At 69.8% G+C, this 57197-nt stretch carries 49 protein-coding genes, 3 tRNA genes and 1 pseudogene (1 of these 53 only partly in view); 25 read left to right on the forward strand and 28 right to left on the reverse strand.

All coding sequences use genetic code 11. The features are described 5' to 3' along the window. Positions 1-34 precede the first annotated feature (34 nt). The 5 genes from LPN01_RS01820 to LPN01_RS01840 all read left to right on the forward strand — a co-directional run bounded on the left by LPN01_RS01820 (position 35) and on the right by LPN01_RS01840 (position 1848). Positions 35-109 (forward strand) — tRNA-Asn (locus LPN01_RS01820). Positions 110-230: 121 nt separating this feature from the next. Beyond that, positions 231-353: a hypothetical protein gene (locus tag LPN01_RS01825; RefSeq protein ID WP_262826646.1), complete on the forward strand. Its 123-nt coding sequence runs from the start codon at positions 231-233 to the stop codon at positions 351-353. Positions 354-451: 98 nt separating this feature from the next. Continuing rightward, a complete protein-coding gene (locus tag LPN01_RS01830; protein ID WP_262826647.1) occupies positions 452-661 on the forward strand; it encodes a hypothetical protein in 210 nt (69 codons plus the stop codon). 70 nt (positions 662-731) lie between these two features. Further along, on the forward strand, positions 732-1148 hold the full coding sequence (locus LPN01_RS01835) for a secondary thiamine-phosphate synthase enzyme YjbQ (protein WP_262826648.1): 417 nt from the start codon (positions 732-734) through the stop codon (positions 1146-1148). A gap of 112 nt (positions 1149-1260) precedes the next feature. Further along, positions 1261-1848, forward strand: a complete 588-nt coding sequence (locus LPN01_RS01840) for a CC0125/CC1285 family lipoprotein (RefSeq protein ID WP_262826649.1) — start codon at positions 1261-1263, stop codon at positions 1846-1848. A gap of 129 nt (positions 1849-1977) precedes the next feature. On the opposite strand, the gene secA is transcribed toward LPN01_RS01840, so the two are convergent. The 3 genes from secA to LPN01_RS01855 all read right to left on the reverse strand — a co-directional run bounded on the left by secA (position 1978) and on the right by LPN01_RS01855 (position 5680). Beyond that, positions 1978-4719, reverse strand: coding sequence for a preprotein translocase subunit SecA (gene secA, locus LPN01_RS01845; protein ID WP_262826650.1), 2742 nt, complete (start codon positions 4717-4719; stop codon positions 1978-1980). Positions 4720-4819: 100 nt separating this feature from the next. Continuing rightward, a complete protein-coding gene (locus LPN01_RS01850; RefSeq protein WP_262826651.1) occupies positions 4820-5077 on the reverse strand; it encodes a hypothetical protein in 258 nt (85 codons plus the stop codon). Positions 5078-5149: 72 nt separating this feature from the next. After that, on the reverse strand, positions 5150-5680 hold the full coding sequence (locus LPN01_RS01855) for an energy transducer TonB (RefSeq protein ID WP_262826652.1): 531 nt from the start codon (positions 5678-5680) through the stop codon (positions 5150-5152). A gap of 40 nt (positions 5681-5720) precedes the next feature. Here LPN01_RS01855 and argJ point away from each other — a divergent pair, with 40 nt between their 5' ends. Both argJ and LPN01_RS01865 read left to right on the forward strand, forming a co-directional pair. After that, positions 5721-6947 carry a bifunctional glutamate N-acetyltransferase/amino-acid acetyltransferase ArgJ gene (argJ, locus tag LPN01_RS01860; protein ID WP_262826653.1) on the forward strand — a complete coding sequence of 409 codons (1227 nt, stop codon included), beginning with the start codon at positions 5721-5723 and terminating at the stop codon, positions 6945-6947. Between the two features lies 1 nt (position 6948). Beyond that, positions 6949-7746: an inositol monophosphatase family protein gene (locus LPN01_RS01865; RefSeq protein ID WP_262826654.1), complete on the forward strand. Its 798-nt coding sequence runs from the start codon at positions 6949-6951 to the stop codon at positions 7744-7746. Positions 7747-7795: 49 nt separating this feature from the next. On the opposite strand, the gene trxA is transcribed toward LPN01_RS01865, so the two are convergent. From trxA to LPN01_RS01910, 9 genes are all read right to left on the reverse strand, one after another. Next, on the reverse strand, positions 7796-8119 hold the full coding sequence (gene trxA / locus LPN01_RS01870) for a thioredoxin TrxA (RefSeq protein ID WP_262826655.1): 324 nt from the start codon (positions 8117-8119) through the stop codon (positions 7796-7798). A 61-nt stretch (positions 8120-8180) separates the two neighbouring features. Continuing rightward, positions 8181-11603: a double-strand break repair helicase AddA gene (gene addA, locus LPN01_RS01875; protein ID WP_262826656.1), complete on the reverse strand. Its 3423-nt coding sequence runs from the start codon at positions 11601-11603 to the stop codon at positions 8181-8183. After that, on the reverse strand, positions 11590-14556 hold the full coding sequence (gene addB, locus LPN01_RS01880; RefSeq protein ID WP_262826657.1) for a double-strand break repair protein AddB: 2967 nt from the start codon (positions 14554-14556) through the stop codon (positions 11590-11592). Before addB ends, addA begins: the two co-directional genes overlap by 14 nt. Then, complete coding sequence (locus tag LPN01_RS01885; protein WP_410482785.1) at positions 14549-15247, reverse strand: nucleotidyltransferase family protein; 699 nt, start codon at positions 15245-15247, stop codon at positions 14549-14551. The genes addB and LPN01_RS01885 overlap by 8 nt, the downstream gene beginning before the upstream one ends. Positions 15248-15300: 53 nt before the next feature. Beyond that, positions 15301-16266 carry an aminoglycoside phosphotransferase family protein gene (locus tag LPN01_RS01890; protein ID WP_262827045.1) on the reverse strand — a complete coding sequence of 322 codons (966 nt, stop codon included), beginning with the start codon at positions 16264-16266 and terminating at the stop codon, positions 15301-15303. Next, positions 16263-16700 (reverse strand): tRNA (adenosine(37)-N6)-threonylcarbamoyltransferase complex ATPase subunit type 1 TsaE, encoded by a 438-nt coding sequence (tsaE, locus tag LPN01_RS01895; RefSeq protein ID WP_262827046.1) that lies wholly within the window; start codon positions 16698-16700, stop codon positions 16263-16265. Before tsaE ends, LPN01_RS01890 begins: the two co-directional genes overlap by 4 nt. Before the next feature lie 46 nt (positions 16701-16746). Further along, positions 16747-19080 (reverse strand): PAS domain-containing sensor histidine kinase, encoded by a 2334-nt coding sequence (locus LPN01_RS01900; RefSeq protein ID WP_262826659.1) that lies wholly within the window; start codon positions 19078-19080, stop codon positions 16747-16749. 195 nt (positions 19081-19275) lie between these two features. Further along, positions 19276-20697 carry an adenosylhomocysteinase gene (ahcY, locus tag LPN01_RS01905; RefSeq protein WP_262826660.1) on the reverse strand — a complete coding sequence of 474 codons (1422 nt, stop codon included), beginning with the start codon at positions 20695-20697 and terminating at the stop codon, positions 19276-19278. 86 nt (positions 20698-20783) lie between these two features. Next, on the reverse strand, positions 20784-21344 hold the full coding sequence (locus tag LPN01_RS01910) for a YqgE/AlgH family protein (RefSeq protein WP_262826661.1): 561 nt from the start codon (positions 21342-21344) through the stop codon (positions 20784-20786). A gap of 123 nt (positions 21345-21467) precedes the next feature. Here LPN01_RS01910 and LPN01_RS01915 point away from each other — a divergent pair, with 123 nt between their 5' ends. The 3 genes from LPN01_RS01915 (at position 21468) to LPN01_RS01925 (ending at position 24179) form a co-directional block, all read left to right on the forward strand. Continuing rightward, the gene (locus LPN01_RS01915; RefSeq protein ID WP_262826662.1) at positions 21468-21947 is read left to right on the forward strand and encodes a peroxiredoxin; all 480 of its coding nucleotides are present in this window, start codon (positions 21468-21470) and stop codon (positions 21945-21947) included. A gap of 181 nt (positions 21948-22128) precedes the next feature. Continuing rightward, on the forward strand, positions 22129-23565 hold the full coding sequence (locus tag LPN01_RS01920; protein ID WP_262826663.1) for an AMP nucleosidase: 1437 nt from the start codon (positions 22129-22131) through the stop codon (positions 23563-23565). Between the two features lie 62 nt (positions 23566-23627). Next, positions 23628-24179: a hypothetical protein gene (locus tag LPN01_RS01925; protein ID WP_262826664.1), complete on the forward strand. Its 552-nt coding sequence runs from the start codon at positions 23628-23630 to the stop codon at positions 24177-24179. A gap of 258 nt (positions 24180-24437) precedes the next feature. On the opposite strand, the gene LPN01_RS01930 is transcribed toward LPN01_RS01925, so the two are convergent. Both LPN01_RS01930 and LPN01_RS01935 read right to left on the reverse strand, forming a co-directional pair. Continuing rightward, a complete protein-coding gene (locus LPN01_RS01930) occupies positions 24438-26285 on the reverse strand; it encodes a M2 family metallopeptidase (RefSeq protein ID WP_262826665.1) in 1848 nt (615 codons plus the stop codon). A 62-nt stretch (positions 26286-26347) separates the two neighbouring features. Continuing rightward, complete coding sequence (locus LPN01_RS01935) at positions 26348-27109, reverse strand: alpha/beta fold hydrolase (protein WP_262826666.1); 762 nt, start codon at positions 27107-27109, stop codon at positions 26348-26350. A gap of 191 nt (positions 27110-27300) precedes the next feature. On the opposite strand from LPN01_RS01935, the gene LPN01_RS01940 reads away from it, so the two are divergent. Next, on the forward strand, positions 27301-27561 hold the full coding sequence (locus tag LPN01_RS01940) for a hypothetical protein (protein WP_262827047.1): 261 nt from the start codon (positions 27301-27303) through the stop codon (positions 27559-27561). A gap of 12 nt (positions 27562-27573) precedes the next feature. Here the strand turns inward: LPN01_RS01940 and LPN01_RS01945 are convergent, their stop codons facing one another. The 4 genes from LPN01_RS01945 to LPN01_RS01960 form a co-directional block, all read right to left on the reverse strand. Beyond that, the gene (locus LPN01_RS01945; RefSeq protein WP_262826667.1) at positions 27574-27987 is read right to left on the reverse strand and encodes a GFA family protein; all 414 of its coding nucleotides are present in this window, start codon (positions 27985-27987) and stop codon (positions 27574-27576) included. Positions 27988-28018: 31 nt separating this feature from the next. Continuing rightward, positions 28019-29047, reverse strand: coding sequence for an aspartate-semialdehyde dehydrogenase (locus LPN01_RS01950; RefSeq protein ID WP_262826669.1), 1029 nt, complete (start codon positions 29045-29047; stop codon positions 28019-28021). Positions 29048-29111: 64 nt separating this feature from the next. Next, positions 29112-29828 (reverse strand): MgtC/SapB family protein, encoded by a 717-nt coding sequence (locus LPN01_RS01955; protein WP_262826670.1) that lies wholly within the window; start codon positions 29826-29828, stop codon positions 29112-29114. A 76-nt stretch (positions 29829-29904) separates the two neighbouring features. After that, positions 29905-32157 carry a DPP IV N-terminal domain-containing protein gene (locus LPN01_RS01960; protein WP_262826671.1) on the reverse strand — a complete coding sequence of 751 codons (2253 nt, stop codon included), beginning with the start codon at positions 32155-32157 and terminating at the stop codon, positions 29905-29907. Between the two features lie 181 nt (positions 32158-32338). On the opposite strand from LPN01_RS01960, the gene LPN01_RS01965 reads away from it, so the two are divergent. Then, complete coding sequence (locus LPN01_RS01965) at positions 32339-32998, forward strand: DUF6975 family protein (protein ID WP_262826672.1); 660 nt, start codon at positions 32339-32341, stop codon at positions 32996-32998. Positions 32999-33059: 61 nt separating this feature from the next. Continuing rightward, complete coding sequence (locus tag LPN01_RS01970) at positions 33060-33908, forward strand: AAA family ATPase (RefSeq protein ID WP_262826673.1); 849 nt, start codon at positions 33060-33062, stop codon at positions 33906-33908. Positions 33909-34609: 701 nt separating this feature from the next. Here the strand turns inward: LPN01_RS01970 and LPN01_RS01975 are convergent. Together LPN01_RS01975 and LPN01_RS01980 are read right to left on the reverse strand one after the other, a co-directional pair. Then, entirely contained in the window at positions 34610-35815 is a 1206-nt protein-coding gene (locus LPN01_RS01975; protein ID WP_262826674.1) for an SAM-dependent methyltransferase, read from the reverse strand. Between the two features lie 27 nt (positions 35816-35842). Beyond that, the gene (locus LPN01_RS01980; protein ID WP_262826675.1) at positions 35843-36739 is read right to left on the reverse strand and encodes a histone deacetylase; all 897 of its coding nucleotides are present in this window, start codon (positions 36737-36739) and stop codon (positions 35843-35845) included. Positions 36740-36797: 58 nt separating this feature from the next. On the opposite strand from LPN01_RS01980, the gene LPN01_RS01985 reads away from it, so the two are divergent. From LPN01_RS01985 to LPN01_RS02030, 10 genes are all read left to right on the forward strand, one after another. Further along, on the forward strand, positions 36798-37778 hold the full coding sequence (locus LPN01_RS01985; protein ID WP_262826676.1) for an alpha/beta hydrolase: 981 nt from the start codon (positions 36798-36800) through the stop codon (positions 37776-37778). Further along, positions 37775-38266 carry an RNA pyrophosphohydrolase gene (locus LPN01_RS01990; RefSeq protein WP_262826677.1) on the forward strand — a complete coding sequence of 164 codons (492 nt, stop codon included), beginning with the start codon at positions 37775-37777 and terminating at the stop codon, positions 38264-38266. Before LPN01_RS01985 ends, LPN01_RS01990 begins: the two co-directional genes overlap by 4 nt. Before the next feature lie 52 nt (positions 38267-38318). Then, positions 38319-39248 carry a YdiY family protein gene (locus LPN01_RS01995; RefSeq protein WP_262826678.1) on the forward strand — a complete coding sequence of 310 codons (930 nt, stop codon included), beginning with the start codon at positions 38319-38321 and terminating at the stop codon, positions 39246-39248. 66 nt (positions 39249-39314) lie between these two features. Continuing rightward, entirely contained in the window at positions 39315-40523 is a 1209-nt protein-coding gene (locus LPN01_RS02000; RefSeq protein WP_262826679.1) for a hydrolase, read from the forward strand. Continuing rightward, positions 40520-41536 (forward strand): arginine N-succinyltransferase, encoded by a 1017-nt coding sequence (locus tag LPN01_RS02005; RefSeq protein WP_262826680.1) that lies wholly within the window; start codon positions 40520-40522, stop codon positions 41534-41536. The genes LPN01_RS02000 and LPN01_RS02005 overlap by 4 nt, the downstream gene beginning before the upstream one ends. A gap of 5 nt (positions 41537-41541) precedes the next feature. After that, positions 41542-42804, forward strand: a complete 1263-nt coding sequence (locus LPN01_RS02010; RefSeq protein WP_262827048.1) for an N-succinylarginine dihydrolase — start codon at positions 41542-41544, stop codon at positions 42802-42804. A gap of 53 nt (positions 42805-42857) precedes the next feature. Next, positions 42858-43076, forward strand: a complete 219-nt coding sequence (locus tag LPN01_RS02015; protein WP_262826681.1) for a hypothetical protein — start codon at positions 42858-42860, stop codon at positions 43074-43076. Positions 43077-43134: 58 nt separating this feature from the next. Continuing rightward, the gene (gene cysD, locus LPN01_RS02020) at positions 43135-44034 is read left to right on the forward strand and encodes a sulfate adenylyltransferase subunit CysD (RefSeq protein ID WP_262826682.1); all 900 of its coding nucleotides are present in this window, start codon (positions 43135-43137) and stop codon (positions 44032-44034) included. A gap of 40 nt (positions 44035-44074) precedes the next feature. Beyond that, on the forward strand, positions 44075-45988 hold the full coding sequence (gene cysN, locus LPN01_RS02025) for a sulfate adenylyltransferase subunit CysN (RefSeq protein ID WP_262826683.1): 1914 nt from the start codon (positions 44075-44077) through the stop codon (positions 45986-45988). After that, entirely contained in the window at positions 45985-46731 is a 747-nt protein-coding gene (locus tag LPN01_RS02030) for a 3'(2'),5'-bisphosphate nucleotidase CysQ (protein WP_316746527.1), read from the forward strand. The genes cysN and LPN01_RS02030 overlap by 4 nt, the downstream gene beginning before the upstream one ends. On the opposite strand, the gene LPN01_RS02035 is transcribed toward LPN01_RS02030, so the two are convergent. Both LPN01_RS02035 and LPN01_RS02040 read right to left on the reverse strand, forming a co-directional pair. Continuing rightward, positions 46715-47737 (reverse strand): bile acid:sodium symporter family protein, encoded by a 1023-nt coding sequence (locus LPN01_RS02035; RefSeq protein WP_262826685.1) that lies wholly within the window; start codon positions 47735-47737, stop codon positions 46715-46717. The two genes, LPN01_RS02030 and LPN01_RS02035, sit on opposite strands and share 17 nt — an antisense overlap. Before the next feature lie 142 nt (positions 47738-47879). Beyond that, positions 47880-47956 (reverse strand) — tRNA-Arg (locus tag LPN01_RS02040). An 83-nt stretch (positions 47957-48039) separates the two neighbouring features. On the opposite strand from LPN01_RS02040, the gene LPN01_RS02045 reads away from it, so the two are divergent. Further along, complete coding sequence (locus tag LPN01_RS02045) at positions 48040-48537, forward strand: hypothetical protein (protein WP_262826686.1); 498 nt, start codon at positions 48040-48042, stop codon at positions 48535-48537. On the opposite strand, the pseudogene LPN01_RS02050 reads toward LPN01_RS02045, so the two are convergent. The 4 genes and pseudogenes from LPN01_RS02050 to hemB form a co-directional block, all read right to left on the reverse strand. After that, positions 48534-50728, reverse strand: a pseudogene (locus LPN01_RS02050) (spermidine synthase). The gene LPN01_RS02045 and the pseudogene LPN01_RS02050 sit on opposite strands and share 4 nt — an antisense overlap. Continuing rightward, positions 50725-51009 (reverse strand): GNAT family N-acetyltransferase, encoded by a 285-nt coding sequence (locus tag LPN01_RS02055; protein ID WP_262826687.1) that lies wholly within the window; start codon positions 51007-51009, stop codon positions 50725-50727. The pseudogene LPN01_RS02050 and the gene LPN01_RS02055 overlap by 4 nt, the downstream one beginning before the upstream one ends. Further along, a tRNA-OTHER gene (locus LPN01_RS02060) sits at positions 50969-51061 on the reverse strand. Before LPN01_RS02060 ends, LPN01_RS02055 begins: the two co-directional genes overlap by 41 nt. 211 nt (positions 51062-51272) lie before the next feature. Continuing rightward, entirely contained in the window at positions 51273-52265 is a 993-nt protein-coding gene (gene hemB, locus LPN01_RS02065; RefSeq protein WP_262826688.1) for a porphobilinogen synthase, read from the reverse strand. A gap of 87 nt (positions 52266-52352) precedes the next feature. On the opposite strand from hemB, the gene LPN01_RS02070 reads away from it, so the two are divergent. Then, a complete protein-coding gene (locus LPN01_RS02070) occupies positions 52353-53231 on the forward strand; it encodes a diacylglycerol/lipid kinase family protein (protein WP_262826689.1) in 879 nt (292 codons plus the stop codon). 6 nt (positions 53232-53237) lie between these two features. Here LPN01_RS02070 and LPN01_RS02075 read toward each other — a convergent pair whose 3' ends face one another. Together LPN01_RS02075 and LPN01_RS02080 are read right to left on the reverse strand one after the other, a co-directional pair. After that, entirely contained in the window at positions 53238-54680 is a 1443-nt protein-coding gene (locus LPN01_RS02075) for an MATE family efflux transporter (RefSeq protein ID WP_262826690.1), read from the reverse strand. A gap of 93 nt (positions 54681-54773) precedes the next feature. Then, positions 54774-57197 carry the 3' portion of a valine--tRNA ligase gene (locus LPN01_RS02080; RefSeq protein WP_262826691.1) on the reverse strand. Its footprint extends 528 nt past the window's final position, so the window shows 2424 of its 2952 coding nt (coding positions 529-2952); its start codon lies beyond the right edge, outside the window — the gene reads right to left on this strand; it ends in the stop codon at positions 54774-54776.

The following is a 57197-nucleotide window of genomic DNA, read 5'->3' on the forward strand; positions in this document are numbered from 1 at the left end:
TTTTGCCGGGTATAGACGCGCTCCACGACGACGTTCCCTGATAGCTCAGCGGTAGAGCTCTCGACTGTTAATCGAGCGGCCGTAGGTTCGAATCCTACTCAGGGAGCCATTTTTTCTCGTCGGACCCTCTCTCCGTCATTGCGCGATCGCCGGACATTTTACCCTTGTCGTTCCGGGCGCGACGCGACATCATCCGCCCGAACGAGGAGCGCACAGGCTCCCGCGGGAGGATGACGATGGTGTTTCTGGAACTGGCGATCGGCGCCATGGCGGCCGCCTTGCTGGCGGTGCCGGTGCTGATGGCGGTCACGGGGAAGGCGAAGGACGCCGTCGGCGACAGCCCCTCCAACTGACGATCCCGCACGCCTTGGCGGCGGACGTTAACGCGATGGTGCCGACTGGACGATAGGGAGGGACAGCCCCTCCCCCTCGCGCCACAGGACAACCCCACGTGGACATGCCGTCCCGCACCGCCACCGCACAATTGGTCGCCTCGATCCATCAGCCCTGGCGCGCGCCCGTGCACGAATGCCTCGATCGCTGGCGGCGGCTCGACGCCGTGGCACGGTCGACCGCGTACCTCGTCGTCGAGGGGCCGGAGCCCCGGCGGCGGCGGACGCTCAACGCCTCCGCGATCGCCGAGCTCGCGCACGGCGCCTGACCTGCCCCGCGGCGATTGAACGGATGCGCCCGTCGTCGGTTGGTCCCGCCGGTATGGGAAGGGATCGGGCATGCGACAGGCGTCGGGAATGCTGCACGTCGACACGCGGCGGCAGGGGCTGCTGGAGGTGACCGACCGCGTCGTCCGCTGGGTCGACGCACAGGGCATCGCGGAAGGACTGCTGACCGTCTTCTGCCGGCACACCTCGGCATCGCTGGTGATCCAGGAGAATGCCGCGCCCGCGGTCCGGCGCGATATCGAGGCGTATCTCGACCGGCTCGCACCCGAGAGCGTCGGCTATGCGCATGACGACGAAGGACCCGACGACATGCCGGCGCACCTGCGCACGATGCTGACCGGCGTGCAGCTGTCGATCCCCGTGCTGGACGGCACGCTGGCGCTCGGCACGTGGCAGGGCATCTACCTGTTCGAACACCGCACGCGCCCGCATCGCCGCAGTCTCGCGCTGCACCTGATCGGCGCGTGATCCGCGGCGAACCGTTGCCCGACGGAGCCAAGTCGTTCATCGCTCGTTCCACTGCCATGGGTTACACGCGGCAGGGTTCGCCGCACCCGCGTGCGAATGGAGAATTGGAGTCATGATGGATCTTGGCCGCAAGGCTGTGGTTGCGGCGCTCGCCGCCTCCACCCTGATGGTCGCCGGCTGCGCGACCGAGACAACCTACCGCCCCGCCACCGGGCAGGGGTTCAACCGCACCGGCTACAGCGACCGTCAGGTCGAGCCCGACCGCTTCCTGGTCAGCTTCGCGGGTAACAGCGTCACGTCGCGCGACACCGTCGAGCGCTACCTGCTGTTCCGCGCGGCGGAGCTGACGTTGCAGAGCGGCTACGACTATTTCGTCATGGCCAACCGCGACACCGACCTGCAATCGCGGACCTATTCGACGCCGGGCCTCGGCGGCGGCTTCGGCTATGGCGGCTTCGGCGGCTATTGGGGTCCGTCGTGGCGCTATTACGGCCGCGGGTTCGGCTGGCGCAGCTGGGACCCGTGGGGCGGCGGCTTCGGCCCCTGGGGCAACGATTTCGACATCCGCACGATCGACCGGTACGAGGCGACGGCGGAGATCGTGATGCGCAAGGGACCGATCCCGCGCGACAACCTGCGGGCGTTCAACGCGCGCGCGGTCGTCGACAGCATCGGGCCGAGCGTCGTGCTGCCGAAGTAACCGTCGGTCGCAAGACACGGAAAAAGGGCCGGATCACCGCTGGGTGGTCCGGCCCTTTCCGTATCCGGGCATCGCGCCGAACGCCCGCCACCCCGGACCACGTCCGCGATGACGGGACGGCCGGACCCGTCAGGCGGTCACGGCACCATGGCAATGCTTGTACTTGCGGCCCGACCCGCAGGGGCATGGCGCATTGCGGTTGACCCGCCCTTCCCAATGCTCCGGATTGTCGCCCAGCGGCGCGTCCGGCTGCATCATCTGGAGCGGCGGCATCTGGGTGGTGATCCGGCCCATCGTGCCGGCGTCGATGTCGTTCGAATTGTCCTCGCCCGTGAACGGGTCGAAATGCGTCGTGATGAAGTCGGGCAGCTCGGGCAGGTCCGGCGCCGCCTGCATCTGGAACTGCGCATGCGCGATCGTCCGCGTCACGTCCTCGCGGATCGAATCGAGCATCCGCTGGAACAGGCTGAACGCCTCCTGCTTGTATTCGTTGATCGGCGTCTTCTGCGCATAGGCGCGCAGGTGGACGACCTGACGCAGCGCGTCGAGCGTCGCCAGATGCTCCTTCCAGTGATGGTCGAGGTTCTGGAGCAGGATCGACTTCTCGACCTGCGTCCAGGTTTCCGGCTCCAGCTCGGCCGCCTTCGCAGCGATCGCCGCATCCGCCGCCTCGCGGACGCGCTCCTCGACGATCTCGGGATCGATCGCCTCTTCCTTCAGCCAGTCGTCGACCGGCACGTCGAGGTTGAGCACCTCGGCGAGCCCCGTCTTCATGCCGGCGAGATCCCATTGCTCGGGATAGGAATTGGGCGGGCAGGCGCCGCCGACGATGACGTTGACCGTCTCGGCGCGCATGTCGGTGACGACGTCGCCGACCGCATCGGCGTCCATGATATCGGCGCGCTGCTCATAGATGACCTTGCGCTGGTCGTTCATCACGTCGTCATATTCGACGACCTGCTTGCGGATGTCGTAGTTGCGCGCCTCGACCTTCTTCTGCGCGGTCTCGATCGCCTTGGACAGCCACTTGCTGCCGATCGCCTCGCCGTCGTCGATGTTGTTGCGCATCATCTTGGCGAACAACGTGTCCGGTCCGAAGATGCGCAGCAGGTCGTCGTCGAGGCTGAGGTAGAAGCGCGACAGGCCGGGATCGCCCTGACGACCCGAACGCCCGCGCAGCTGGTTGTCGATCCGCCGGCTTTCGTGCCGCTCGGTGCCGAGCACGAACAGGCCGCCCGCGGCGAGCACCTCCTGCTTCTCCGCCTCGATCTCGTCGCGGATCCCGGCGGCGATCGCCTCATATTCGGGCGTTCCCTCGACCAGGTCGGGATGCTCGTCGAGCATGCGGAATTCGAGGTTGCCGCCCAGTTTGATGTCGGTGCCGCGGCCGGCCATGTTGGTGGCGATCGTCACCGCGGACTTGCGGCCGGCCTGTGCGACGATATGCGCCTCCATCTCGTGGTAGCGCGCGTTCAGCACCTTGTGGTCGACGTTTTCCTGTTGGAGGAACTCGCTGAGCAGCTCGGACTTCTCGATCGACACGGTGCCGACCAGCACCGGCTGGCCGAGCAGCGCATGCTCGCGGATCTTCTTCGCGATCGCGCGGAACTTGTCGTTGGTGTCCTTGTAGAATTCGTCCTCCTCGTCGACGCGGCGGACGCCGACGTTGGTCGGAATGGTGACGACGTTCATCTTGTAGATGTCGTAGAATTCCGCCGCCTCGGTCGCCGCGGTGCCGGTCATGCCCGACAGCTTGGGGTACATGCGGAAATAGTTCTGGAACGTGATCGAGGCCATCGTCTGGTTCTCGGGCTCGATCGTCACGCCCTCCTTCGCCTCGACCGCCTGGTGCAGGCCGTCCGACCAGCGGCGGCCGTCCATCATGCGGCCGGTGAATTCGTCGATGATGATGACCTTGCCGTCCTTGACGATATAGTCGGTGTCGGCCTTGAACATCATGTTGGCGCGCAGCGCCTGGTTCAGGTGGTGGACCACCTGCGTATTCTCGAAATCGTACAGGTTCGCGCCCTGCAACAGCCCGGCCGATTCGAGCAGGCGCTCGGCGCGCTCGGTGCCGTCCTCGGTCAGGATGATCGACTTCTGCTTCTCGTCCTTCTCGTAATCCTCGGGCGCCAGCTGCTTCACGATCGCATCGACGCTCATGTACAGCTCCGACTTGTCGTCGGTCGGGCCGGAGATGATGAGCGGGGTGCGCGCCTCGTCGATCAGCACCGAATCGACCTCGTCGACGATCGCCATGCTGAAGGCGCGCTGCACCATCGACGTGCGCTCGTACTTCATGTTGTCGCGCAGATAGTCGAAGCCGAACTCGTTGTTCGTGCCATAGGTGATGTCGCTGTTGTACGCGTCGCGGCGCTGCTGGTCGGTCAGGTTGGGGATGATCGTTCCGACGGTCAGGCCCAGGAAGCGATAGACCTGTCCCATCCATTCCGCGTCGCGCGCGGCGAGATAGTCGTTGACCGTGATGACGTGCACGCCGTCGCCCGGCAGCGCGTTGAGATAGGTGGCGAGCGTCGCCACCAGCGTCTTGCCCTCGCCGGTCCGCATCTCGGCGATCTCGCCGCGGTGAAGGACGATGCCGCCGATCATCTGCACGTCGAAATGGCGCATGCCGAGGACGCGGACCGCCGCCTCGCGCACGGTGGCGAAGGCTTCGGGCAGCAGCTCGTCGAGCTTGGCGCCGTTCGCGAGGCTTTCGCGGAACTTCACCGTCTGCGCGGCGAGCTGTTCGTCGGACAGCGCCTGGAGCGTCGGTTCGAAGCCCGCGATCTTTTGGACGAGCGGGTTGAGCGACTTGACGTATCGGTCGTTGGACGAACCGAACAGCGATTTGGCGATGCCGCCGAACATAGGCAATTTCCTGAATATGGCGACGCGCGCGGACACGGGCGCGCAGCGTCTGTTGGTCTTGAAAACGGGATCGGCCGCGGCCGGTTAAGGAATCGTGGCGCTATTCGCGCCGGCGGCTCGCATAGAGCGGCTGCCCGGCCGCCGTCGCCGGCACGGCCGCGGGCGCGAACCGCCGCGCGACGGCGGCGAGCGTCCAGCGCCGTGGCTGCGGGCGGCTGGCGACCCGCGCGGCGCGCGCCTCGGCCTGCACCGCCGATGCCGCGCTGGCCACCGCATGCGCCGCGGTCGGCGCACGCATCGCGGACGCACCGCCGGTCAGGGCGGAGAGCAACGCGGACAGGAGCAGCAGCAGATTCACGCGACAGGCCATAAGCGGCCACCGCGCCGCCGTCCACCGTAAGTCGCGCGGCGGTCCGCCCCGCGCGCGCGGTCAGTCGGGTATCCGCCACACCACCCGACGGGTGAAGACGCGCGGTTCGCTTGCCGCCGGAACCGCGGCATAGCGCCCGCGCCGCAGGATGGCGGCGCAGGCGGCGCGATCCAGGCTGGCGTGGCCGCTGCTGCGCAACGTCTTGCAATCGCCGATCCGCCCATCCGGATCGGCGACCCAGGTGATCGTCACCGTCCCCTCGTCGTTGGCGCGCAGCGCGTCCGGCGGATAGTCGTCCGCGGTGATCCAGCTGGCGGGATCGCTCGGCACCCGCGGCGCCGCCGCGACCGCCCGCCGTCCCGCCGCCTGCCCGGCCGCATCGCGCCGGGCGACCTCGCGACGTGCCGAACCGATCCCCCGGTCGATCGCCACGGCGGCCAGCACGATACCGGCGACGAGGACGAACGCGAGCGCGACGAGCACGACGATCATCAGCCGGCGGCCATCCCCGACGAATCGGGGATCGCGCGCGGCGGGCCGCGAATCCGCCTTCAGGACGGTGGGGCGTGCGGTCTGGCCTTCGTCGATCATGTGTCTTTGCCCTGTCGTGCAAGCAGCCTATGGCAGCGCCATGTCCTCGTCCATCTCTCCGCTGGCCACGCCCTTCCCCGCCCTGCCCGCGATCGCCGGCGTCGTGCCGCACGTCGCGCGCGCGCGCTACAAGACGTGGGACCGCTGCGACCTCACCTTCGTGACGCTGGCGGAGGGCACTACCGTCGCCGGCGTGCTGACGCAGAGCCGCTGCCCGTCGCCGGAAGTCGAATGGTGCCGTGCCGCCCTGACTTTGGGGGTTGCGCGCGCGCTGGTGGTCAATGCCGGCAATTCCAACGCCTTCACCGGCCATCGCGGCCGCAGCGCGGTCGAGGCGATCGCCGCCCGTACCGCGCAGCACCTCGGCTGCCAGCCGTCGGACGTGTTCGTCGCGTCGACCGGCGTGATCGGCGTGCCGTTGCCCATCGACCGGGCAGAGGCCGGGCTGGACGCCGCCTTCGCCGCCGCCCCCTGCGACTGGCGCGCGGCGGCGGACACCATCGGCACGACCGACACCTATCCCAAGGGCGCCACGACCAGCGCGATCGTCGACGGCCGTACGGTGACGCTCGTCGGCATCATCAAGGGGTCCGGCATGATCGCGCCCGACATGGCGACGATGCTCGGGTTCGTCTTCACCGACGCCGCGGTGGACGCCGGCTTTTTGCAGGCCGCGCTCAATGCAGCCAACCGCAACACCTTCTCGTGCATCACCGTCGACGGCGACACCTCGACCAGCGACTCCGTCCTCGCCTTCGCCACGGGTGCCGCGGGCAACGCGCCGCTGGCGGATGCGGACAGCGACGGCGCCGATGCCTTTGCCGCGGCGCTCGCCGATCTGTGCGTGCAGCTCGCCCGGCTGGTGGTGCGCGACGGCGAGGGCGCGACGAAGCTGATCGAGGTTTCGGTGAGCGGTGCCGAAAGCGACCGCAGCGCGCATCGCATCGCCATGTCGATCGCCAATTCGCCCTTGGTCAAGACCGCGATCGCCGGCGAGGACGCCAATTGGGGCCGCGTCGTCATGGCCGTCGGCAAGGCCGGCGAACCCGCCGAGCGGGACCTCCTGTCGATCCGCTTCGGCGAGACGCAGGTCGCACGCGAGGGGCTCGCGGTGGAAGACTATGACGAGGCGCCGGTGGCCGCGCACCTCAAGGGGCAGGAGGTCGAGATCGGCGTCGACCTGGGCCTGGGCGACGGGCGCGCGACGGTGTGGACCTGCGACCTGACGCATGGCTACATCTCGATCAACGCCGACTATCGGAGCTGACATGCATCACCCGCACCATGACGCCGTCGTCGCGCTGATGCGGCGCGTCGGCGCGGACATCGTGATGCCGCGCTTCCGCAACCTCGCCGCCGACCAGATCGAGGAAAAGGCGGCGGACGACATGGTGACGATCGCGGACCGGGAAAGCGAGGACGCGCTGACCGCGGGCCTCGCCCCGCTCGATGCCGGTATCCGCGTCGTCGGCGAGGAAGCGGTGGCGGCCGACGCATCGCTGGTCGACGGGATCGGGCAGGGCCGCGTGTGGCTGATCGACCCGATCGACGGCACCAACAATTACGCAAGCGGCATCACGCCGTTCGGGATCATGATCGCGCTGGTCGAGGATGGCGAGACGCAGGCCGGGTGGATCCTTGATCCCGTCGACGGCCGGCTGTGCCACGCCGTTCGCGGCGAGGGCACGTTCATCGACGGCGTTCGCGTCCACGTCCGGCCCGGCGAGGGCCCGCGCCCGTCCGCCGTCATCGCCACCTATCACCTGTCGGATGACGAGAAAGCGGCGATCGTCCGTCGCGCCGAAACCACATTCACCGTCGCGCCGATGCCGCGCTGCGCGGCCGAACAATATCCGCGGCTGGTCCTGGGGACCAATCAGGTCGCGCTGTTCCAGAAGACCCTGCCCTGGGATCACGCTGCGGGCTCGCTGCTGCTGCGCGAGGCCGGCGGTGTCGTCAGACGCCCGGATGGCGCGGACTATCGCGTCGGCGACCAGCGCACGGGCATGATCGCGGCCGGATCCGATGCGCTGTGGGAACAGGCGGCCGGCACTCTCTTTCGATGACACGACGGGACGTCACCGCGGCACGGGCCGCGATGACGTCTCCCCGGCGTCAGGCGAGTTCGCCTTCCAGCCATGCCTTCAGCCGGCCCTTGGGCTCCGCACCGACCTTGGTCGCTGCCGGAACGCCGCCCTTGAACAGGATCATCGTCGGAATGCCGCGAACGCCGTAGCGGCCGGGCGCATCGGGATTGTCGTCGATGTTGAGCTTGGTGATCGTCACCTGCTCGCCCAGCTCCTCGGACAGTTCCTCGAGGCTGGGCCCGATCATCTTGCACGGGCCGCACCATTCCGCCCAGAAATCGACCAGCACCGGACCGTCCGCCTTCAGCACGTCGGTATCGAAGCTCGCGTCGGTGATCGCCTTGGTAGCCATGATGATATCTCCTTTGCAGCCCATCTAGGATGGCGCGGACCCCGGCTCAACCGCCGGGCGGCTAGCTTTGCTCCCTCGCCCGAAAGCGCGGCTTGTGCCGGTCGAGCATGTCGCGGTCGAGAACGAACAGCCGCGGCCCCGCGGTATAGAGCAGCGCCGCCTCCACCTGACGGTCGGGGAAGATCGTGGCGAGCGCTGCCGCATAGGCCGCCATCTGATCGAGGTGGTAGGACGGCACCTCGTCGATCGACGCGGGCGCCCGGCGGCCGGTCTTGAAATCGACGACGCGAATGCGGTCGGCCGCGATCAGCAGCCGGTCGACGGTGCCCGATACGACCAGTCCATTGGCGAGCGTCGCGGCGATCGGCGCCTCCGCCAGACCCTGCGCGCCGAACAGGTCGGCGAGGCCGGGATCGTCGAGGATGGCGAGCACGCTGGCGACGATCTCGTCGCGCGCCGAAGCCTCGGCGACACCGCCCGCGGTAGCGAGCCAGCGCCCGGCGCGCGCCGACCGCTCGGCCGGCGGAACCGGCGGCAACCGTTCGAACAGCGCGTGGATCAGGCGACCGCGCTCGGCCGCCGCCCGCAGCGCGGGGCCGGGGGGCGGATCGCTCACCGTATCCTCGCCGAGCGCGGACGGGGCGAGCGGACGCGACGGCCGGCTCTCGACCGGCGCGGCGCGCCGCGCCCAGTCGGGCAACAGCACAGGTTCCGGCGCGTCGATCCGGTCGGCGGCGCGCGCCCGCACCGGAGGCTGGACGACGCGACCGGCGAAGCGCCGGACGCCCTCCGCCCCGACGCCGAGCGTATCGAGAGCCCGGGCCGCGGCGGCATACCAGCTCGCCACCGGCGGTACGCCCCGCGCCCGCGGGCCGAGTGCGCCGCCGATCACCAGCCGTTCCTCCGCGCGCGTCGCCGCGACGTAGAACAGTCGCCAATGTTCCTCCAGCTCGCGCCGCTCGATCGCCCCGATCGCTGCGTCGAGCGGCCCGCCGCGCTCTGCGGCGCGGGGCCGGAAGATCGGGATCGGCTGCGCGGCGGTTTCCGGCGCCCATCGTACCAGCGACCGCGGCGCCGCGGTCGGATCGACCGTAGCGTCCGCCAGGATCACCAGCGGCGCCTGCAAGCCCTTGGCGCCGTGTGCGGTCATCACCCGCACCGCGTCGAGCGGCGCGGAGGGGTCGCGCACGATCTCGACGTCGCCGCGATCGAACCAGTCGAGGAATCGTTGCAGCGACGGCGTCGCGCTCGTCTCGAACGCGAGCGCGGCGTTGAGCAGTTCCTCGATCGGATCGCGCGCTTCCGCACCCAGCCGGCGCAGCAGCCGGCGGCGCCCGTCCATCGGTCCCGACAGGATTTCCTCGAGGAACTGATAGGGCGTGGCGATGTCCGCGCGCAGCAGGATCGTGCGCAGCGGCGCGAGCCGTTCGTCGGGCTGCGTCCGCGTCAGGTGCCGCCACAGGCTGCCATGCTCGCGCGGCGCCGCCTCCATCAGCGCGTCCTGCGTCCAGCCGATGAGCGGCGACACGAGCAGCGCCGCCAGCGACAAATCGTCCTCCGGCTGCAACGCGAAACGTATTGCGGCGAGCAGGTCCTGCACCGCCAGCGGCGCGTTGAGCCGCAACCGGTCGACCCCCGCCACCGGCACGCCCTCGGCATAGAGCCGCGCGACGATCAGCGAGGCGAGGTCGCCGCGCCGCTTGACCAGGATCATCACGTCCTCGGGACGCAGTGGCCGGCCCTTGCTCTCCAGCATCAGCCCGCCGTCGATCCAGTCGCGGACCGCGCGTGCGATCCGCACCGCCTGTTCACGGACCGCATCGTCGATCCAGCCTTCTTCGTCATCCTCGCCGCCGCCGGCGACGACCGGCGGCCACAATTCGACCGTGCCCGGGCCGGGCACCTCGCTGGCGTGATCCTGCACGTCGCCGATCGCGCCCAGGCCGGGGTCGCCCGCCGCCGCGACCGCCGCATCGACGAATTCGAGGATCGGGCGCGTCGAACGGAAGCTGTGCGTCAGCGACAGGCGCTGGAACGGCAGGCCGCGTTCGGGTTCGGGCCAGTCCTCGTCCCCCTCGACCGCCGCCGCCGCCTGCGCGAAATGCCCCTCCGCCCAGCGGAAGTTGATCGGGTCGGTGCCCTGGAAGCCGAAGATCGCCTGCTTGTAGTCACCGACCGTGAACAGCGTGCGCGTCGACGGCGCATGCACGCCGCGACCGACGAAGAATTCGCCCGCCAGCGCAGTGACGATCCGCCACTGGTTGAGGTTGGTGTCCTGCGCCTCGTCGATCAGCACATGCTCGGTCGCCGAATCGAGCTTGTAGCGGACCCATTCGCCGATGCCCGGCTGTTCGAGCAGGCGCACGGTCATCGCGATCAGGTCGTCGAAATCGACCGCGCCCTGGCGCCGCTTCGCCGCGGCATAGGCGCGGGCATAGTCGCGTCCCACCTCCAGCGCATCGGCGAGCAGGTCGGCATAGGCGGCGCGGCTGGTCAGCGACAGGAGGTCGAGGCAATGCGCGCCGAGCGCGCCGGCCAGCTCCGCATAGTCGGGCTCGGCGTCGACCAGCTTCTTCGCCGCCTTGCGCGGTTCGTTCTTGCCGGTCAGCACCACCCCGGCGAGCTCGCGCAGCCCCAGTGCGCGCTCGGCCGGCGCCGAGGCCAGCCAGCGGCCGAGCGTCTCGGCATGGCCGATCCCGGTCGCGGTCGCCCAGGCACGGTTCGCCGCCGCCAGCCGTTCGACCAGCTGCCCGTCGATACAGTCGCACCCGGACGCCAGCGCCGGGCCGATGTCGCCCTGCGGCAGATCGAGCGCGCGGCGCAGCCACGGCCCGATTCCCGACGGCAACGCCTCCAGTGCGCCCAGCGACCGCGCACAGGCGAGCAGGAACCCTTCCGCCCCGCCCTCGCCCATCCGCAGCGACAAGGCGCCGATCGTCTCGATCGGCCGCTCGCGGCCGTCGCGCTCGGCATCGGTGAGCAGCATCGCGAGCGTCTCGCGCGCCAGCACCGCCTCCTCGCGCGCCTCCAGCGGACGGAAGCCGGGGGTCAGCCCGGCCTCGACCGGGAAGGCGGCAAGCAGGCTCTGGCAGAAGCCGTGGATCGTCTGGATGCGCAGGCCGCCGCCTGGCGCGTCGAGCACGCCCGCGAACAGCGTCCGCGCGCGTGCCTGCATGTCGGGCGTGGCGCGTTCCCCCAGCGCCTCCAGATCGGCGGCGAGCTGCGGCCCCGGCATCCGCACCCAGGCGGCAAGGCGGTTGCCGATCCGCTGCGCCATCTCCGCCGCGCCGGCCTTGGTGAAGGTCAGGCACAGGATCGCGGCGGGGTCGACCCCGCGCAGCAGCAGGCGGAACACGCGCGCCGCCAGCACCTGCGTCTTGCCGGTACCGGCGGAGGCGGACAGCCAGACGTGCGCCTGCGGGTCGCTGGCGGCCGCCTGCGCGCCCTTCAGCCGCGGCAGCGTCGCAAGATCAGTCCCGGCCATACCATTCGTCCCTGCGCATCAGCTGGTCGTATTCGGCATAGGGGGCATATTCGGGCACCAGCTTGGCGGTGAACGGCGCATCGCCCGTCAGCCAGTGCGCCGCCGCATCGCGGAACTGGTCCATCGCGATCCCGACGAACTGGTCCGTGACGATCCTGTCGCGCTTGCCCTCGGCATCCACGGGGCTTTCGACATAGCCGAATTCGTCGCGCTTCTTGCCGAGCGACCAATATTCGAAGCCGCCCGCCCGGCCGTGCACGTCGGCGAACCCGCCGCGTTCGGCGATGGCCCCGAGCAACCCCAGTTGCAGGCTGTATCCCGCGCGCACCGCCGCCGCGGACGGCGGCTTGCCGGACTTGTAATCGACGATCACCAGCGCGCCGTCGGCCAGCCGGTCGACGCGGTCGTAGCGCCCCGACAGCCGCACGCCGTCGACCTCGATATGCCCCTTGCCCTCGGCGGAGGCGACCGTGCGCCCCTCGTCGGCCTGCGCCGCCACCGTACGCGCGATCCAGTCGATCGCCTCGACCAGCCGTGGCCGCCACAGCGCGCGCATCATCGGGTGGGTGCGCTCGTCCTCCAGCATCGCCGTCGCGCGGGCGAGCAGCGTATCGGGGGCACAGGCGTCCTGTTTCCACCATTGTTCGAGGATGTCGTGCACCGCGGTCCCGCGCCACGCCGCACTCGGATCGGCATCGACCGGATCGAGCGACATCAGCCCCAGGACGCGGCGCGCGTAGAAGGCGTAGGGGTCGGCCTTCAGCCGGTCGATCTCGGTCACCGAGATGGTCCGGGGCCGCAGCGCGGGCGCGGGCATCGGCTCCGGCCGATCGACCGGACGATGCTCGCCCGGATCGTCGAGCGCGCGCGCCCAGCCCTCCAGCGCGCGCGCGCGCACGAAGCGGTCGCCCGCCATCGCCTGCAACCGCAGCCACAGCCGCGACGCGAGCGCGGGCGAGGCGGCATCGCGCCGCGCCCGCGTCACCAGCGCACGCGGCGCGCCCAGCGCCTGGCCGAATTCGTGCGCCGCCACCCCGACCGCGCGCTCGAGTCCCGGCAGGCCGAGCGCGGCCCGGATGCGTGGTGCCAGCCAGGGGTCGGGCGCCGGCCGCCCCGGCCACACGCCTTCGTTGAGGCCGCCGAGCACCATCAGGTCGGCGGTCTGCAATCGCGCCTCCAGCAGGCCATAGATCGCGATGCGCGGATGGCCGACGCCCGACCCCTCTCGCACCGCGATCTCGTCCATCAGCCCGCGCAGCAGCGGCACGAGCCCGTCGGGGGCGACCCGCGCCGGGCCATGCGCCGCCTCCGCCTCCAGCGCGTCGAGGAATTCGGCGGCGGCGCGCCCCGCGGGCTTCGACCACAGATCGTCGCCGCACAGCGCCTGCGCCGTCTCGCGAAGCACCGCGAGCAGCACGGGCAAGCGCTGTGCGCCGCCCTCGAAGACCAGTTCGATCGGCTTGAGCAGCGCCGCCGCCTCGCCGAACCATGCCGCCGCACGCTCGCGCCGTTCGGACAGCAGGTGCCCGGTGATGCCGTCCAGCCCCGCCGCCGGGCGCGGCCCGCGCAGGCCCCGATCGACGCCGCGGGTGCCGTCGAGCCACGCGCCGCGGATGCCGCGATCCTCGGCGTCGTTGCGCACCAGCGGGTGCTTGAGCAGCGCCAGCAGCGCCATCGGCGCGAACCGCTGCGCCGCCGCCTCGGCCAGCGTCAGCAGCAGCGTGCCCGGCGGCAGGATCGACAGCGGCCGGCCGGCGGTATCGTTCGCCTCGATCCCCCAGCGCCGCAGGTGGGCCGCGACCCGGCGCGCCAGTGCGCGGTCCGGCGTCACCAGCGCCGCGGTGCTCCCTTCCTCCTCCAGCGCCCCGCGCAGCGCGAGCGCGATCGTCTGCGCCTCCTCCGCCGGGGTCGCGAGCTCGGCCGCGGTCACCCCGGTCAGCCGCCGGTCCTCCGCCTTCAGATCGGTCCACTTGCCCGTGAAGGCGGCGGGCGCGAGCGCGTTGGCGATCGCGCGGCCGCGGACCGCGCCCGCGTCCGGCCCCGCGGTGCCGGGCCAGTTCGCCACCTCGCCGCGCCCGACGCTCATCCGCTCGAGCATCAGTTTCAGGTGATATTGCGGGTGCGTCTCCAGCGCGCGCCGGGCGAATCCCGTCGCCGGATCGGGCGCGTGGGGGCCGAGCGCCTGCCACTCCTCCTCCGGCATCGCGAGGTCGAGCCCGGCGAACACCGTCATGCCCGCAGGCGCCTCGGCCACGCAGCGCAGCAGCCGCGCGACCGCGGGCGCCGGATCGGTCACGCCGGCGGCACAGACGAAACCCGTCGGCGGCGCCGCGCGCCAGCGCGCGGCGAGCCGGTCGAGCAGGATCCGCCGCCGGGTCGCCGCATCGATCCGGCCGAGCCGCGCCAGTTCCGCAGGCCAGCGTTCCAGTACGACGGTGAAGGTGGACAGGGCGCGCTGCCAGTGTTCGGTCAGCTCCGGCGCGAGGTCGATATCGCGCAGGCGGTCCGGTGCGACCTCCTCGACCAGCAACTGGTCGAGCGTGCGGCACAGCTCGCCGGCGAGCCGTACCGCCTCGGCCGCGTCGACGGGGGTGACGGCGGCGGCCCGCTCCTCCGACACCAGCCGCGCCAGGATCATCCGCCGCTGCATCGGTGAGACCGCGGGCGGCGGCGGATCGGCGTCGTCGACCGGATCGAGCGCCGCGCCGACCGCCTCGCCGAGGTCGGGGCTGCCCAGCGTCACCAGCCGCGGCAGCAGCAGCCCGCCGCCGCTCGCGCGCACGAAGGCATCGGTGACCGCGCGCGCGGCGCGGTTGTTGGGCAGCAGCACGAGCCCGCGTGCGAGCGCCATGGCATCGCCCCCCGTTCGCTGCAGCAGGCCCGCGACCAGCGTATCGGCGAAGGCCTTATGCGACGGGATGGTGAACAGCCGGGGCGTCCGCGCCTCAGCCATTGGCGATCAGCGCTTCCGTCCTGGGGATCGCGCCCGGCGTGCCGACGTCGAACCACAATCCCTGATGAACCTGCGCATAGGCGCGGCCCGCCGCGATCGCGCGGCTCCAGAACAGGTTGGTGGAAAACGGCCCCTCGGGCCAGTCGCGGATGATGCGCGGGTGCAGGATCTGGATGCCGGTGAAGACGAACGGCGCCGCGGTCCCCGCCTTGCGCCGGCCGACGATCCGTCCGTCCGCGGCGACGCGGAAGTCGCCCTGCCCCTCGTGATTGTTGGCGCGCGCATAGGGCACGACGAGCAGCAGCGCATCCATCGTCGCATCGTCCCAGCGGTGGCTGAGCAGCTTGATCGCGTCGACCGGCCCGTCGATCCACAGGTTGTCGCTGTTGACGACCAGCACCGGCGCAGGCCCCAGCAGGTCGCGCGCCTGCACCAGCCCCCCGCCCGTCTCCATCAGCTGCGCGCGTTCGTCGCTCACCACCACCTCGATATCGTCGAAGCGATCGGTGACATGCGCTTCCAGCGTGTCGGCCAGATAGTGGACGTTGACCACCGCGCGCCGCACGCCGGCGCTGCGCAACCGGTCGAAGACGTGGTCGATCAGCGGCTTGCCGGCGACTTCCACCAGCGGCTTGGGCCTTGTCGCGGTGAGCGGACGCATCCGCTTGCCGAGCCCCGCCGCCATTACCATCGCGGTGCCGGGCACGATCGCCTGCGGGTCCGGCCGCAGAGCCTGCTGGCGGGTCACGCGGTCAGCGCCGCGGGATCGCCGCGCAGCGCCGCGGGCACATTGTCGTCGAACCAGCGCGCGACCGGGGCGAGCGCCGGATGCGCGAGGTCGCGCTCCAGATACGCCCAGACGCGCGGGCACAACGCCGGATAGCGCGGCTTGCCGTCGCGCTTCCACAGCCGGGTGAAGATTCCGACGATCTTCGCGTTCCGCTGCGCGCCGAGTACATGATAGGCGGCAAGGAAATCGTCGCCGGCCCCCGTCGCTGCGCGATAGCGCTCGATCATCGCCCGCTCGACCGCCGGATCGACGTCGCGCCGCGCGTCCTGCAACAGCGACACCAGGTCGTAGGCGGGGTGGCCGGCCAGCGCGTCCTGGAAGTCGAGCAGCCCCAGCGTGCCCCCCTCGCCCACCAGCATCAGATTTTCGGCATGATAGTCGCGCAGCACCGTCACCGGCGCATCGGTCGCCGCATGGTCGAACACCGCGTCCCACGCCGCGCGATAGCCGGCGACGTCGACGTCGAGCCCGACCGCCGGGCAATACCATTCGACGAACAGCGCCGCCTCGCGATGCAGTACCGCACGGTCATAGGGCGCCAGCCCCTCCGCCGGGTGCGCACGCAGATCGACCAGCAGGTCGATCGCGGCGGCATAATGCGCCAGCGCGCCGTCCGCGCTCGCGTCCGCGGTCTCGCGCAGCCGGACGTCGCCGAAATCCTCCAGCAGCACCAGCCCCTGCGCCAGGTCGGCGGCGTGGATCGCCGGCGCCGCGAAACCGCGCGCGCGCAGCCATTCGGCGATCGCGATGAATGGTCGCGGGTCTTCGTGCGGTGGCGGCGCGTCCATCAGGATCGCGCTGCGCCCGTCGCTCGCGATCCGGAAATAGCGGCGGAACGAGGCGTCGCCGGCAACCGGCGAGACGACCCCCGACCAGCCGTGCGCGGCAAGGAAGGCGCTGGCGCCGGCGGGCGGGGTCATGTCGGCCATCGCCGCCTCCAAGACGCCGGCACGTCCGCTGTCAAGATTCGTCCGCCGTCCGGTGCCGGATGCAGGGTCAGCGCCAGCGCATGCGGCCAGTAACCCGGCGCGCGTTCGGGCCATTCGACCAGCAGCAGCGCGTCCGACAGCGCCTCGTCGAGCCCCAGTTCCGCCATCTCCGCCGGATCCCCGATCCGGTACAGGTCGACGTGCAGCACCGGCATGCGCACCTCCGGCGGGTCGTAGGGCTGGACGATCGCGAAGCTCGGGCTCGGCGCCTCGCCCGCCAGTCCCAGCGCCGCGAGCAGCCCGCGCGCGATGCTGGTCTTGCCCATGCCCAGGTCGCCGCTCAGCGTGATGACGTCGCCCGGCGCGACGCGTGCCGCCAGCGACGCCCCGAACGCCTCGCTCGCGGCGGGATCGGGGAGCAGGATGGGGCCGCCGCCCGTCACGGCATGGCCGCCGCGGCCCGCCCCCGCCTCATCGACGCGGCAGCTCGACGGTGACCAGCGTGCCCTCGCCGGGTTCGGACACCAGGTCGATGCGGCCGCCATGCGCCTCGACGAACTGCTTCGCCAGCGGCAGGCCGAGGCCGAGCGCGCGCTCGCCGGTCGGCTGCATGCCGGGCTCGCCGAACCGGTCGAACGCCTTGGCGACGCTTTCCGCGTCCATGCCGAGGCCATCGTCGGACACCACGATCCGCGCGCCCGTCGCGCTGCCGTCGCTGTGCAACAGGATGCGACCGCCTTCGGGGGTCGAGGCGACGGCGTGGCGGAGCAGATGCTCGATGACCTCGCGCAGCCGCTTGGGATCGCCGCTGACCCGGCCGGTCGAGCGCGCCAGCTCGACCGCGAAATCGAGCTTGCGGCGCTTGGCCGCGGGCATGATCGTCTGGGCCGCCGCGCGTGCGACCCCCGCAAGGTCGACGTCGAACCGCTCGATCTCCGCATCGTCGCCGCCCTGCGTCAGGTCGAGCACGTCGTCGATCAGCAGGCCCAGCCGCTCGACCGATTGCAGGATCGCCTCGACATAGCCGTCCGCCTCGCGCGTCAGCTTGCCGGCATAGCCGCCGTGCAGCATCTCGGCGAACCCGCTGATCGAGGTCAGCGGCGTGCGCAGCTCGTAGCTCATGTTGGCGACGAACTGCGTCTTGACCCGGTCCGCCGCCTCCAGCGCGTTCGCCCGGTCGCGCAGCGCCTGTTCGGCACGGCGGCTGTCCGAAATGTCGAGCATCGTCAGCAGCGCGTTGCCGTCGGGCAGCGGCACCGCGGCGAATTCGAAATGGCGCCCGTCCGCGAAGGCGACGCGGCCGCCGCGCTGCTGGCGGTCGATCGTCGCCGATCGCACCAGTTCGGGGATCAGCGCGGCGCGGTTGGGCGTCGCGAGCTTCGCCGCCGCTGCGTCGGCAAAGGTGTCGACGCGCGGATGGCCCGCCAGGAATTCCTCCTCGAAACCCCAGATCGCGCCCATCCGGTTGTTCCACAGCTGCAGCTTGCCGTCCGCCGCGAACACCGCCAGCGCCTCGAACAGGTTGTCGAAGGTCGCGGTCCGCACCCGCAGCAGCGTGTCGCGCGCGCTGGCCAGTTGCACCTGCTCGGTACGATCCTCGAAGATGGTCAGCAGCCCGCCGTCGGGCAGCGGCTGCGCGACCACGCGAAGATGCGTGCCGCCGGGCAGATGCCAGTTTTCCTCGATCGCCGCCTCGCCCGGCACGAACCAGTCGCGCCGCTCCGCCTTCCAGCCGGGGAAGTCGCGCACCTCCGGCAGGCGGTTGGCCTCGCGCATCCGCTCGAGCACGCGGTCGAATTCGGGCCGGTCGGCGAGCCATTCCGATCGCATCGCGAACATCCGCCGGAACGGCTGGTTGCAGAATACAAGGCCGCGGTCGGGGCCGAATTGCGCCACGCCGGCGGACAGCCGGTCGAGCATCGCGCGCTGCGCCTCGGCGAAGCGCTTGGCGCCGGCGCGCGACTGTTCGAGATCCTCGATATCGACCGCGAAGCCGGCCACCCCGCCACTCTGGAGGGGCACGTCATGCACCTGGAGCGAGCGCCGCTCGCTGTTGATCGTCGCCGGCAGGATCTCGCGCTGCGGCTTGCCGGTGGCGCGCGCCGCCAGCGCGCCCGCGCGCGGCCCGCCGCGGCCCGACCCCTCGACCAGTTCGAGCTCGCGCGCGATCACGTCGGCGGCATCCGCGCCCTCGACCGCGCGGACATAGGCGGTATTGACCATCGCCAGCCGCAGGTCGGCGGCACGATACCACATCGGCAGCGGCGCGGCCTCGATCAGCCCGGTCAGCGCGTCATAGGCGAGCGACAGCTGGCCGACCTCGTCGCGCAGCCGCGACAGTTCCGATTCGCTGTCGGTCGCATCGAGCGTCCACAGCACCACCGCGCCGGTCGCGCCGAGTTCGCCGGGCGCGCGGCTGCCGCGCACCGTGATCGCGCGCCCCGATCCCTGCGGATGCAGCGCGCGGACGAAGCCGCGCCCGGCCCGTTGCGCCGCCTGTACGTCGCGGGCCAGCGCCTGCGCCTCGTCCGCGGGCAGGCCGGCGCCCTCGCCCGCCAGATCCTGCAGGAACCGCGGCGCGACCGACAGGCCCAGCCAGTCGACCAGCCGCGGCGGCATCTCGACGCGGCCGTCGGCGCGGATCAGCATCGCCATCGCCGGCGACACGCTGCGCAGCGCCTCCGCATCGCGGGCACGCGCGATCGCCTCCGCCGCCTCGCCCCGCAGCCGCCAGCCGACGAACAGCGCATAGCCGGCACCGCCGACCAGCAGCGCGAGGATCGCGCCGCATAGGACTGCCGCCATGACCGAGACCTGGATCAACGCTTACCCCTCGGCACGCCTCCCGACGGCATGCTCGGCCAAGCTGTAGAACGGAACATACGGCAGCGGCAATGTCGTTGATCCCGCGGCGCGTGCCGGCCGGCCGCGGACAGACGCCACGAAAAAGGGCGGCACCTTGCGGCACCGCCCCTTCGCGTCGCATCGGATCGGAATCGATCAGTAGCGGTAGTGATCCGGCTTGAACGGCCCCTCGACCGGCACTCCGATATAGCCCGCCTGCTTCGCCGTCAGCTGCGACAGCTTCACGCCGAGCTTTTCGAGGTGCAGCGCCGCGACCTTCTCGTCGAGGTGCTTGGGCAGGACGTAGACGTCGTTCTTGTAGTTCTCGCCCTTGGTCCAGAGCTCGATCTGCGCGAGCGTCTGGTTGGTGAACGACGCCGACATCACGAAAGAGGGATGCCCCGTCGCGCAGCCGAGGTTCACCAGGCGGCCCTTGGCGAGCACGATGATCTGCTTGCCGTCCGGGAATTCGACCAGGTCGGTGCCCGGCTTCACCTCGGTCCACTTGTAGTTCGACAGCGCGGCGATCTGGATCTCGCTGTCGAAATGGCCGATGTTGCAGACGATCGACATCGGCTTCATCGCCTTCATGTGATCGGCGGTGATGACGTCGGCGTTGCCGGTCGCGGTGCAGAAGATGTCGGCGCGGGTGACCGCCTCGTCCATCGTCACGACCTCGAACCCTTCCATCGCCGCCTGCAGCGCGCAGATCGGATCGACCTCGGTCACCATCACGCGCGCGCCGCCGTTGCGCAGCGACTGGGCCGAACCCTTGCCCACGTCACCGAAGCCGGCGACGACCGCGACCTTGCCCGCGAGCATGACGTCGGTCGCGCGACGGATCGCGTCGACCAGCGATTCCTTGCAGCCGTACAGGTTGTCGAACTTCGACTTGGTGACGCTGTCGTTGACGTTGATCGCGGGGAAGGGCAGCTCGCCCTTCTTGGCGATCTCGTACAGGCGATGCACGCCCGTGGTCGTCTCTTCCGACACGCCCTTCAGGTTCTTGACCGTCTCGGTCAGGTAACCCGGCTTCCTGGCGATGAACGCCTTCAGCGCGCGCTGGAACTCGACTTCCTCTTCGTTTTCCGGCTCGCCCAGCGTGTGGCCGGCCTCCAGCTTCGCGCCCCACAGCGCGAACATCGTCGCATCGCCGCCGTCGTCGAGGATGATGTTGGCGGTCTGGCCGTCGACGTCGTGATCCCACGAGAAGATGTCGCCGACATAGTCCCAGTATTCGGCCAGGCTCTCGCCCTTCACCGCGAACACCGGCACGCCGGTCGCGGCGATGGCGGCGGCGGCATGGTCCTGCGTCGAGAAGATGTTGCAGGTCGCCCAGCGCACGTCGGCGCCCAATGCGGTCAGCGTCTCGATCAGCACCGCGGTCTGGATCGTCATGTGCAGCGATCCGGTGATGCGCGCGCCCTTCAGCGGCTGCGACGCGCCGAACTCGCTGCGCAGCGCCATCAGCCCCGGCATCTCGGTTTCGGCGATGCGGATCTCGGCGCGGCCGAAATCGGCCAGCGCGATGTCCTTGATGACGTAATCGGTGTTCTCGACCGCGAGCGCAGTTGCCACGTGTCATGCTCCTGAAGGAAATGGATGGCGCCGCCCTTACCCGCTTGCACCCCGCGGATCAAATATAAAGATATCTTTATATCTCGTCAGGCCGTGCCCGTCGCCGCGGACAGCAGACGCGGGTCGATCCCCGCGGTCGCGAACGCCCCCGCCCAGCGCTCCGCCGCCGGCAGGTCGAACAGCAAGCCGGTGTCGCCGCCGAGATGGAACCAGCCGGGGCGCGACAATTCGCCGTCGAGCTGCCCCCCGCCCCAGCCGGCATAGCCGAGCGCGACCAGATAGCGCGTCGGCCCGCTGCCCGCGGCGATCGCGCGCAGGACGTCGAGCGTGCTCGACAGCGCCCAGCGGCCCGCGACGTCGATCGTGTCCTGCCCGCTCCAGTCGGTCGAATGGACGACGAAACCGCGCCGCGGTTCGACCGGGCCGCCGAAATGCACCGGAACGGCGGGCGCGGCGCCATGCGCGATGCCGAACTGGTCGAGCAGGTCGTGCAGCGTCAGCCCGTCGATCGTCGCGCCGACCCCGATCCCGATCGCGCCATCGGTGTCGTGCGCACAGATCGCGATCACGGCATGGTCGAAGCGCGGATCGGCCATGCCCGGCATCGCGAGTAGGAACTGGCCGGTGAGATAGACGGGAGGCTGCATCGCGCACGACCATAAGCGCAGCTGCGCCGCGCGCCATGCTTGAAATCGGGGCCGGTCCGCCCGACGTGTGGCGCGCACCGCCGCCCGGCGGCCCGCGCCCCTCGTGTTCCGGAGACTGCCCAGATGACGATCACCGTCGGCGACACCCTGCCCAGCGCCACCCTCGTGAAGGTCACGCCCGACGGCCCGGATCAGGTCGATACGCACGCCTTCTTCGCCGGCCGGACCGTCGCGCTCTTCGCGGTGCCCGGCGCGTTCACGCCGACCTGCTCCGCAAAGCACCTGCCCGGCTTCGTCGAGAAGCGCGAGGAACTGAAGGCGAAGGGCGTCGACGAGATCGCCTGCACCTCGGTCAACGACGCCTTCGTGCTCGCCGCCTGGGCGAAGTCCGCCGACGCCGACGGCGTCACCATGCTGGCCGACGGCAACGGCGACTTCGCCGAGGCGCTGGGCCTGGCGATGGACGGCAGCAAGTTCGGCATGGGCAAGCGCAGCCAGCGCTACACGATGCTGGTCGAAGACGGCGTCGTGAAGCAGCTGCACGTCGAGGCACCCGGCGAATTCAAGGTCAGCAGCGCCGAATATCTGCTCGGCGAACTGTAGAACCCACGCCTCATCGGCACGGGGGAGGGGCACCGAGAAGCGGTGACGAAGGGGCGGCCCGGCAGGGAAAGCCGGTGATGCTGCCCCCCGCCATCCGCCGTGCGGACGGTCCCCCTCCCCGTGCCGGGGAGGATTCGAGGCGCGTCTTGCCACCGTCATGCGCTTTGCGTAACCATCCGGGATGACAACCGCATCCCAGATCGTCGCGGACCTCGACCGCCTCTACCGCGCCTCGGTCGAGCGCCTTCAGGCCGCGCTCAACGCCTATCTGACCGACGGCACGCCACCCTCGCCGCAGAGCCGCACCGACGGCTCGTTCGCCTATCCCGTCATCCATCTGCGCTACGCCAGCGTCGGTGATCGGCCCGCGCCCCTGCGCTCGTTCGGGCGGCTGGTGTCGCCGGGCGACTATACGATCAGCGTCACCAAGCCCGCGCTGTTCGCCGACTATCTGACCGAACAGCTGACGCTGCTGATCGAGGATTACGACGTCGAGGTCGAGGCGGTGCCGGGTCGGCAGGAAATCCCCTTCCCCTACGTGCTCGACCCCGGCCACGCTCTCAGCCTCGACACCGTGTCGGCGACCGAGCTCGCGCGGCATTTCCCGGCCACCGAACTCGCGCATATCGGCGACGAGATCGCCGACGGGCTGTGGATCGCGGAGGGCGGCACGCGCCCGCTCGCGCTGTTCGACGCCTTGCGCACCGATTTCAGCCTCGCGCGCCTGCGCCACTATATGGGCACGCCGTCCGAACACACGCAGCGCTTCGTCCTGTTCACCAACTATCACCGCTACGTCGACGAATTCGTCCGCTGGGGCGCATCGCAGCTCGGTCCGGAGAGCCGGTTCACCGCGCTGTCGGGCGCCGGCAACATCGTCATCGACAATCCCGGCGACGTCGACAAGCTGGTCAACGACAGCGCGTGGCGGCGGCACCAGATGCCCGCCTATCACCTGATGGCGGACGATCGCACCGGCATCACGCTGGTCAACATCGGCGTGGGACCCTCGAACGCCAAGACGATCTGCGACCATCTCGCGGTGATGCGGCCGGAGGCGTGGCTGATGATCGGCCATTGCGGCGGCCTGCGCCCCTCGCAACGGATCGGCGACTATGTGCTGGCGCACGCCTATCTGCGCGACGATCACGTCCTCGACGACGTGCTGCCGCCCGAGATCCCGGTGCCCGCGATCGCCGAGGTGCAGCAGGCGCTCGCCCGCGCATCGGAGATCGTCAGCGGCCAGTCGGGCGAGGAGCTGAAGCGCCGCCTGCGCACCGGCACGATCGTGACCACCGACGACCGCAACTGGGAATTGCGCTATTCCGCCTCGGCGCTGCGCTTCTCGCTCAGTCGTGCGGTCGGCATCGACATGGAATCGGCGACGATCGCGGCGCAGGGCTATCGCTTCCGCGTTCCCTACGGCACGCTGCTCTGCGTCTCGGACAAGCCGCTGCACGGCGAACTGAAGCTGCCCGGACAAGCGAACCGCTTCTACGAACGCGCGATCAGCGAGCATATGCGGATCGGGATCGAGACGTGCGAACAGCTGCGGCTGGAGGGCGAGAAGCTGCACAGCCGCAAGTTGCGCGCGTTCGACGAGCCGCCGTTCCGCTGAGCGACTGGAAACGAACCGGCCGCAGTGCGTTACGCTCCCGAATCAATCAGGGAGCTGACGCCGTGGCCGACGACACCAACGACACGCCGAAGACCGACACCCCCGCCACGCCGCGCCGCCGCGCACCGCGCAAGACGAGCACCGCGCGCAGCACCCCGGCGAAGGCCACCAAGCCGCGCACCCCGCGCACCAAGCCGGCCGATGCGTCGACGCCCGACACGGTCGAGGCCGCCGTCAGCGACGTCGCGGCCAAGACGACGCGCCGCGTGAAGGCTGCCGCGACCAAGGCGGAGAGCGGCGTCTCTGCCGCCGCCAAGGCGGTGAAGCCCCGGTCCACCAAGCGCGCCGCGGCCCGCCCGGCGGCGAAGAAGACCCCGGCGAAGAAGTCCACGGCCGCGCGCGCCGCGGACAAGGTCGGTGGCAAATGGGGCGTCGCCGCGAGCGTCGCGGGAGTCGCCGCGGTCGGTGCCGCCGCCGCCGCCGCGCTGCTATCGCTTCGTGGCAGCACGCCGAAGGATGGCGCCCGCAAGGCTCACGCCCCCGACGGCAAGGACGCCTCCAAGTCGTTTCAGGCCGGGATCGCCGACGAGAACACGGTGCCCGACAAGGTGTAGGCGCGGGCGCCGGTGGGATGGTGTCCGTCCCCCGGCGCGCCGGCGGGACGCCGGTCGTGATTGCGGGCGGCACGGCTTGGATCGCTTCGGCCGCATCCCGTCACCCCGACGAATTCCGGATGCACGTCGCCGGAAACGCCCGCGCTGCCGAAACTACGCGTGGCACCCATCTGGCAGGCCCCGCGCGGTTGCCCGTGGAACGCCCGCCCCACGGGCCGGGCGCGGGCACAATGCCCGCCCGACCCGCAGGGCGCCGTCTCACCAGCCGGTGGGTTTGCCCTTGTTCTGCTTGTCGAGCCACGCCTTCAGCGGCGCGAAATAGTCGACCAGCGCCTTGCCCGACATCTGGCGGCTGCCCGTCATCACCTGCAACGCGTCCGGCCACGGCTTCGACTGGCCCATGCTGAGCATCGCGTTCAGTTTCTCGCCGACCGCCTTGTTGCCGTAGAACGAACAGCGGTGCAGCGGCCCCTTCCAGCCGGCCTGATCGCACGCCGCCTTGTAGAACTGGAACTGCAGCACCCGCGCCAGGAAATAGCGCGTGTACGGCACCGTCGCGGGGATATGGTATTTCGCGCCCGCATCGAACTTGCTCTCGTCGCGCGCGACCGGCGGGCGGATGCCCTGATAGCGCAGCCGCAGCGCGTCCCAGCCCTTCTGGTAATCGCCCGATCCGATCTTGCCCGAAAATACGTCCCAGCGCCATTTGTCGACCAGCAGCCCGAACGGCAGGAACGCCACCTTGTCCATCGCCTGACGCAGCAGCAGGCCGATATCCTTGTCGGCGCTCGGCACCTGCGCCTGGTCGAGCAGGCCGATCTTGACGAGGTAATCCGGCGTGATCGACAGCGCGACGGTATCGCCGATCGCCTCGTGGAAACCGTCGTTGGCGCCGTTCTTGTACAGATACGGCTGCGCCTTGTACGCGCGCTGATAGTAATTGTGGCCCAGTTCGTGGTGGATGGTGACGAAATCGTCGCCGTTGACCTTGGTGCACATCTTGATGCGGATATCGTCCATATTGTCGATATCCCAGGCCGAGGCGTGACAGATCACCTCGCGGTCGGCGGGCTTGGTGATCTGCGAGCGCTGCCAGAACGTCTCGGGCAGGGGTGCGAAGCCGAGCGAGGAATAAAAGGCCTCGCCCTGCTTCACCATGCGCAGCGGGTCGTAGCCCTTCGCTTTCAGCAGCTCGCCGGTGTCGTAGCCGACGTCGCCCGCGCCCTTGGGCGCGACGATGTCATAGATGTTGCCCCATTCCTGTGCCCACATGTTGCCGAGCAGGTCGCTGCGGATCGGCCCCGTCTTGGCCTGCACCGCATCGCCGTATTTCTCGTTCAGCTTCCAGCGCACATAGGTGTGGAGCGACAGGTAGAGGGGCTCGACCTCCTTCCAGATCCGGTCGGTCAGCGCCTCGAACTGCTGCGGGGTCATGTCGTATCCCGCGCGCCACATCGCGCCGACGTCGTCGAACCCCAGTTCCTTGGCGCCCGCGTTCGAGATCGCGGTCATCCGGGTATAGTCCTTGCGCATCGGCGCGCCGACATTGTCGTTCCAGCTGACCCACATCTCCTGCAACTTGGCGGGATCGCGGCTGGTGCCCATCGCCGCCTCGATGTCCGACCCGTTGATCGGCTTGCCGTCGAGCGTACCCTTGCCCTTGCCGTAGTTCGACGACATCCGCGTCGTCAGCGTCGCGAGCTCGGTCGCGGCACCGGGCGTGGTCGGCGCGGGCAGGCCGACGCCGTTCTTGAGCAGGTCGAGCTTGCGGCGGGTATCGCCCGACACACCGGCGACGCCATTGAAGCGCGCCGCCCCCTTCGCCCATTGCACCGCCTTTTCGGTCAGCTCCGCGCCCGATTTCGCCGCGAGCGCATCGGTGTCGTCGGTGATGTAGGTCGCGTTGACCCAGGCGGTCTGCTGGGCGGGGACGGACAGCGCCGCCGCCTCCGTCTCGACCGTGGCGACATAGGCGTCCGCCTCCGCCGCCGTGGCGGGGGTGGAGGAAGGGGCCGAAGCGGCGGGAGCGGCGGGAGCGGCGGTCTGCGCGGAAACCGGCACGGCAACGAGCGCCACGGCGAGCGCGGCGGTGGAAACGAGACGCATGGAAACAAAACCCCTGACAGACATCGTGTTGCCGTCAGGATGGGCGCGTCACCCCGTCGCGGTCAAGCCGCCAGGAAATCGGCGATCGCCTGGCCCAGCTCGGGCTTGGTGACCGCGCTCATGTGGCCGCCCGGAACCTCGCGATAGACCGCATTGGGCAGGGCATCGGCCAGCGCCGCGCCCGATCCGTTGTCGTCGTCCTCGGCGCCGGTAACGACCGCGGTTGGTATCGCGATGGCGTCGAGCGCCGCGCGTGGCGTGTCCACGAACGTATCGAGGACGCGCAGCAGCGCGACCGGATCGCCGCCGGTGGTCTTCAGGAAAGCCTCGGTCATCCATTCGTTCGAACCGCGCTCGAAGCTGCCGGGATTGGTCAGCACGCGGCGGAAATAGTCGCCGCGGCCCGCCGTGCGCAGGATGCCGGTCAGCCCCATGCCGGACAGCACCGCCCGCCGCGGCGTCGCCCCGTTCGCCAGCATCCGCATCGTCGTCCGCCCGCCCAGCGAATAGCCGCCCAGGTCGTAGTCGGTAAGGCCGAGATGCGCGACCAGCGCCAGCCCGTCGCGCATCAGCGCATCGGGCGGATAGGCGGCGGCATCGTGCGGCCGGTCGCTCGATCCATGGCCGCGCAGGTCGGGCATGATGACCCGGAACCCCCGCGCCGCGAGCTTGGCGGCATGGCCGAACTTCAGCCAGTTGACCTCCGCGGTCGAGAAATAGCCGTGGATCAGGATCGCCGGCCGGCCCTCGCCCAGTTCGCGCCAGGCGATGCGGGTGCCGTCGAAACTGGCGAAATACTGGGGTTCGATCGGGGATTCGGCCACGGGTGCGATCCATTCTTTGGCAGGTGCCGCGCGATTGGTTCGGAAAGCGGCGCGTGTCCAGCCCCCGCGCGGCGGGCGTCGCGGGTCAACGGCGCGGGCGATCGCGACGGCGCAGATGACCAGGCCAGCAATGGCCTTCCCAAGCGGCGGGGAAAGGCATACTCTCCTTTCAAAATACAAGGAGAGCGATGATGACCGAAGGTCTGCAATCCCGGCAGGGCGACGAAAGCCTGGTGATCCTCCAGAGCTTGCTCTGCCTGCTGCGCGAGAAGAACCTGCTCAGCCGCGCCGATATCGAGGAGCTGACCGACCGGGTCGCGATGCGCGCCGCGCAGGCCGAACGCGACCCCCTGCCCTGCTGCGCCGAGGCGACGCAGGCCGCCGCGCGCGAGATGGCGCGGATCGGCAGCTATGTCGGCCAGCATTACGGCGGCAAGCACCGCCGCCTCTGATCCCGTCCGCCGTCAGATCGAGGTGCGTGCCGCCAGCCGCGCCAGCGACGCGAGCGGCGCCGCTTCCTCCCAGACCTCGGCATCGACCGGCAGGATCACCCACGGCTGCTTGCTCCGGACCCAGATGTGCAGGGGAACGTCGATTCTCGCGCTGTCGTCGAGCGTACCCGCACGGATATTGACGATCCCCGGGCGGGCGGCATTCCCGTTGTACAGACGTGTATGACAGGTCGGGCAGAAGCGCTGCGTCGACACGCGGCCCATCGGATTGACGAACGCATATTCGACCACGACGCCGTCGACGCGCAGATCCGCTTCCGGCACGAAGAATTGCGTCGAAAACGCGCTGCCGGACCATGTCTGGCAGTCGGTGCAGTGGCAGGCATAAGCGGCGGGGAGCGCCGACCGATCGACGGCATACCGCACCGCACCGCACCGGCATCCCCCGCGTATCACGTCACCCCGCCTTCTTGAGATGCCGCCGGCCGAGCAGCTCCGCGATCTGGACCGCGTTGAGCGCAGCGCCCTTGCGAAGGTTGTCGCTGACGCACCACAGGTTGAGGCCGTTCTCGACGGTCGGATCCTCGCGCACGCGGCTGACGTAGGTCGCATCGTCGCCCGCCGCCTCGATCGGGGTGACGTATCCGCCGTCCTCGTGCTTGTCGATCAGCATGATCCCCGGCGCCTCGCGCAGGATGCGCTTGGCGTCCTCGGCGCTGATCTCGTTCTCGAACTCGATGTTGATCGATTCGGAATGGCCGACGAAGACGGGCACGCGCACGCAGGTCGCGGTCACCTTGACCTTGGGGTCGAGGATCTTCTTGGTCTCCACCACCATCTTCCATTCCTCCTTGGTCGATCCGTCGTCCAGGAAACTGTCGATGTGCGGGATCACGTTGAACGCGATCTGCTTGGTGAACTTGCGCGGTTCGGCGGGGTCGCCGACGAAGATGTTGCGGCTCTGTTCGAACAATTCGTCCATCCCCGCCTTGCCCGCGCCGGATACGGATTGGTAGGTCGCCACGACGACGCGCCGTATCGTCGCCGCGTCGTGCAGCGGCTTCAGCGCCACGACCATCTGCGCGGTCGAGCAATTGGGGTTGGCGATGATGTTGCGCGCCTTGTACCCGTCGATGGCGGCGGCGTTCACCTCCGGCACGATCAGCGGCACGTCGGGATCCATCCGGTACAGCGACGAATTGTCGATCACGGTGCAGCCGGCGGCGGCGAACTTCGGCGCATAGACCTTGGTCGCCTCGCTCCCGATCGCGAACAGCGCCATGTCCCAGCCGGCGGGATCGAAATGCTCGATGTTCTGCACCTTGAGCATCTTGCCGGTGTCGCCGTATTCGATCTGCTCGCCCTGGCTGCGGCTCGACGCCAGCACGGCGATCTCGTCGAGCGGGAATTCGCGCTCGGCGAGGATGTTGACCATCTCGCGCCCGACATTGCCCGTCGCGCCCGCGACCACCACCCGATACCCCATCACATTCTCCATTCGTATGCGGCGAGCGCCTAATACGGTTGCGCGCCGAGGTCCATCGGCTTTGCTAATCGTGCGTGCTCAGCTGCCACGTCGCGTGGCCGATCCCGTGCACGCGCGCGAGGTGATCGACCAGCGCGTCGAGTTCGGCGTCGGCGACGTTGGTGCTGACCAGCGTCGCGGTCACGGCGACGCGATCCTCGCCGCGCGCATCCGTATCGAGTTCGGCGACGGGCAGGCTGGCGTTTTCCAAATGCGCCACCAGCATGTCGCCCATCGGTCCGGCCTGTCCGGGTGCGACCGTGATCGTGACCGTGTAGGTCGCCTCCACCGCATGGTCGGCGAGCGGGATGCGGTTGATCGCGTCGACCAGCGGCCGCAGCGCGGTGTTGGCGACGAGCACGACGATCGTCAGCAGTACCGCCTCCGCCACCATGTCCGACCCCGCGATCGTGCCCACCGCCGCCGAACACCACAGGGTCGCCGCGGTGTTGAGGCCGCGGACGTTCATCCCCTCCTTCATGATGACGCCGGCACCGAGGAAACCGATCCCCGACACGACATAGGCGATGACCCGGATCGATTCGACGTCGCCGCCGAGCCGCTGGCCGAGGTCGACGAAGGCCGCCGCGCCGATCGCGACCAGCGCGTTGGTGCGCAACCCCGCGGTCCGCTGGCGGAATTGCCGCTCGGCGCCGATCGCGGTGCCGAGGACGAAGGCGGTGACGTAGCTGACCAGCGTGTCGAGGAACGGCCAGAGGTGGAACAGGGTCAGGAAGCGCATGGCCGTCGCCCCTAGCCGCCCGCGATGACGAAATCACGTCGGCGTCCGGCCCCACCTGCGCCGATATCATCGCCGGCTATCGCACCGGCTTGTTCTTCACGGTCCGGTCGAGGAAGTCGAGGATCGTCCCCCACAGATGCTGGCTGATCCCCGGTCCGGCGACGCGATGCGTGTAGCCGGGGTAGAACATCATCTCGAACGGCGTGTCGGTCGCCTGCATCCGCGCCGCGACCTTGGTCGAATTGTCGAGGAAGACGTTGTCGTCCGCCATGCCGTGGATCAGCAGCAGCGGATCGCGGATCTTCGCCGCATCCTCGATCGCCGCCGACGAGGCATAGCTCCGGGGGTCCTTCGCCGGATCGCCGAGATAGCGCTCGGTATAATGCGTGTCGTACAATTGCCAGTCGGTCACCGGCGCGCCCGACACCGCCGCGGCATAGACCCCCGGCGTCTTTTGCAGCATCTTCAGCGACATGTAGCCTCCGTACGACCAGCCATAGGTCGCGATCTTCGATCCGTCGACGAACGGCAGCGACTTGAGGTAGCGTGCGCCGGCAAGCTGGTCCTCGACCTCCACCGTCCCCATCGCGTGATAGATCTGGTCCTCGAAGGCCTTGCCGCGGTTGTACGAGCCGCGATTGTCGATCTTGAAATAGATATAGCCCTGGTCGACCAGGAACTGCGGCAGCGCCCCCTGCCAGCCGCGCGTCACCTGCTGGCCGGTGCCCGGACCGCCGTAATGTTCGAAGAACACCGGATAGGTCTTGCCCGCAACCAGCGGCGGCGTAATCATTTCCCAGTACAGCGTCGTGCCGTCGGCGGCCTTGATCGTGCCGAACTTGGTCGGCTGGTGACTGGCGAGGAACGGGAAATAGGGGTGGCCGGCGACCACCGCATTCTCGTTGATCCAGCCGATGCGCTTGCCGGCGGTGTCGGCCATGTACACCTGCGCCGGCTGCGTCGGGTTCGACCGGGAGACGATGAACCGGCTCGCCGCCGCGTCCATCGTCGCGCTGTTCGTCCAGCCGCGCTCGGTCAGCCGGGCGATCACGTTCGGCCGCGCGATGTCGACCGAATACAGATGCTGCTCCAGCACGTCGTCCTTCGTGCCGGTGAAGTACAGGCGCCCCTTCGCCTCGTCGACGCCGGTCAGGCCGGTCACGACCCACGGGCCCCTCGTCAGCTGCGTCCACTTGCCGCCGGGCGTCCAGCGATACAGATGGCCATAGCCGTCACGCTCCGACCGCCAGATCAGGCTGCCGTCCTTCATCGGCTTGTAGTCGTCGCTGAGGTTGAGCCAGCTCTTCGCGCCCGCCCGCTCGGTGAACAGCACGCGCGCCTTGCCGGTCTCGGGATCGACGCTCACCATGTCGAGCGTCTTCTGGTCGCGGCTCTGCCGCTGGACCAGCAGGGTCCGGCCGTCGGGCGTCCAGTCGACGCGGGCCAGGTAGATGTCGGGATCGCTGCCCAGGTCCACCTTCACCCGCCCCGATCCGTCCGGGCGCATCACGTACAGGTCGACCAGCACGTTGGGCGTCCCCGCCGCGGGATAGCGCTGTTCATAGGTCTTGGTCCCCGCCGCGCCGATCGACGCGCGGGTGAAGACGTGGACGGGCGCCTCGTCGAACCGCTCGACCGCGATATGACGTTCGTCGGGCGACCACCAATAGCCGGTGCGCCGGTCCATTTCCTCCTGTGCGACGAATTCCGCCTCGCCGAAATGCACGGTCCCGCCACCGCCCTGCGTGACCGCCCGCGCCTCGCCGCCGGCGAGCGGCTGGGCGAACAGGTTCTGGTCGCGCACGAAGCTGACATAGCCGCCGCGCGGCGACACGACCGGGTTCAGTTCGCCCCCCGGCGTCGCGGTCAGCCGGCGCACCTTGCCGTCGAGCGTCGCGAGATACAGATCGCCGTCGAGGGGCACGAGGATCGACTGGCCGTCGGGCGCGAAGTCGTAGGCGACGATGCCCTTCGACCCGCCGATCCGCGCACGCTCGCGCTGCATCTTTTCCGCCTCGGTCAGCTCGGCGCCGGTGCCGACCTTCTTGCTGTCGACCAGCATCCGCTCGGCGCCGGTTCGGGTGTCGCGCGCCCACAGATCGGTGCGCTCCTTCTCGTCGGCGCGCGGGCGCAGGAAGGTCAGCAGCGTGCCGTCGGGCGACAGCCGGACGCCGCGCGGCTGCGATCCCGACAGGTCGGGGCTGCCGAACACGCGCGCCAGCGTCAGGTCGCCCGCCGCCGCCGGCTGCGTGGTCCGCGCCACCGCATCAGCGCTCATCGCCATGCTCCCCGCCGACGCCAGCGCCACGCCCAACATCCATCCCCGCATCACCTTCACTCCAAAAACCGTGCCGCCGTTCTTAGGGCACGCTCCGCCGCCGTAAAGGTGCGTTGAGACAGGGTTACCGTCCCATCAACCCTGTCTTTACGCGCTTCGGTATAGGTAGGCGGCGGACAAGGGGCCGTGTCGATCCGGATGGGCGGGCGGCATCAGTTTCTTCCGGGGTATCATGTTGGACACGGCACAGACGGGTTGGCGCGCGGGCGCGTGGGACATGGTGGCGCAGCTCGGCGATGCCGACGGCAGCGTCACGCATCCGCACCTCTCGTTTCTGGTTTCGACCGCCGCGCCCGCCCGCGACCTGTCGGACGCGGTGCATGCGCTGTGCGCCGTGCACGGCGATCATCCCGGGCTCGCCGCGGAGGCGCGCGCGCATTGCGTCCAGCCCGACGCGTGCGACTGGCTCGACGCCATCGCCGAGGGGTTCGTGGCGGAACGCGCCTATATCGCGCAGCTCGCCGCCGCCGCCGGCCCCCTGCCCTCGACGCCCGGACAGGCGGAGACGGAGGCCGCGCTGATCGCCGGCCGCCACGCGCTCGAGATGCTCGCCAAGTCGGAACGGCGCGGCTGCGCGACCGGCGCGGTCGCCGCGCTGGTGCGGGACTGGACGACGATCCGGCAGCTGCTCGACCACGCCGCCGCGCGCTTCGGCGTCGAGGCCGCGCCCGCCGCCTTCCCGTCGCAGCGCGAAACCGCGGCGCAGGTCGCGCTGCTCGGCGACACACCCGCGACCGAACGCGCCGTCAGCTTCGGCGCGCAGCAGTTGCTCGCGCAGCACCGCGGCATGTGGGACCTGCTCGAAGCGCGCGCGTCGGCCCGCGAAGGCTGATCTTGCGCCCGCGGCGGCGATGGGCCAACGACGTACCCGACATTCGATTTCGGGAACGGCCATGAAGCGCTTCGAAGGCACGCAAAGCTATGTCGCCACCGACGACCTGAAGGTCGCGGTCAACGCCGCGGTCACGCTGCGACGGCCGTTGCTGGTGAAGGGCGAACCGGGCACCGGCAAGACCGTGCTCGCGCACGAGATCGCGAAGGCGACCGGCGCCGAGCTGATCGAATGGAACGTCAAGTCGACCACCAAGGCGCAGCAGGGCCTGTACGAATATGACGCGGTCGCGCGCCTGCGCGACGGCCAGCTCGGCGATGCGCGCGTCCACGACATCGCCAATTACATCCGCCGCGGCAAATTGTGGGAGGCGTTCACCCGCCCGACACCGCCGGTGCTGCTGATCGACGAGATCGACAAGGCGGACATCGAATTCCCGAACGACCTGTTGCAGGAACTCGATCGCATGGAATTCCACGTCTACGAGACGAAGGAAACGGTGCGCGCGGTCGAGCGCCCGATCGTGGTCATCACCAGCAACAACGAAAAGGAGCTGCCGGACGCGTTCCTGCGCCGCTGCTTCTTCCACTATATCCGCTTCCCCGATCGCGAGACGATGCAGGCGATCGTCGACGTCCATTTTCCGGGCATCCAGAAGATCCTGGTCAGCAAGGCGATGGACATCTTCTACGACGTCCGCGAGGTGCCGGGCCTCAAGAAGAAGCCGAGCACCAGCGAGCTGCTCGACTGGCTGAAGCTGCTGCTGCACGAGGACATGCCGCTCGACGTCCTCCAGAACCGCGATCCCACCAAGGCGATCCCGCCGCTGCACGGCGCGCTTCTGAAGAACGAACAGGACATCATGCTGTTCGAACGGCTGGCCTTCATGGCGAAACGTCAGGGACGCTGAGGCGCCTGCCATATGGCTGGCGAACGCGGCTGATTTGGCCCGAGACAAAAGGTGGTTCGGGCGGAGGCGCGGAGACGCGGAGGAGACCTGCCCGCGGCAGCGTCTCGCCGACCAATGATCGGCAAGGTAGGGACGCCCTTGGCGCCGGGCGCGACATCTCTGCGTCCTCCGCGCCTCCGCGCGCAAAACCCTGCTTTTCGAACGGCTGTCGTTCACGGCGAATCACCCGGAGTGGCCCCAGCGTCCGCACCGCGGGCAGATTATTTCACGCGAAGCCGCCGAGACGCAAAGAAGAAAGGCGGTTCGCGCGGAGGCGCGGAGGCGCGGCGGGGCTCGCCCGCGGCAGCGCGCCCCCTCAACAATGGATGATGAGAAAAGGATGCCGTTGGTGCCGGGCGCGACATCTTCGCGCCCTCGCGCCTTCGCGCGCAAAAATCCTGTTCGAGCGAGTAGCGTTCACGGCGAGCGTCAGGGGCGGTTGCCGCCTGCCCCACATCGGGCGAACGATGCGGTCTTTTCACGCGAAGACACCAAGACGCTAAGGAGGGAGGTAGTTCAGGCGGAGGCGCAGAGGGGACCCGTCCGCCGCCGGGTGTCCCTGACCAACGACCGATGAGGAAGGGGCGCCATCGGCGCCGGGCGCGGCATCTCTGCGTCCTCCGCGCCTCCGCGCGCAAACTATAACCGCCCCCCCCCGCGCGCTAGCCAGCCTTCACCAGCGTGACCTGCGCGACGTCGATGCCGCGGCCGCGGAAGCCGCCTTCGCAATACATCAGGTAATAGCGCCACAGATCGCGGAAGCGGGCGTCGAGGCGCACCGGCAGCCGGCCGGCCTTGTCCGCATTGTCGAACGCCTCGCGCCAGTGGCGCAGCGTCTGGGCGTAATCGAGGCCGAAGGCGTGATGGTCGGTCCATGCGAGGCCCCGCGCCTCGCACAGGGCGCGAAAGCGGCTTTCGGACAGCAGCATGCCGCCGGGAAAGACATAGCGCTGGATGAAGTCGACGCCTTGCGCATAGCGATCGAACACGTCGTCGGCGATGCTGATGTACTGGATCGCCGCCCGGCCGCCGGGCTTCAGGACGCGCGCGAGCGTGTCGCAATAGGCCGGCCAATAGGCCTGCCCCACCGCCTCGACCATCTCGATGCTCGCCACCGCGTCATAGGTGCCTGCGACGTCGCGATAGTCGGTCAGCGCGACGCTGACGCCGGGCAGGCCGCGGGCGTCCACCGCCGCTTTCTGTTCGGTCGACAGCGTCAGCGCGTGGACGCGGCGCCCCCCCGCCGCCGCCGCCGCGGCGAACGAGCCCCAGCCGCAGCCGATCTCCAGGATGGTGTCGCCGGGCCGGGTGCCGGTGCGGTCGAGCACGGCGGACAGCTTGCGCGCCTGTGCATCCGCCAGCGTGTCGCCGGCGTCGAAGATCCCGCTCGAATAGGTGAGCCCGGGGTCAAGCCATTCGCGATAGAAATCGTTGCCGAGGTCGTAATGCTCCGCGATGTTGCGGCGCGAACCGTCGCGGTCGTTGCGCCGCAGCGCATGCCAGCCGCGCAGCAACAGCTTCGACACGCCGCCCGCACGGGCGACGCCGGCCAGCTCGACCCGGTTGCGCATGAACAGGTCGAACAGCGGCACCGGATCGGGGCTCGACCAGTCGCCGTCCGCCCAGGCGCGATACCAGCCGACCGAGCCTCCCGTCGCCAGCCGCACCAGCGCGCGCCAGCGATGCAGGGCGACGATCGGCACCGGTCCCGCCCGGCGCCCGCCGAGCAGCCGGTGCGTCCCGTCGGGCAGCCGTGCCTCGATCCCGCCGGACGCCAGCCCGGCATCGATCCGGTCGAGGAAACGGTGGAAGATCGCCGCGAGCGCGCGTTGCTGTACTGTGTCCGCAGCCATGTCGGGCGCGCTCATGCCGCAGCTTGCCGCGAAGGGAAAGGGTCAGCGGTGCCCGCGCGCCGCGCCGAGCGTCAGGATCGCGGCGACATGCCGGTGCGCGATCTCCAGCGCGTCGTCGCCATAGCCGCCGCCGACGGTGCTCGCCAGCGGCACGGCGCCGACGAGCCGGGCAACCAGCCGCTCGCGCCGCGCGAGACCGTCGAGCGAGAGCGACAGCCGGCCGAGGCGGTCGCCCGCGAACGGATCGACCCCCGCCTGGTATAGGACCAGCTGCGGCCGATGTTCGGCCAGGAACGGTGCCAGCGTCTCCGCCAGCGTCGTCAGATAGGCCTCGTCCCCGATCCCGTCGGCGAGCGGCACGTCCAGCGTCGAGCGCGCCTTTCGCGCCGGAAAGTTCTTTTCGGCGTGGATCGAATAGGTCGCGATGCCCGGCCGTCCGGCGAGTAGCGCCGCCGTGCCGTCGCCCTGGTGGACGTCGCAATCGACCACCGCGATGCGATCGACGGTCCCCTCCTCGACCAGCCGGACCGCGGCGATGGCGAGGTCGTTGAACACGCAATAGCCCGCGCCCGTCGCCGCCAGCGCGTGATGGCTGCCGCCCGCCGTGTTGGCGGCGAAGCCGTGCTCCAGCGCCAGCCGCGCCGCCAGCCACGTGCCGCCCGGCACCGCCCGTGCCCGCGCCGCGACCTCGGGCGTGACGGGAAAGCCGATACGCCGCGTCTTGATCGCCGGCACCCGCGCCTCCAGCACCTCGGCGACGTACTCGGGGTCGTGCACCGCCTCCAGCCAGCGCACCGGCATCGGCTCGGGCACGTGCCACGCCACCCGGTCGCCCTCGGCGCGGAGCAGGTCGCGGATGAGCCCGTTCTTGTTCCAGCGATAGGTGGAGCGCGCCGGCGCCGGCGCGACATAGGCGGGATGATGGACGATCGCGATCACCCCGCCTACTTAGGGCGCCGACCGGCGCGGCCCAAGCGCGTCCATGGAGAGAAACGGCATGACCGACACGCCCTTCGTCCGACCGGACGTGCGCGGACTCCTCGATTACCTCAACGCCATGCCCGGACCGCGCACGCATCAGATGACGCCGGAGGCAGCGCGGCAGGGCTATGTCGCGATGAAGGACGTCGCCGACCTGCCCGTCGGCGACCTCGCGACGATCCGCGACCTCGCGATCCCCGGCCCGGCGGGCACGATCCCCGCGCGCCTGTTCGACGCGCGCGAGCATCGCCAGCCCGGCCCGGCGATGGTCTTCTTCCACGGCGGCGGCTTCGTCATCGGCACCATCGACACGCATGCCAGCTTCTGCGCGGAAATCGCGCGGGTGCTCGACGTGCCGGTCGTCTCGGTCGACTACCGGCTGGCGCCCGAGCATCGCTGGCCCGCCGCACCCGACGATTGCGAGGCCGCGGCGCGCTGGGTCGCGGACAGCCCGGGGGCGCTCGGCCGCAGCGTCACGGGTCTGATCCTGTGCGGCGACAGTGCCGGCGGCACGCTGGCGATCGTCGCGGCGATGGACCTGCGCGATGCACCCGCGGCGGTGCCGGTGATCGTGCAGGCGCCGATCTATCCCGCCGCCGATACCTCGCGGCCCTATCCCTCCTTCGACGCCTTCGCCGACGGGTTCCTGCTGACCCGCGACACGATGCTGTGGTTCGCCGATGCCTATGCCGCCGACGTGGCCCATGCCCGCGGATCGCCGCTGCTCGGCCGGCTCGACGGCCTGCCGCCGGCGGTGATCGTCACCGCCGGCCTCGATCCGATCCGCGATCAGGGCCGCGCCTATGCCGCCGCGCTGGTGCAGGCAGGCGTGCCGGTGACCTATCGCGAGGCGGCGGGGACGATCCACGGCTTCGTCACGCTGCGCAAGGCGATCCCGTCGGCGCAGGGGGACGTCGCCGGCTATCTCGCCGCGCTGAAGGATGCGGTGGCCGAAGCCGAGGCCGCACGCGTGCTGGCACAGGCGGCCGGGCGATGAGCGGCGACGTCGCCACTTTGCCCTATCGCCCCTGCGCGGGTGTCATGCTGGTCAACCGCGACGGCCGCGTCTTCGTCGGGCAGCGCGTGGATTCGACGCTGGAGGCATGGCAGATGCCGCAGGGCGGGATCGATCCGGGCGAGGACGCCTATGCCGCGGCGCTGCGTGAACTGGGCGAGGAGACGGGGGTCGCGCCCGATCGCGTCGCGCTGATCGCCGAGGCGCCGGGCGAATTCGTCTACGACCTGCCCGAGGACATGATCGGCAAGGTGTGGAAGGGCAGGTGGCGCGGCCAGCGGCAGCGCTGGTTCCTGTTCCGTTTCCTGGGCGAGGACACCGATATCGATATCGCGACCGAGCACCGGGAATTCCGCGCCTGGCGCTGGTGCGACCCCGCCGACCTGCCGCGGATGATCGTGCCGTTCAAGCGACGGCTGTACGAGGACGTGCTCGCCGCATTCCGCCCTCACCTCGCCGCAGACGGCTGACCGCGGGTCGATTGGGGGTTTCCTGTACGGAACGAGGCGGTAGAGGCGTGTCGTGCGTGTGTTTCCTCCCCTGATCGCCCTGCTGCTGGCGCCTTTGCTGCTCGCCAACGCGGCCGCCGACGGCGACGCCCCCGACGATACCAGGGTGCCGATCCCCGCGGCGATCCGGTCGATGCTGGACGCCGCGATCGAGAGCGGCAACGACGGCGACGTCTCGACCGTCGTCAAATATGCGCGGCTCGCCGATCCGGCGAGCGCCGATGCGGTGCTGGCGATCGCGCAGAAATGGCGCAACGACCGGGCGCAGGCGCGGCAGACCACGATCCGCCAGGCGAGCATGTTCGACCTGTGGAGCGGCCGGGCGGAACTGGGCGGCTACATCACCACCGGCAACACCGACAGCAAGGGCGGTGCGGCGGTGCTCGACCTGACGCGCGAAGGATTGCAGTGGCGCCACAAGTTCCACGCACAGGCGGACTATCAGGAAAACGCCAATATCGCGACGCGCGAACATTATCTCGCCAGCTACGAACCCAATTACAAGTTCGACGACCGGCTGTACGCCTATGGCGCGGCGCAATATGAATCGGACCGGTTCCTCGGCTATTACGACCGCTATTCGGCCTCGGCGGGGATCGGCTACAGCGCGGTCAAGACGCCACGGGTCCGGCTCGACGTCGAACTCGGTCCGGCGTTCCGGCAGACGGCGTTCACCAACGGGATCGAACAGAGCAATATCGCCGGCCGCGGGACGCTGGCGTTCAACTGGAAGCTGCTGCCCGGCCTGTCGGTGACGCAGAACGCCGCCGCCTACGTCCAGAGCGCCAATTCGACGCTGAGCGGCACGACATCGGTCAACGCCAAGCTGATCGGGCCATTGTCGGCGGCGCTGTCGTACAACGTGCAATATGAAAGCATGCCGCCGGTCGGATCGGTGTCCACCGACACGACCAGCCGCGCATCGCTCGTCTACAGCTTCTAGGCGGCAGCCGCCCGCGCGGGGTCGACGGTGGTTTCCCCGGCGCCACCCTTGGTCTAGCATCGGCGGATGAGAGGATTATCCAGTAACGAGCGCGCGCTGGTCGAGCGGATCGACCCGGCGGCGATGCTCCGCCGGACCGAGGCGTGGGCGGCGATCAACAGCGGGACGCGCAACCTGGCGGGCGTGGCGCGGATGGCGGGGCTGCTCGCCGATGCCTTTGCCGCGCTGCCGGGCGAGATCGCGCTGGTCGAGCCGGCGGCCGCGGAGGCGGTCGGCGCCGACGGCGTCGTCGAGCGGATCGAACACGGCCGCCACCTGCATCTGCGGGTACGGCCGGAGGCGCCGGTGCAGATGCTGTTCACCGGCCACATGGACACCGTCTATCCCGCCGACCACCCCTTCCAGACACTGACGCATCGCGACGACGGGACGCTGAACGGCCCCGGTACCGCGGACATGAAGGGCGGTCTTGCCGTCATGCTCGCCGCACTCGCCGCGTTCGAGGGGTCGGCGGAGGCCGCCCGGCTGGGCTATGAGGTGGTCGTCAACTCCGACGAGGAAACCGGATCGATGTCGTCCGCGGCGCTGCTCGCACGCGCGGCGGCGGGGAAGGTCGCGGCGCTGACCTACGAACCCGCGCTCGCCGACGGCACGCTCGCCGGCGCGCGCGGCGGCACCGGCAATTTTTCGATCGTGGTACGCGGGCGCAGCGCGCATGCCGGCCGCAATCCGGAGGAGGGGCGCAACGCGATCGTCGCCGCCGCCGACCTCGCCGTCCGGCTGGCGGCGGCGGGCGCGCCGGGACTCAGCGTCAACCCGGCGCGGATCGATGGCGGCGGCCCGAACAACGTCGTCCCCGACCTCGCCGTACTGCGCGTCAACTTCCGCCCCGCCGCCGCCACCGACATCGATCGCGCCCGCGCCGCGATCGACGCCGCGGTCGCCGCCGTCGCCGCCGCGCACGACGTCGGCGTCGCGGTCCACGGCAGCTTCAACCGCCCGCCCAAGCCCGTCGATCCGGGTGCCGAGCGCCTGTTCGCGACGGTGGCGGCGGCGGGTGCGGACCTCGGCCTCACCATCGGGCGGCGGGCGACCGGCGGCGTGTGCGACGGCAACAACATCGCCGCCGCCGGCGTCCCCGTCGTCGACACGATGGGCGTGCGCGGCGGCGCGATCCATTCGGCGGACGAATTCATGATCGTCGACAGCCTCGCCGAGCGCGCCGCGCTGTCGGCGCTCACCATCGGCCGCATCGCGGCAAAGGGGCGGCCATGACGTTTCGTATCCGTGCCGCACGGGCCGGCGACCTCCAGCACCTCTACGAAATGGCGAAGCTGACCGGCGGCGGTTTCACCAACCTGCCGCCCGACCGCAAGGCGCTGGCGGGCAAGCTCGACCGCAGCGCTGCCGCCTTCGCCCGCGCCGACGGTCCGGTCGCGGACGAGACGTTCGTGCTAATGCTGGAGAACACCGCCACCGGCGAGGTCCGCGGCACCTGCCAGCTGTTCACGCAGGTGGGGCAGCAGCATCCCTTCTACAGCTATCGCCTCGGCACGCTGACCCAGCACAGCAAGCAGCTCGCCCGCACCTTCCGCGCCGAGATGCTGGCGCTGACCACCGATCTGGAAGGCGCGTGCGAGGTCGGCGGCCTGTTCCTGCACCCCGGCGAGCGCGCAGGCGGGCTCGGCCTGCTGCTCGCCCGCAGCCGCTACCTGTTCATCCGCGCGCACCGGGCGCGCTTCGCCGACCGCATCCTCGCCGAACTGCGCGGCATCATCGACGAGGCGGGGGGATCGCCGTTCTGGGACGGGCTGGCCGGCCGCTTCTTCGGGATGAATTTCCAGGATGCCGACCAGTTCAATGCGATCAACGGCCACCAGTTCATCGCCGATCTGATGCCCAAGCATCCCATCTACACCGCGATGCTGTCCGAACCCGCACGCGCCGCGATCGGCCTGCCGCATCCCAGCGGCCGTGCGGCGATGCGGATGCTGGAGAACGAAGGCTTCCACTACGAGCATTACATCGACATCTTCGACGGCGGCCCGACGATGACCGCGCGCACCGACAAGGTCCGCACGATCGCCGAGGCGCGCGAGGCGCCGATCGCGACGATCGATACCGACGGCGGCGTCGAATCGCTGGTCGCGGTCGGCCGGCTGGACACGTTCCGCTGCGCGTTCGGGATGGTGCGCGAGGGTGCGGACGGCATCGTCCTGTCGCCGGACTGCGCCGCCGCGCTCGGCATCGGCCCCGGCGATGCCGTTCTGCACGTACCGCGCTGGTGACGACGATGACGGTAGAGATCAACTTCGACGGGATCGTCGGTCCCAGCCACAATTACGCCGGGCTGTCGCAGGGCAATCTGGCGGCGACCGCGCATGCGGGGCAGGTTTCCCGCCCGCGCGCGGCGGCGTTGCAGGGGCTCGACAAGATGCGCGCCAACCTTGCGCTCGGGCTGACGCAGGGCGTGCTGCTGCCGCATCGCCGGCCGGACAGGCGCTGGCTGGCGAGCCTTGGCACAGACCCCGCATCCGCGCCGCCATTGCTGCGCGCGCAGGCGATGTCGGCGTCGGCGATGTGGGCGGCGAATGCCGCGACGGTGTCGCCCGCGCCCGATACCGCGGACGGTCGCTGCCACCTCTCGGTCGCGAACCTGATGACGATGCCGCATCGCAGCCACGAATGGCCCGAGACGCTGGCGCAGCTGCGCACCGCCTTCGCCGATCCCGCCTTCGCGGTGCACGGCCCGGTGCCGGCGCCGTTCGGCGACGAGGGTGCGGCCAACCACATGCGGCTGGCGGCATCGCACGGCGCGCCGGGGGTCGAGGTGTTCGTCTACACGCTCCCCGGCGGCCCCTTCCCCGCGCGCCAGCACCGCGAGGCAGGCGAGGCGATCGCGCGCCGGCACGGGCTCGATCCGGCAAGGACGCTGTTCGTCCAGCAATCGGCCGAAGCGGTCGCCGCCGGCGCCTTCCACAACGATGTCGTCGCGGTCGCCAACGAACGCGTCCTGTTCGCGCACGAACACGCCTTCGCCGACCGGGACGGGTTCTACGCGAACCTGCGCCGCCTGCTGCCCGAGGTCGAGATCGTCGAGGTGCCGGCGGCCGGGGTCAGCCTGGCCGATGCGATCGCGTCCTATCTGTTCAATGCGCAGCTGGTGACGACCGGGGACGGGCCGACGCTGGTCCTGCCCGAAGAGGCGCGCGCGACGCCGACGGTGTGGGACTGGCTCGAACGCCACCGCGCCGGCAACGGACCGATCCGCCGGGTCGAGACGGTCGACGTCACCCAGTCGATGGCCAACGGCGGCGGGCCGGCGTGCCTGCGGCTGCGCGTCGTCGCCGATCCCGCCCGGGTCGATCCGCGCTTTCTGGTCGATGCGGCGAAGCTGGACGCGATCGCGGCGGTCGTCCGGCGCTGGTGGCCGGAGGCGATCCACCCGGACGCGCTGGGCGATCCCGCGCTGGTCCGCGACATCGAAGCCGCGCACGCGCAGCTGCTGAGCGCGCTCGACCTGTCGGGTTACTTTACCGTTAACCAGCCGCGTTAACCCGGGAATGCCGGTTTTCCGCCACTGGCCCGCGCCTTGCTTAGGATTTGGGCATGTGGACCCGGATCAAGCGCCTCTTCACGATCAAGACCAAGTTCGAGGCGTTTCTCGTCATCTACGGCCTCGGGCTCGGCGCGGTGGAGCGCGGCATCCATTACCTGGAGCAATATCCAGGCTATGGCGGCTGGCTGTTGTTCGCCTGCTGTCCGATCGCGGTGTTCATGACGGGCGGCATCCTGCTCGACGCGGTCGAACGGCGGCAGGAGGATTAGGGTCGCCGGATAGGATAAGTTCGTCGCATCCCCCGCGCGGGGCCTTATCTCCACCCGCATGAACGGCCTTACCCATCTGCAACGGCTGGAGGCCGAGAGCATCCACATCATGCGCGAAGTCGTCGCCGAGGCGGAACGCCCGGTGATGCTCTATTCGGTCGGCAAGGATTCGGCGGTGATGCTGCACCTCGCCCGCAAGGCCTTCTATCCGGCACGCCCGCCCTTCCCGCTGCTGCACGTCGACACCACGTGGAAATTCCGCGCGATGTACGAGCTGCGCGAACGCGCCGCCGCGGCGGCGGGGATGGAGCTGATCGTCCATCGCAATCCGGACGCGCTGGCGGCGGGGATCAACCCGTTCGACCACGGCGGCCGGCACACCGACATGTGGAAGACCGAGGGGCTGAAACAGGCGCTGCGCGCGGGCGGTTACGACGTCGCGTTCGGCGGCGCGCGGCGCGACGAGGAAAAGAGCCGCGCGAAGGAGCGCATCTTCTCGTTCCGCTCCGCCAGCCAGAGCTGGGACCCGAAGGCGCAGCGCCCCGAGTTGTGGAACCTCTACAACGCCCGCATCCATCGCGGCGAGAGCATCCGCGTCTTTCCGATCTCCAACTGGACCGAGCTCGACATCTGGCAGTATATCCTGGCGGAGGGGATCGAGATCGTGCCCCTCTATTTCGCCGCGCCGCGTCCCACCGTCGAGCGCGACGGCATGCTGCTGATGGTCGACGACGACCGCTTCCGCCTGCATCCGGGCGAAGTCCCGGTCGAACGCTCGATCCGCTTCCGCACGCTCGGCTGCTATCCGTTGACCGGCGCGGTCGAAAGCGACGCGACGACGCTGCCCGAGGTGATCCGCGAGATGCTGCTCACCACCACCAGCGAGCGCCAGGGCCGCGCGATCGACCACGATCAGGCGGCGAGCATGGAGAAGAAGAAGCGCGAGGGATATTTCTGATGGATCGGTCGCACACCGCCCGCGCGACGGTCGCCGCACGATGAGCGCCTATACCCCCGACGCGCTGATCGCCGAGGATATCGGCGCCTATCTCGACGGCCATGCCCGCAAGACGATGCTGCGCTTCATCACCTGCGGGTCGGTGGACGACGGCAAGTCGACGCTGATCGGCCGGCTGCTCTACGATTCGAAGACGATCTTCGAAGACCAGCTGAGCCAGCTCGAGGCGGACAGCCGGCGGCTCGGCACGCAGGGGCAGAACATCGACTTCGCCCTGCTGGTCGACGGCCTCGCCGCGGAACGCGAACAGGGCATCACCATCGACGTCGCCTATCGCTTCTTCGCGACCGAAAAGCGCAAGTTCATCGTCGCGGACACACCCGGCCACGAACAATATACCCGCAACATGGTGACCGGCGCGTCGACCGCCGACCTCGCGGTCATACTGATCGATGCGCGCAAGGGCGTGCTGACCCAGACGCGCCGGCATTCGTTCCTCGCGCACCTGATCGGCATCCGGACCATCGTGCTCGCGGTCAACAAGATGGACCTCGTCGGCCACGACCAGGCGACCTTCGACCGGATCGTCGCCGACTACCGGCGCTTCGCCGACGGCATCGGCATCGAGGGCTTCACCGCGATCCCGCTGTCGGGGCTGAGCGGCGCCAACGTCGCCGAACGCTCCGCGGCGATGCCGTGGTACGACGGGCCGGCGCTGCTGCCGTTCCTGGAAACCGTGCCGGTCGATACCGATCGCGCCGCGGGCGCACCGTTCCGGCTGCCCGTCCAATGGGTCAACCGGCCCGACCTCGACTTCCGCGGCTTCGCGGGCACGATCGCGGCGGGGCGCGTGCGGCCCGGCGATGCCGTGCGCACCGTCCCGTCCGGCCGGACGACGACGATCGCGCGGATCGTCACGCTCGACGGCGACCGTACCGAGGCGGTGGCGGGCGAGGCGGTGACATTGGTGCTCGCGGACGAGGTGGATTGCTCGCGCGGCGACGTCATCGCCGCCGCCGATGCGCCGCCCGGGGCCGCCAACCAGTTCGAGGCGACGCTCGTATGGCTCGCGGACACGCCGCTGGTCCCCGGCCGCGGCTATTGGCTGAAGATCGGCACGCGCTCCGTCGGTGCCACGGTGCAGCCGCCCGCGCACGTCGTCGACGTCAATACGCAGGCGCATCTGTCCGCCAAGACGCTGCACCTCAACGATATCGGCGTCGCGGAGGTGTTCACCGACGCGCCGATCGTCTTCGCGCCCTATGACGAAAGCCACGAATTGGGCGGCTTCATCCTGATCGACCGCGAAACCAACGCGACGGTCGCGGCGGGGATGATCCGCCACGCGCTGCGGCGCGCGCAGAACGTCCACTGGCAGTCGGTCGACATCACGCGCGAGGCGCATGCCCGCCAGAAGGGCCAGTCCCCACGCCTGCTGTGGTTCACCGGCCTGTCGGGATCGGGCAAGTCGACGATCGCCAATCTGGTGGAAAAGAAGCTGCATGCCTTGGGGCGGCACAGCTTCCTGCTCGACGGCGACAACGTGCGCCACGGCCTCAACAAGGACCTGGGTTTCAGCGATGCCGACCGGATCGAAAACATCCGCCGCATCGGCGAGGTGGCGAAACTGATGACCGACGCCGGGCTGATCGTGCTGACCGCTTTCATCTCGCCCTTCCGCGCCGAGCGCGATCTGGTGCGCGGCATGCTGCCGGCCGGCGAGTTCGTCGAGATCTTCGTCGACACGCCGCTGGCGGCGGCCGAGGCCCGCGACGTGAAGGGCCTCTATGCCAAGGCCCGCGCCGGCGAGATCGCGCATTTCACCGGAATCTCCAGCCCCTACGAGCCGCCCGAACGGCCCGACATCCGCATCGACACGCGTCACGAAACCGCCGAGGCCGCCGCGGAACGGATCGTCGAGCACGTCCTGGGCGTATGGAGTTTCGAGCTGTGACCATCGCCCGGACCGACGTCGAACTCGCGCGCGACATCGCGGAAGAGGCGGGCGCGCTGCTGCTCGCGATCCGCGACCGGGGCACCGAGCGCGGCAAGGCGCTGGGCGACGCCGGCGATGCGGAGGCGAACGCGCTGATCCTCGAGCGGCTGCGCGCGGCACGGCCGGACGACTTCATCCTGTCGGAAGAATCGATCGACGACACCGCGCGCTGCGCCGCCGAGCGGGTGTGGATCGTCGATCCCCTCGACGGCACACGCGACTATGCCGAGGGGCTGGACGACTGGGCGGTGCACATCGGCCTCGCGATCGGTGGCCGTCCCGCGGTCGGCGCGGTCGCGGTCCCGACCACGGGACGCGTCTACACCACGGCGCAGGCGCGCTGTGCCGCCCGCGCCTGTCCGGTGCCGCCGCGGATGGTCGTCAGCCGCACGCGCGCGCCGGCTCTGGTCGAGCGCGTCGGCGCGGCGCTGGCATCGACGCGGGTCGGCATGGGATCGGCCGGCGTCAAGGCGATGGCGGTCGTCGATGGGCGCGCCGACATCTACCTGCACGACGGCGGCCAGTACGAATGGGACAATTGCGCGCCCGCCGCGGTGGCGCTCGCGGCGGGGCTGCACGCTTCGCGGATCGACGGCAGTCCGCTCGTCTACAATTGCGCCAATCCGCTGCTGCCCGACCTGCTGATCTGCCGCCCAGAACTGGCCGAACAGGTGCTGGCGGCGATCAGGGCCGCACGGTAGCGCCAGCCTCCGTCCCCGTTCCCGCTGTAGCGTCGGCGACGCTCGCCGCATCCGCATAGCGGCGCGCGATCACCGCGCAGGCGATCAGCTGGATCTGATGGAACAGCATCACCGGCAGCAGCACTACGCCGACCTGCGCCGCCGGGAACAGCACGCCCGCCATCGGCACGCCCGACGCCAGGCTCTTCTTCGAGCCGCAGAACAGCAGCACGATCGCATCCTCGCGGGCGAAGCCCAGCGCCCGGCCGGCGAGCCACGTCACGAGCAGGACGACGCCGAGCAGCAAGGTGCAGATCAGCGCGATCAGCGCGAGGTCCGCGCCCGATACCCGGTGCCACAGCCCCTCGACCACCGCGGCGCCGAAGGCGGTATAGACGACGAGCAGGATCGAGCCGCGGTCGACCACCGTCAGCAACGCCTTGCGCCGCGCGACGAAGCCGCCCGTCCACGGCCGCGACAGATGGCCCGCGACGAACGGCACCAGCAATTGCAGCACGATCGCTTCGACCGCGGACAGCGATATGCCGCCCCCCGCCCCGCCGATGCCGCCCATCAACAGCGCGACCAGCGCCGGCGTCAGCACGATGCCGATCAGGTTGGAGAAGGATGCGCTGCACACCGCCGCGGCGACATTGCCGCGTGCGATCGCGGTAAAGGCGATCGACGATTGCACCGTCGACGGGAGCAGCGTCAGGAACAGCAGCCCGGCCGCGACCGGCCCCGCCAGATGCGGGATCCCGGCGAGGGCGAGTCCGCACAGCGGAAAGACGACGAAGGTCGTGGCGAGCACGGCGAGGTGCAGGCGCCAGTTGCGCGCCCCCTCCCAGATCGCGTCACGCGACAGCTTGGCGCCGTGGAGGAAGAACAGCAGCACGATCCCCCCGTCGGCGGCATAGCCGGCCATGGTCGCCCAGTCGCCGCGCGCAGGCAGCAGGCTGGCGAGCGCGACCGTGCCGAGCAGCATGAGGATGAAGGGTTCGAACAGGGACAGGATGGAACGCAGCATGGTCGCGGGTGTACCGTGCCCGCCACGCGATGCCACCCCGCGGGGCCTTGCAAAGCGCGTCGCCACGGATGCGCCAAGGTCAATCGCATAGGGCGGATACGAAAACCCCCGCCAGACCGATGGCCTGAAGCGGGGGAATTCCTGGCGCGCCCGGAACGATTCGAACGTCCGACCCTCAGATTCGTAGTCTGATGCTCTATCCAGCTGAGCTACGGGCGCGCATTGGAGGCGCGCTGATAGCAGACGCCCGCGAACGCGCAAGTGCGTTGCGCCATTTTCTTGGCCCGCATAGACCCGGCGGCATGAAACCCGTCCCTGCGCTCGCCGCGCTCGCCATCGCCCTGTCCGGATGTACGAGCGACACCGCCGCCTATCCCTCGCTCGCGCCGCGCGCCGTGGAGAAGCTGGGCTTCGCCGAGCCGGAAGTGGCGGTGGTCGAAGCCAAACCCGATACCGCACTCGACGCCCGGGTCGCGGCGTCCGGGGAAAAGCTCGACGCGCTGGCCAAGGAGTTTGCCGCGGATGCCGCCAGGGCGCAGGCCGCCGGCGGACGGGCGCGGGGCAAGCCGGTCGGCAGCGACGCGTGGCTCGACGCGCAGACCGCGCTGGCGCAGCTCGACGACTGGCGCGCGCAGACCTCGTCGCTGCTGACCGACGTCGACCAGGCCGCGAGCGAGCGCGCCGCGGCGCTGCTCCCCGCCTATCCGACGCTGACCGCGCTGCGCGAGCGCGTGGCGGCGGAAAGCCAGCGGCAGGGGGAAACGATCGACCGGCTACAGGCCGCGCTGCCCGCCGCCTAGCGCCACTTCAGCAGGGGCAGGATCGTCGAATAATCGTCGGTCCACGCGACGAAGCTCGGCCGCGGCACGAGCGGCGCCCAGCCGCGATCGGCGGCGATCAGCGAGCGCATCGTCACCGGGTCGCGCGACAGCGCGATCCACTGGCTGGCGGAAGCGACCGCGGTGTGCTTCGGCGGCGTGTAATAGAGCTTCATGGCATGCCACCCGCCCGCCCGCGCCGCAGCGGCGATCACGGTTCGAGGTCGAGGAACCGGTTCGAGATGTGCACGAGCAGCAGCCCGCGCGTCTGCAGGACGCGGGCATAGGCGGCGAACGCCTCCTGCGTCATCAGGTGCATCGGGATCGCGTCCGACGAGAAGGCGTCGAGCGCCAGCAGGTCGAGGCTGGCGGGCGCGTCGTGCTCCAGGCTGATCCGGGCGTCGCCGATGCGTATCGGCGGATCGGGCAGGCAATTCTTCAGATAGGTGAACTGGCCGGTGTCGCGCGCGATACGGATCACCGCGGGGTCGATTTCGTAGAAGCGCCAGTGCTGGCCGGGCTGCGCGTAGCAGGCGAGCGTCCCCGTCCCCAGCCCGACGACGCCGACGCGCGCCCCGGAACCGTAGAGCGCGGGCAGCGCGGCGATCGCGCGGCCGATCCCCGACGGCGGCGCGTAATAGGTCGTCGGCAGTCGTTCGAGCACCGGGTTGCCGGTGAACTGGATGCCGTGCACCGTCGTGCCGTGATCGAGCTCGCGCACGTGCGGCGCGTCACGGACGGTGTAGACGCCGAAATAGCTGCGCGTCCGCGCGCCCTGCTCCAGCGACAGTTCGACCGCGCGCCAGCCGCCGAAGATCACCAGCGTGACCGCGAGGATCGCCACATAGGACAGCCTGGCCCCGACCGACACGATCCCGATCCCGGCGATGACGATGAAGGTCAGCCCCTGATGCCCCTCGCCGAACAGCTCCGCCGGCCCGCGGAAGGTCAGGCCGGAGACGATCGCCAGCACGATGGCGACGACGGCATAGGCGATGCGGCGCTTCGCCGGCGTCGTCCACAGCGTGCGGATCCCGGCGGTCAGGAACACCTGCGGCACGAGCAGCCCGGCGGCGAGGATCAGGATCGGATATTCGTAGGTCCAGTCGAACAGCACCGGCGCGACGAGGCCGGCGAAGACGCCGCCGAGCGCCCCGCCGAACGCCATCGCGAGATAGAATCCGGTCAGCCGGTCCGGCTCCGGGCGCAACCGGTACATCTGCGTGTGGAGCGCCACCGACACCATGAACAGCAGGGTGAGCGCGATCGACAGGTTGACGAGCGGCAGTTCGTTGAAGCCCCCGATCATCACGCCCCCGAACAGCAGGATCGTGATCGGTGCGATCCGCGTCAGCAGGTCGGCGATCTCGCGATTGGCGGCGAAGGCGATCGTGAAGCTCAGCAGATACAGGCCGAGCGGCAGCACCCACAGCAGCGGCATCGCGACGATGTCGGTCGTGATATAGGTCGACGTCGCCAGCATCAGTCCCGACGGCACCAGCGCGAGCGCGATCCAGTGCAGCGCCCGGTGCCGCGTCGCCGGCGGGCTGGTCGGACGCGCCGTCTCTCCGCCCGCGGCGCGGGGCAGCAGCCAGGCGCACGCGACGACCAGCGCGATCAGCAGCACATAGCCACCGCTCCACATCAGGCTCTGCTGACGCAGCGGCAGCAGCGGTTCGACCAGCAGCGGATAGGCGATCAGCCCGCCGAAGCTGCCGAGGTTCGACGCCGCATACAGCGCGTAGGGGTCGTCGCCGCTGCGCGCGATGCTGAACCAGCGTTGCACCAGCGGCGCCTGGGCCGACACCGCGAAGAACAACGGCCCGATCGACGCGCCGAGCAGCCACGGCACCCACAGCGCCGGGCTCAGTCCGTCCGGGCTGCCGGCGATCGACAGGCCGATCGGCAGCCACAAGGCACCCACCAGCAGCACGCCGAGATGCACCGCCGCCTGCACCCGCGGCCGGATCCGCGCCAGCGCATGCGCATAGGCATAGCCGCCGAGCAGCAGCGTCTGGTAGACCAGCATCGCCGAATTCCACACCGCCGGCGCGCCACCCAATCGCGGCAACGCCATCCGCGCGACCATCGGCTGGACGAGGAACAGCAGGAACGATCCCGCCAGGATCGTCGCGACGAACAACAGGCGCGCGCCGCCGCGCGTGGCCGTCACCAGCCGGTCTCCGCGACGCCGCTGCGGTCGATCCGGTAGAGGATATGCCGGTGGAGCGGGCTGTCGGGCGGCACGAACGGATGATCGAAGTCGCCGCCCGCGACGCGGCGCATGCCCAGCCGCTCCATCAGCCGCCAGCTCGGCGCGTTCGCCGGCACCGTGATCGCCACGATATGATCGGTATCCGTCGTGGCCCAGACGTGGTCGAGGCTGGCGCGCGCCGCCTCGAACGCATAGCCATGGCCGCGATGGGCGGGCTCGAACCGCCAGCCGATCTCCATCTCGCCGCCGATCGGCAGTCCGTCGCGCGCCGGCTTTACCCCGCACACCCCGAGCGGGACGCCGTCGTCGCGTCGTTCGACCAGCCAGACGCAGGTGCCGTGCGCGGCGAGGAACGCCTGTTGCCGGTCGAACGCCTCGTCGTCCGTGGCACGGTCGCGCAGCGGTCCCAGATAGCGCATCGTGTCGGGATCGTTGCCCAGCCGGTGGAACAGGTCGCGCTCGTCCGCGCGCCAGCCGCGCAGCCGCAGCCGTGCGGTTTCGATCACGCGCCGAGCAGCCGCGCCGCATGCGCGGCATGATAGGTGAGCACCCCCGAGCAGCCGGCACGCTTGAACGCCATCAGCGTCTCGATCACCAGCGCGTTGCGTTCGCCCGCCCCGGCGGCGACCGATGCCTCCAGCATCGCATATTCGCCTGACACCTGATAGGCGAACACCGGCACCTCGAACCGTTGCTTCACCCGCACGATGATGTCGAGATAGGGCAGCCCCGGCTTGACCATGACGCTGTCGGCGCCCTCGGCAAGGTCGAGCGCGACCTCGCGCAGCGCCTCCTCGGCGTTGGCATGGTCCATTTGATACGTCTTCTTGTCGCCCTTCAGCAGCCCACGGCTGCCGACCGCGTCGCGGAACGGGCCGTAGAAGCCGCTCGCGTATTTGGCGGCATAGCTCATGATCTGGACGTTGTGGGCGCCCTCGCCCTCCAGCGCGTCGCGGATCATGCCGATGCGGCCGTCCATCATATCCGACGGCGCGATGATGTCGGCGCCGGCGCGCGCCTGGTTCAGCGCCTGTTCGATCAGGATGGCGGCGGTGGTGTCGTTGACGACATAGCCCGCCGCATCGACCAGCCCGTCGTGGCCGTGGCTGGTATAGGGATCGAGCGCGACGTCGGTCAGCACGCCGACCTCCGGCACCGCGTCCTTGATCGCGCGGGTCGCGCGGCACATCAGATTGTCGGGATTGAGCGCCTCGCGCCCGTCGTCGGTCTTGAGGTGCGCGGGCGTGTAGGGAAACAGCGCGACGCAGGGGATGCCGAGGGCGCGGGCCTCGATCGCGCACGCGACGATGCCGTCGACGGACCAGCGCGACACGCCGGGCAGGCTGGCGATCGGCTGTTCGACGCCCTCGCCCTCGACGATGAACAGTGGCCAGATCAGGTCGGCGGGGGTCAGCACGGTTTCGGCATGCATCCGCCGGCTCCAGCCCGACGCGCGGGTACGGCGGAGGCGGAGGGCGGGATAGGCAGCGGTCATGACATATCCATTTCGACGACTGCGGCGGCTTTGCGGGATCGCAGCGCTCTTGCCAAGCGTTGCGCAAGCGTAACCGATCGGAACCCCATGACCCAAATCACGTCCGCCGCCCTGATCGTCAATGCCAAGTCGCGGAAGGGACAGAAGCTGTTCGAGCGGGCGTGCGCGGCGATGAAGGGCCTGCCCTTCCCGGTCGATGCGCATGCGGTCGACGATCCCCGCAACCTCGAAAAGACGGTCCATGCGGTGCTGGCGAAGAAGCCGCAGCTGGTGATCCTGGGCGGTGGCGACGGCACGGTCAGCGGCCTCGTCGACCTGCTGGTCGGCAAGGGCGTGATCCTCGGCGTGCTGCCGCTCGGCACCGCCAACAGCTTCGCGCGGACATTGGGCCTGCCGCTGGACGTCGAGGGCGCGATCGAGGTGATCCGCACCGGCAAACCCAAGCGCATCGACCTCGGCATGATCGACGGCGACTATTTCGCCAATTGCGCCGCGATGGGCATCAGCCCGCAGATCGCCGAGACGGTGCCGCACGGCCTCAAGAAGGTGCTCGGCCGGATCGGCTATCTCGGCTGGGCGGCGTGGCAGTTCGTGCGGTTCCGCCCCTTCATCCTGACCGTCGACGACGGCAGCGAGGTGAAGACGATGCGCGTGGTCGAGGTGCGCATCTCGAACGGCCCCTATCACGGCGGCACCTGGCTGGTGGACGAGGCGTCGGTCAATTCGGGCGAGATCGTCGTCCAGGCGGTGACCGGCCGCTACAAGCGGACGCTCGCCAAGAATTGGGCGGCCAGCTTCTTCCGCCACGATTCGCGGCATCAGGACACGATCAGCTTTTCGGGCAAGTCGCTCAAGATCGACACGCGGCCGTCGCTGCCGATCTCGATCGACGGCGAATTGCTCGCGCACACGCCGATCACCGCGCGGGTCGCGGCGGGCGCGATCGAGGTGATGGTCCCCGCCTGATCGCGATCAGCCGCTCGGTTGCAGGCGGCCGCCGGGCTCCGCGACGGTATGACTGTGCTCGTGCGCCTCGTCGGCATCGGGCGCGACGACGAGGCTGCCGTGGCGCCAGTTGCCGTATCGGTAGTAGAGCGCCGCCATCACGAGGTTGACGACCGACCCGACCGGAAAGCTCCACCACAGCGAATCGACGCTCAGCCAGGCGCGCGCGCCCAGCGCGAAGCCGATCCGCACCGGATACATCGACAGGAACAGGAACAGCAGCGGCGCCAGCACCGCGCCGTTCGCGCGGACGGTGGAGAACAGCACCATCGTCACGCCGAACACGACGAAATTCCAGCTCGCGATCAGCTGGATATGCCGCGCGATCGGCAGCGCCGGGCTGGTGCCGGGGACGAACAGCGTCATCACCTGCCGGTCGAACAGGATGACCGCGGCGACCATCACGCCGGTCAGCATGATGTTGTAGAGGACGCCGTAGCGGGTGATGCTCGCTACCCGGTCCCAGCGGTCGGCGCCGATGTTCTGCGCCGCCATCGCGCTGACCGCGGCGCCGATCGCCAGCGCGGGCATCTGGATATAGGTCCACAATTGCTGCGACACGGCATAGGCGGCGGCGGTGTCGACCCCCTGCCGGTTGACGAGGCCGACCATGGTCAGGCCCGCCGACGACATCACCAGCATCTGCGCGCCCATCGGCAGCCCCTTGCGCACGATCGTGCCGGCCAGCGCGCGGCTCGGGCGGATCCAGGCGAGTTCCGGACCACGCAGGCGGATCGGCAGGTCCCGTACGTAGACATAGGCGACGAGCCCGGCGACCGCGAGGTGGTTGGCGATCAGCGTCGCCCAGGCGGACCCGGCGATACCGAGCCGCGGAAACGGCCCCACGCCGGCGATCAGCAGCGGGTTGAGCCCGCTGTCGAGCACCACGCTCAATGCCATGAACCACAGCGGCGTCAGCGAATCGCCGGTGCCGCGCAGCCCCATCATGACGAGCACCAGCAGCATCGAGGCCGGCAGGCCGAGGAAGATGACGCGCAGATACGCCTGCGCCAGCCCCATCGCGTCCCCCGGCGTCGCGAGCAGGTGCAGGATTTCCGACGAGAACAGCCAGCCGAGGATCGCGATCACCACCGATCCCATCAGCACCAGCCCGATCGCCGCGCCGAACGCGCGCCGCGCGCCCTCGACGTCGTGCCGGCCGAAGCTCTGCCCGACCAGGATCGTCGCCGCCATGCCGAACCCGAACACGGCGCCGAACATCAGGAACATGATGATGTTGGCGTTCGACGTCGCCGCCAGCGCGCCTTCGCCCAGGAAACGCCCGACCCAGATCGCGTTGATCGATCCGTTCAGCGACTGCAGGATGTTCGAGCCGAGCGTCGGCAGCGCGAAGGCGAGCAGGGTGCCGCCGATGGTGCCGGAGGTGAGGTCGCGCTGCGGTCGTGCCAATCGCCGTCCTTCCAGAAACGTCCGAGGGAACGTCTTACGATGCCCCCGTACCTGTCATCCCCGCACAGGCGGGGATGACGGACCCGGCGGCGGTCATCCCAGCCGCGCCAGCGCCGCGGACAGGCGGTCCGCCTCCGCCGCCTTGTCGGCATGGTCGGCCCGGGCTTTCTCCACCGCCTCGGGCTTGGCGCGTTCGACGAAGCTCGCATTGCCGAGGCGTCCGGCGAGCGCGTCGCGCTCCTTCGCGGCCGCGGCGATCGACTTGGTCAGGCGGGTGCGTTCCGCGTCGAGGTCGATGACGCCTTCCAGCGGCAGCACGAACGTCGCCTCGTCGACCACGACCTGCGCCGCGCCGCCGCTGACGTCGCCGTCGGCGCGTTCGACGCGGGCGAGGCGCGACAGCACCGCCGCCTGCCGCGCCAGCCGTTCGGTCGTCGTCGCGTCCGCATCGCGGACGTACAGCGGCAGGCGCGCGCCCGGCGGCACGTTCAGTTCGGTCCGTGCGGCGCGGATCTCGCCGACCAGCCGGATCAGCCAGTCGACCTCCTGCTCGGCCGCCGGATCGAGGCTGCGCGCATCCGCCATCGGCCATTGCGCGACGATCAGGTCGTGATCGCGCGGCGAACCCTCCGGCGCCATCGCATGCCACAATTCCTCGGTAATGAAGGGCATGAACGGGTGGAGCAGCACCAGGATCTGGTCGAGCACCCAGCCCGCCACCGCCTTGCTCTCCGCCGCGATCGTGCCGCGCTCGTCGCCGACCGGCACCGGCTTGATGAGTTCGAGATACCAGTCGCAAAACCGGCTCCAGACGAACTGGTAGATCGCATTGGCCGCACCGTCGAACCGGTAATCCGCGAGCGCCAGGTCGACCGCCTGCACCGTCTTCACCGTTTCGGCGATGATCCACATGTTGACCGGCAGGCTCGCCGCCGGCGGTTCGAGCGTGGTCGATCCGCCGATGCCGTTGGCCTGACAGAAGCGGCTCGCGTTCCACAGCTTGGTCGCGAAGTTGCGATAGCCCTCGACCCGCTTCTCATCCATCTTGATGTCGCGGCCCTGGCTTTCCATCGCCGCCATGAAGAAGCGCAGCGCATCGGCGCCGTACCGGTCGATCAGGCCGAGCGGATCGACGGTATTGCCCTTCGACTTGGACATCTTCGCGCCGTCGGCGGCGCGGACCAGACCGTGCAGGTAGAGCGTGCGGAAGGGCACGTCTTTCATGAAGTGCATGCCCTGCATCATCATCCGCGCATCCCAGAAGAACAGGATGTCGAACCCCGAAATCAGGACGTCGTTGGGATAGCGGCCGCCCAGCGTCCGATCCTCCCCAGCATGGGGAGGGGGACCGTTCGACGCAGTCGAAGGGTGGAGGGGGGGTTCCGCGAGCGCAGCACCTGAGGGTACGCCCCCTCCACCATGCTGCACATGGTCCCCCTCCCCGTGCCGGGGAGGATTTTCAGGCCAACCGAGCGTCGCGAACGGCCACAGCGCGCTGGAAAACCACGTGTCGAGCACGTCGGGATCGCGGGCAATGATGACCTGCTGGTCGTCGAAGGATGGTTCGCTACCGACACCAACAGAAATTCCCGGACCGTAATATTCAGATGCCAGGCGTATTGCCTCATCCTCATTTTCGGCGACGAAGGCCCGCTGGATTATGGGCGTGATCTGAAGTCCCTCATCGAAGCGACCCTCGGCCGGGATCCGAACCCCAATGCCGTACTGGTCTTTGGTCGGTCCAAACCACGCCGGGATCCGGTGGCCCCACCACAATTGGCGGCTGACGCACCACGGCTGGATGTTCTCCATCCAGTTGAAGAAGGTCTTTTCCCACGTCCTGGGCACGATCCGGATCGCGCCCGATCGGACCGCCTCGATCGCCGGCTTCGCGAGCGTCGCCGCATCGACATACCATTGGTCGGTCAGCCACGGTTCGATCACCACGCCGGAACGGTCGCCGAACGGCGTCTGGATCACGCGCGGCTCGGCGTCGTGCTCGGCGCCGTCCTTGTCGACGTGCGGGATCAGCGCGCCCTCGTCCTTCAGCCGCTCGACGACCAGCCGGCGCGCCTCCTCGCCGGACAGTCCCAGGAACGCGTCGGGGATCATGCCGTCCGCGGTCTGGACCACCCGCGCCTTCGCATCGAGCATGTTGAGCATGTCGCGCGCCTCGATTCCCGCGCGGCGGCCGACCTCGAAATCGTTGAAATCGTGGCCCGGCGTGATCTTCACCGCGCCCGACCCCAGCTCCGGATCGGCATGCTCGTCGGCGACGATCGGAATCAGGCGCCCGGTGATCGGCAGCCGCACCTGCTGCCCGACCAGCGCGGTATAGCGCGCGTCGTCGGGATGCACCGCGACCGCCATGTCGGCGAGCATCGTCTCGGGCCGCGTCGTCGCGACCTCGATGAAGCCCGATCCGTCGGCGAGCGGATAGCGCAGCCGCCAGAACCGGCCCTGCACCTCGCGCGTTTCGACCTCCAGATCGCTGATCGCGGTGCCGAGGCCCGGGTC

It is taken from the genome of Sphingomonas sp. A2-49, assembly GCF_025548555.1.
Lineage (GTDB): Bacteria > Pseudomonadota > Alphaproteobacteria > Sphingomonadales > Sphingomonadaceae > Sphingomonas.

Excerpts from the sequence above, each read along its gene's own strand:
- LPN01_RS01855 (WP_262826652.1), bottom strand. The coding sequence starts at position 5,680 with ATGATCGACGAAGGCCAGACCGCACGCCCCACCGTCCTGAAGGCGGAT.
- LPN01_RS01840 (WP_262826649.1), top strand. The coding sequence starts at position 1,261 with ATGATGGATCTTGGCCGCAAGGCTGTGGTTGCGGCGCTCGCCGCCTCC.
- trxA (WP_262826655.1), bottom strand. The coding sequence starts at position 8,119 with ATGGCTACCAAGGCGATCACCGACGCGAGCTTCGATACCGACGTGCTG.
- argJ (WP_262826653.1), top strand. The coding sequence starts at position 5,721 with ATGTCCTCGTCCATCTCTCCGCTGGCCACGCCCTTCCCCGCCCTGCCC.
- LPN01_RS01930 (WP_262826665.1), bottom strand. The coding sequence starts at position 26,285 with ATGCGTCTCGTTTCCACCGCCGCGCTCGCCGTGGCGCTCGTTGCCGTG.
- LPN01_RS02015 (WP_262826681.1), top strand. The coding sequence starts at position 42,858 with ATGTGGACCCGGATCAAGCGCCTCTTCACGATCAAGACCAAGTTCGAG.
- LPN01_RS01955 (WP_262826670.1), bottom strand. The coding sequence starts at position 29,828 with ATGCGCTTCCTGACCCTGTTCCACCTCTGGCCGTTCCTCGACACGCTG.
- LPN01_RS01900 (WP_262826659.1), bottom strand. The coding sequence starts at position 19,080 with ATGGCGGCAGTCCTATGCGGCGCGATCCTCGCGCTGCTGGTCGGCGGT.
- hemB (WP_262826688.1), bottom strand. The coding sequence starts at position 52,265 with ATGACCGCTGCCTATCCCGCCCTCCGCCTCCGCCGTACCCGCGCGTCG.
- LPN01_RS01910 (WP_262826661.1), bottom strand. The coding sequence starts at position 21,344 with ATGCAGCCTCCCGTCTATCTCACCGGCCAGTTCCTACTCGCGATGCCG.
- LPN01_RS02035 (WP_262826685.1), bottom strand. The coding sequence starts at position 47,737 with ATGCTGCGTTCCATCCTGTCCCTGTTCGAACCCTTCATCCTCATGCTG.
- LPN01_RS01965 (WP_262826672.1), top strand. The coding sequence starts at position 32,339 with ATGTTGGACACGGCACAGACGGGTTGGCGCGCGGGCGCGTGGGACATG.
- LPN01_RS01960 (WP_262826671.1), bottom strand. The coding sequence starts at position 32,157 with ATGCGGGGATGGATGTTGGGCGTGGCGCTGGCGTCGGCGGGGAGCATG.
- LPN01_RS01835 (WP_262826648.1), top strand. The coding sequence starts at position 732 with ATGCGACAGGCGTCGGGAATGCTGCACGTCGACACGCGGCGGCAGGGG.
- LPN01_RS01975 (WP_262826674.1), bottom strand. The coding sequence starts at position 35,815 with ATGAGCGCGCCCGACATGGCTGCGGACACAGTACAGCAACGCGCGCTC.
- LPN01_RS02005 (WP_262826680.1), top strand. The coding sequence starts at position 40,520 with ATGACGTTTCGTATCCGTGCCGCACGGGCCGGCGACCTCCAGCACCTC.
- LPN01_RS02070 (WP_262826689.1), top strand. The coding sequence starts at position 52,353 with ATGACCCAAATCACGTCCGCCGCCCTGATCGTCAATGCCAAGTCGCGG.
- cysD (WP_262826682.1), top strand. The coding sequence starts at position 43,135 with ATGAACGGCCTTACCCATCTGCAACGGCTGGAGGCCGAGAGCATCCAC.
- LPN01_RS01985 (WP_262826676.1), top strand. The coding sequence starts at position 36,798 with ATGACCGACACGCCCTTCGTCCGACCGGACGTGCGCGGACTCCTCGAT.
- LPN01_RS01915 (WP_262826662.1), top strand. The coding sequence starts at position 21,468 with ATGACGATCACCGTCGGCGACACCCTGCCCAGCGCCACCCTCGTGAAG.
- LPN01_RS02010 (WP_262827048.1), top strand. The coding sequence starts at position 41,542 with ATGACGGTAGAGATCAACTTCGACGGGATCGTCGGTCCCAGCCACAAT.
- LPN01_RS01825 (WP_262826646.1), top strand. The coding sequence starts at position 231 with ATGACGATGGTGTTTCTGGAACTGGCGATCGGCGCCATGGCGGCCGCC.
- LPN01_RS01970 (WP_262826673.1), top strand. The coding sequence starts at position 33,060 with ATGAAGCGCTTCGAAGGCACGCAAAGCTATGTCGCCACCGACGACCTG.
- LPN01_RS02000 (WP_262826679.1), top strand. The coding sequence starts at position 39,315 with ATGAGAGGATTATCCAGTAACGAGCGCGCGCTGGTCGAGCGGATCGAC.
- LPN01_RS01990 (WP_262826677.1), top strand. The coding sequence starts at position 37,775 with ATGAGCGGCGACGTCGCCACTTTGCCCTATCGCCCCTGCGCGGGTGTC.
- LPN01_RS01940 (WP_262827047.1), top strand. The coding sequence starts at position 27,301 with ATGACCGAAGGTCTGCAATCCCGGCAGGGCGACGAAAGCCTGGTGATC.
- addB (WP_262826657.1), bottom strand. The coding sequence starts at position 14,556 with ATGGCTGAGGCGCGGACGCCCCGGCTGTTCACCATCCCGTCGCATAAG.
- LPN01_RS01920 (WP_262826663.1), top strand. The coding sequence starts at position 22,129 with ATGACAACCGCATCCCAGATCGTCGCGGACCTCGACCGCCTCTACCGC.
- LPN01_RS01890 (WP_262827045.1), bottom strand. The coding sequence starts at position 16,266 with ATGACCCCGCCCGCCGGCGCCAGCGCCTTCCTTGCCGCGCACGGCTGG.
- LPN01_RS01950 (WP_262826669.1), bottom strand. The coding sequence starts at position 29,047 with ATGGGGTATCGGGTGGTGGTCGCGGGCGCGACGGGCAATGTCGGGCGC.
- cysN (WP_262826683.1), top strand. The coding sequence starts at position 44,075 with ATGAGCGCCTATACCCCCGACGCGCTGATCGCCGAGGATATCGGCGCC.
- LPN01_RS02045 (WP_262826686.1), top strand. The coding sequence starts at position 48,040 with ATGAAACCCGTCCCTGCGCTCGCCGCGCTCGCCATCGCCCTGTCCGGA.
- LPN01_RS01865 (WP_262826654.1), top strand. The coding sequence starts at position 6,949 with ATGCATCACCCGCACCATGACGCCGTCGTCGCGCTGATGCGGCGCGTC.
- addA (WP_262826656.1), bottom strand. The coding sequence starts at position 11,603 with ATGGCCGGGACTGATCTTGCGACGCTGCCGCGGCTGAAGGGCGCGCAG.
- LPN01_RS01885 (WP_410482785.1), bottom strand. The coding sequence starts at position 15,247 with ATGGTAATGGCGGCGGGGCTCGGCAAGCGGATGCGTCCGCTCACCGCG.
- secA (WP_262826650.1), bottom strand. The coding sequence starts at position 4,719 with ATGTTCGGCGGCATCGCCAAATCGCTGTTCGGTTCGTCCAACGACCGA.
- LPN01_RS02055 (WP_262826687.1), bottom strand. The coding sequence starts at position 51,009 with ATGGAGATCGGCTGGCGGTTCGAGCCCGCCCATCGCGGCCATGGCTAT.